We start from the raw sequence: 54,275 nt of genomic DNA on the forward strand, positions 1-54,275 counted from the left end.
CCGCGCCCCCACCCGACCTCCCATAGAATATCCTGATTGGGAGGTCGGGTGGGGGCGCGGGCCGGCACCGAATCAGCGAAGCTGAAAACGAGTCTAGAGAAGCGCCATCCCGCCATCGACGCGCAGGTTCACGCCGGTGATGAAGCTGCTCATGTCGGACGCCAGGAACAGCGCCGCACTGGCCAGTTCCTCCGGGCGCCCAAGCCGCCCGAGCGGGATTGCTGCCGCCATCTGCGCCTCGAAGGCCGGACGCTGCTCAGGCGTGACGCCGAGCTTACCCAGGATCTCGGTGTCGGTCGGTCCCGGGCTCAGCACATTGACGCGGATGCCGCGGTCCCTGAGCTCGAGCGCCCAGCTGCGCGCGAAGGCACCGATCGCCGCCTTGGAACCCGCATAGACGGCATGGCCGTCCAACACTTTCTCGCTGGCCAGCGAGCCGGTGATCACGATCGCGCCCTGATCGCGCAGGATCGGCGCGATCGTCTGCACGCCGATGAACACGCCGCGCGCATTGGTCGCGAACTGTGCATCATACTCCGCCTCGGGCACCTGGCCGGAATGACGGATCGTGTTGATGCCGGCATTGGCGACATAGATATCGAGCCCGCCGAACCGCTCGGCGATCTCGTCCGCCGCCCGGACGTGGAACGCCGGGTCGGCGACATCGCCCAGGATGTGTGCAGCCCCGGCCCCGATCTGCCGTACCGCTTCCCTCGCCGCGTCTTCGCGGCGCCCGGAGACGATCACTTGGGCACCCTCCGAGGCGAATAACCTGGCGATCGCGAAGCCGATGCCGCTGGTACCGCCCGTGATCATCGCCGTCTTGCCCGTGAGCAACGCCATATCTTCCTCCTGAACTGGGTTCATCCGGAGATGGGCGCGAGGGCCCTTGCGCGTCACCTGTCCCTTGGTTCAGCCCCCTACCCCCCAAAGTCTTGGCCGCGCCCCTCCCCTGGCCAGATGCGGCCGCCACGCAAACGCGCGACAAAGCGAGCCGAGGCTCCGGTCGAACCATTGGAGCAGCTTGGAGAGCCGTGTTAATCGGACGTGACAGGGATGATGAACGCAGGGGTTTTTCCGATTTCACCCTGCGGCCAACGAAATGGCAGTCGAGCGTCCTACCTGTCCGGCTCCTTCAATGCTCAGGAGGAATGAATGTCGTCGCCGATCCGTATCCTGCTCCAGACGACGATCCCGGGAACCGCGGACGACTGGAATATCGGCCGCTTCTCGATGCTGCGCGACTATCTCGCCGGGTTGACCGATGAGGACGAGGCGCCGTTGTGTGACGTGACGGCCCGGGATCGTATCGCGACGGGCAGCCCCGATCCGATACTCTCGACAATCGACCGCTCGGATTTCGACGAGCTCTGGCTGTTCGCGGTCGACACCGGTGATGGCCTCGATCCGGAAGATTGCGCAGCGATCGGGCGTTTTCGCGAGGATGGGCGCGGCCTGCTGGTGACGCGCGACCATATGGACCTGGGCAGTTCGGTCTGCACGCTGGGCGGCGTCGGTGCCGCGCATTTCTTCCATAGCACCCATCTCGATCCCGATCCCACCCGACGCGTGATCGATGATCGTGAGACCGGCTACATTCTCTGGCCTAATTACCATTCCGGCGCGAATGGCGACTTCCAGCAGATCAGCGTGCTCGATCCGCCCCACCCAGTGCTGCGGGACCCGGGGGCCCCGAACGGGCTGATCCGCTATTTCCCCTCACATCCCCACGAAGGAGCGGTCGACGCGCCCGCCGAAGATCCTACCGCGCGCGTGATCGCTACGGGCGTGAGCAAGGTGAGCGGCAGACCGTTCAACCTTGTGGTGGCCTTCGAGCCGACGCCGAACGGTGGGCCTGCGATTGCCCAGTCCACTTTCCACCATTTCGCCGATTACAATTGGGACCCGAATAAGGGTTGCCCGAGCTTTGTCAGCGAGCTGCCGGGCGACGGGCTCACCCACTCGCCGGAAGCGCAGGCTTCGATCCGAACCTATGTGCGCAACCTGGCGCTATGGTTGGCCGGGCGGCCGACCGACGACCGGCAAATGCGCCTCGAGCATGAGCTCGATGAAGCGCTCGAGGAAAGCTTTCCGGCCAGTGATCCACCCGCGATCGGCTAACAGGATACGACATGCTCAAAAACTACGCTTCGTCGGCGATCGTGCCGTGTACCGATCTCGCTCGGGCCAAGGCCTTCTACGGCGAGATACTCGGCCTGCCGCTGATCGCCGATCACGGCAACGGCTTCGTTTTCGCGACCGGTGAGACCAAGCTCAATATCTATCGCAGCGATTTTGCCGGGACCAACCGGGCAGATGCCGTGATCTGGGCGGTCGGCGACGAAATCGAATTAGTCGCCGCCGCCTTGCACGCTAAGGGGGTGACGCTCGACGAATATCCCGAGGGTTTCGACAAGGTGGTCGAGGGAGTCCATGTCAGGGGGGCGCTAAGCGTGATCTGGTTCAGGGATCCGGACGGCAACATTCTGCACATCACCAGCGGCCACGCGAATTAGTGTCGCCGGAGCCGGTAACGGCGGCTCGATGGCTAAAACCCGGGCGGCAGCCGTACGTTACGAGCGCCAAGGCGATGGCCGAAACATGCCGATGCTCGCGAATGGCCGCTTTTTGAGCCTTCGGTCGAAGCCAACTTCCAGAGACGAGTTCGCTTTGGACCGACGGCTCCTCTCTCGGTGCCCTTGGACAACGGCAAAATCTACGCGGTCTGGGGATATCGCAACCTGAAGCTGGCCGAGTTGAAACCGGACCTGAGCGGAATCGTGCCGGGCAATGAGCGTGAGCTCTTTCCGAAGGACTCGCAGATGGGCGAGGGATCGCACCGCTATAAAATCGGCGACCAATATTTCATCCTGAGCGCCTGGTCGGACGGGCGAATGCGGATGCCCGCGGCGCGGGCGAAGAACATTCTCGGGCCGTGGGAGGTGAACCCCGCGATCAGCGCCGACGAGGACTTCGGCCTGGCGCCCGGAAACCGGCTGGTGAACGATCGGTCCAAGACGGACTTCACGCTCAAGCCGCACGATCCGGCACAGATTGGACGGATGTCGATGCATCAGCCGCCGGGGGCCCGGACAACATCCACACGCCGGGACAATGAAATATGCCCGCCCGGCGCGTCAGACGGCGCCATCCGCCGATGGCACGGGAGCCGCGACCGACAGCAGGCCTGCGGCGCGGAGGTCTTCCCAGAATTCAGGCGGTATCGGCCTGCGCAATAGCGCGATCGTCTCGGCACAGCGCGCCGCACTGCCGATGCCCGGAAGGACCGAGGCGACAGCGGGGTGACCCAGGGGAAACTGCAGCGCTGCGGCCGCGATCAGCACACCGTGACGGTCGCAGACCTCTTCGATCCGCGTCACCCGATCGATGATATGCGTGGGCGCTGCGCCGTAATCGTAACGCAGAGCGCCTGCCCGGCGGGTGCCGCTGGCGAGAAGGCCCGTGTTGTAAGGCCCGCCCGCGATGATCGAGGTGCTCGCTTCCCAGCACCGGTCAAGCAAGTCGAGACTGTCCTGTTCCAGCAGCGTGTAGCGGCTCGCGAGGAGGATGCTGTCTAGCTCGGTTTCGTCCAACACTTGATGGCAGATCGCGGTCTCGTTCACGCCAAGACCAAATGCGTCGATACGGCCCGCGGCCTTGAGTTCGCGAAGCGCAATCAGGCCGCCGTCCAGGAATTCCGCCAACCTTCGTCCGTGATCGGAACCATGTGCGAATTCGCCGATGTCGTGGACCAGAAGGATGTCGATACGCGCCAGACCGAGCCGCTGGAGGCTTGCGTCGTGCGAACGCATCACACCATCGTAGCTGTAGTCGAATTCGGGTCGGAAGGGCATGGCGCTGTGAAAGCCGCTGCGCGGCCGGGATGTGTCGAGGTCCGCATCGGGCACCAGCAGGCGGCCCACCTTCGTCGAAAGGAGGGCCCGGGAGCGGTCGGCCCGCCTCAGCGTATCGCCGAGGCGGCGTTCGGCCTGACCGAAACCGTAATAGGGGGCGACGTCGAAATACGTCGCGCCCTCGTCCAATGCCACGCCCACCAATGCGTCGGCATCCCACTGCGTCATTCTTTGGCCTCGGTCGCCGAGACTGCTGCAGCCCACGCCTAGGAGCGGCAGCTCGATACCCGTTCGGCCGAGTTGACGGGATTCGATCCTCATGCCCAGTAGGGCCGCCAAGGGTCGCGCAGCCGCATGAGCGCCTCGAGGTAGAAATAGTCGCCCCAGATGCAGCATTCGTCCACGCCGACGCCGTTCGGCCAGTGATACACCCCATGGGCGAGAATTCCGTTCGAGCCCTCAAGCGGCGCGAGGTATCCGCGGTCGAGTTCCGCCACCATGCGAACTGCGGCATCGGCGTATCGCCCACGTGCCGCATCAGAGACCGGAAGCGAGCCGGCAATCTCGAGGAGACCGCACGCGGCGATCGCCGCAGCGGAGCTGTCGCGCATGTCCTCATCGGCGGTGAAGACCAGATCCCAGCAGCAGATGCCGTCGCTCGGCATCCGTTCGAGCAAGTAGTCCGCGAGGCGGCAGGCGAGGTCGAGATAGGCCGGGTCGCCGGTGTGGCGGAAGGCGAGCGCGAATCCGTAGATGCCCCAGGCCTGTCCGCGCGCCCAGCAGCTGTCGTCGGAGAAGCCCTGGTGGGTAGACCCGAAGCGCGGCTTCCCCGTCTGGGTGTCCATATAGAACGTGTGATAGGTCGAGTGATCCGGGCGCACGAGATAGCGGGCTGCCTGGGCGACGTGAGCGTCCGCCGCCCGTCGATACCGATCGTCACCCGTCTCGGCCGCCGCCCACCAGAGCAGCGGCAGGTTGAGGTTGCAGTCGATGATCATGCGCCCGCGCTGATCGGGATCCGCCATGTCTCCCCACGCCTGGATGACCCGCGCCACCGGATCGTATCGCGCGAGCAGGAGGGCAGCCGCGTCCAGCGCCGCCCGCCGCGCGGTCTCATCGCCGGACAGGCGCCAGCCCGCCGTGCACGACAGCGTGTAGAGGAAGCCAAGATCGTGGTGGTCGACCGCCGTGCGAGTGTCGACCCGGCGCGCGAAGCTCGCGATCTGGTCCGTCGCCGCGTCCAGGTGGAGAGCCTGGCCCCGCAGCTGCCACGCGAGCCACAGCATGCCCGTCCAGAATCCGTTGGTCCACTCGACGTTGGCGATCGGCGGATAGAGGCCGCCGACGCTTGAGGGAGCGGGCCATGCGGTGCGGAAGTCGGGCATAGCCCGGTCGAGCCGGGCGAGGGCGCGGTCGATGATGGCGTCGACGTGCGACGGGTTGGAAAGGAAATCAGGCAAGGTGGACATCTGGGCTCCGGTCAGATCGTTTCCGTGCCACCAGCGGTCTGGGGCAGCGGCTCGCGTCCTGCGTGGCGCGCTTTCGCCGTCTCGGGCGGCGTGGGCGACAGCGTGAGGAATGAAAGCAGCCAGAACACCAGGGCGAACGCGGCGATAGCGAAGTAGGTTGGTTGGAAGCCGATATGGTCGTAGAGCACCCCGGCGACCGGCGAGAGGACAGCAAGTCCGAGCGAGTGCCCAAAGCTAAATCCCACGAGATACACGGTCGACGCCACCCGCGCCTCGAAATGGTGCGCGATGTAGCGGAACACCGAGACGAGCAGGATAGGCAGCTCGATCGAGTGCAGCATCTTGCACATCGAGATGGTGACGGGGCCGACGGCCAGCCCCGACGCCGCGATACGGAGGATCATGATGCCGCTCGCGATCAGCAGGCCGCGCGTGGCGCCCGTCCGCCGCACGATGATCGGAGCCACGAACATCATCCCCGCCTCGACGAAGATCTGCGCGGAGTTGAGGTAGCCGAACATGGCGTTGCCCATCAGCCGGGTCGGGAACAGCGACGAGAAGTAGAAAGGGAACTGCTGGTCGTAGACCAGGTAAAGGTCGGTGACGCCCAGGATGAGCACCATGAACCCCCAGAACCGGGGCATACGGAGCACGGCAAGCGAATCACCCAGACGCAGAGAGGCACGAGGCGCATCGGACGAGACGCCATCCTGCGTTCTCGCGGCGAAAATGAGCGGAAGGAGCAGCAGTCCGGCGGCGGACGCCATGAAGAAGTTGATTCGCGGATCGAGGTTGTACAGGCGACCCGAGAACAGGGCGGCCGAGGCGAAGCCGAGCGACCCCCAGAGGCGCGCCCGGCTGTATTCGAAGCCGTCCCTGCGGCTGACCCGATCCACGTAGGATTCGACCGCGTAGCTGCCGGCAACGAAGGTGACGCCGATATAGGCACCGCCGACGACGGCGCCCGCCAGGACGTCGGTCCTGAGGAGCGGGCCGTAGACGAAGGTGAAGAAGACGCCAGCAAACACGACGAGGATCGCGATCGCGGCCGGCACGATGCGTCGGAATCCCATACGGTCCGAGATGTAGCCGTAAACGGGCTGACTGATCATTGCCGCGACGAAGTTCGCCGAGAACACGGTGCCCACCTGGACGCCGCTCAGGTGCAGTGTCTGCGTCAGCCAGATCGAAAGCAGCGAAATCGACGCCGCCTGCGCAAAGAAGAAGCAGAAAACGAACGCGCTTAGCAGAATGTAATTGCGGCGGCCCGCCAAGCTTCCCATCCGTCCCCTCGCGCCGCCCGCTGGCGGCTTTTTTGTGATCGATACCAGATCATGCGCCAGGCGGGCGGGCGACGCAAGGGAAGCCTGTCTTCAGAAAGCGTCGTTGCTACGAGCGCTTGGCCTTCACCTTGGGCGCGACACCGATCGATGCTCGCTCGACCAGTTCCAGGTCCGCGTGACGATGCATGATCGAGGCCGCCTCGCCCTCGCGACGTCGGCGGAGGCCTTCCAATGCGAGCAGGATTGCCTGCGCCGCCATGTCCGCGATCGGCTGGTGGATGGTGGCGAGTTCGGGCCAGACTGCAGTGGCGACCGGGGTGTCGTCGAAGCCGGCCACGCTCACGTCGCCCGGGATGGCGAGCCCCAGCCCGTGCGCGACCGCGAGTATGGCGGTCGCCATGTCGTCGTTGCTCGCGAACACCGCGCTCGGCCGCACCTTCGCGTCGAGCAGCCTGCGGCCGGCTTCGAGCCCGCCGCGATAGGTGAAGTCGCCGTCGACGATCCACTCGGGCCGTACCTCGATCTCGGCGTCGGCCATGGCCGCACGGAAGCCTTCCTCTCGCCGCACAGCGGTTGAATGCTTCATGTCGCCCCTAACGAAGGCGATATCGCGGTGGCCGAGGGCGATGAGCCGCTCGGTCATCATCGCAGCACCCTTGTAGTCGTCGATCAGTACCGCCGACGTGTCGGATCGCGGCTTGGCAGTCGTGAAAGCGACCGCCGTGACGCCGCGCTTGCGCAGCATCCTAAGTATCTCCTCGTCGTCGCACAGCGGCGGGGGCAGTATGAGGGCCTCCACCCTGTGCTCGACGAGCTTGCGGACGGCTGCGATATGGGTCGGATGCGTCGCCGTCGGCTCGACGAGAAGCTGGTAGCCAAGCTTTCCAGCCTGCAGGAACGCCCCCATCAGGAAGGCGCTTAGGTTGGACGAGTTCGGGTTCGAATATAGAAGACCGATCTGCAGGTTTCCGCTTCGTGCGGCCCTGGCGGCGAGATTGGGCTTGTAGCCGAGCGCGCGCACCGATGCCATTACGCGCTCGCGCATCTCTCCGCTCACGTGATGACGCTGGTTCACGACCCGCGAGGCGGTCATCGAAGAGACGCCCGCGTGTTTCGCCACGTCATGGATCGTGACCGCCTGGTTCCGGCCGGTTCCCGGCTCGTTGGTCCGCTTCTTCTTGTCGCCCTTCATCGCACCCCCGGTCCTTGTGGCCTGACGTTAGCCGACCTCGGTGCCTAGGACGAGTCGTCGTGGATACCAAAGGATCTTGGCCATCCGCGCGTTGCATAGATCGCCGGACATGCTGCTTCCAGGTATCGATACCAGCGCGCGCGTTTCTATCTGGCGTCCTGCCCAGCGCACAAAGGCTTCAAGACGCGCAGGCTGTCGATCGCGGACGCCAATGCGCTCCGACGCGGCAGCCTCGAGGAAAAAGAACGCGGCGCTGAAGCAGAACGAGCTGCTGCAGGTCAGCCCGCCCAATATCTACTCCGGCGCGCCACACGGCATGCACACCATGCATGCCGACGAGCTCAACGCAGACGTCCTCGCATTCATCCGGAGTTAGCCGGAACTTCGAAGTTCGGGCGGCGTCACGATGGTCTCAACGCCCGGGGTGGCCAGCGGATGTCTGAGTTTGCGACCTCAACATCCCGGCCAAAAAATAGGGGCGCCCGAAGGCGCCCCATCGGAAAGAGACCTGTCGGCGTCAGCCGCCAAAGGTATAGCGCAGCGTGGCGCCAAAGTTGCGTCCGTTCACAAAATGCTGGCGCAGGATGCGCGTCGCCAGGGCCGGCTCGCCGACATAGCGGTCGGCCGCATTGTTCGTGATGTTCGCCACGCTGAGCGCCAGCGACAGCCCCACCGGGAGCTTCACCGTCACCGATGCGTCCAGAAGGCCATACGCCTTGATATAGCGACCATCGATCGGGTTGGCCGAGATGCCGAACAGCACCGAAGGCGAGCGCCAGGTGTAGACGACACGCGCCGAGATGGTGCCGTTGTCGAAGAAACCCTGAAGAGAGTAATTGTACTTCGAGGTCAGCGGCTGCGGCGTGATCGTGCGGATGCCGTTCAGGACCAGCGGATTCTTGGTATCCGCATAGGTGAACGTCCCGCTGGCGCCGAACTGGTGCAGGAAGTCCGGCACGAAGGGATAGTCGAAGAAGGTCTGAACCGTCGCCTCCACACCCTTGGCCGAGCCCCGCTGCGCATTGATCGTCTGGGTCACGAAATACTGCCCACCGGTGCAGCTATTCGGCACGATCTGCGTATAGGCGGGTGCCGTTGGCACCGTCTGACACGTCGAGATGCCACTGAAGAAGCCATCGATCCGTTTGTAGAAGAAGTCGACCGCCGCATAGTTCACCGGCGACTGATAGTATTCGAACGAGACGTCGTAGCTGTCGGCACGCTGGGGCTTCAGGTTGGGATTGCCGACGCTGCCCGTGCCGTTCGTCGGGTTGACGATGATTGTCGGGTTTAGCGAACTGAGGTCAGGGCGCGTGAGACCCTTGCCGTAGCCCAAGCGGATGATCGCCCGATCCGTGATCTGCGCCTTGAGGTTCACCGTCGGAAGCACGTCCGTATAGGACGAGTTCGTCGAGTTCGGACGGATCACCGGGGTCGGCCCTGTGAGGTCGGTGACCTCGGCCCGGACGAAAGTATCGGTCTTGACGACGCGCACGCCGGCATTGCCCGTGATGAAGTCGTCAAAAAAGCCGAAGTCGGCGACCGCATAGCCGGCATAGGTCTTCTCGCTGAAATAGCGGCGGTTTAACAGATTTTCCGGGATGGCGTCATTTGCCGGAATGCCCGCCGCCGTAAAGCGGTCGCGAACCTGATTTCCGGTAAGACCGTCCGGGCTGTAAACGAGGTAGCCCCCCGAATAGCCGGCCTGGCCGTTCTGGAAATTGTCAGGCGAGAATTCGACGACATCCGGCGCGCTGGTGACCGGAATCGCGTTCGACTGGTTGGCGGTCAGCGCAAGGCCGTTGGTGGTCAGGTATTTTCCACCGTAGGAATAGTTCTTGTAGTGATCGCGCTGCGTGGCGAAACGTCCGCCGAACTTGATGTCCTTCAAGAAACTGTCATCGAAGCGATACTTGAGGTCAAGAGCAACGGAAACGCCGTTATCATTGAAGACCTGATTGGTGCTGTTGGAATACTGCCCATAAACCCACGTCGCGGGACTGGTAAGGTCCGGACCCGCGATAGACAGCTGAGGCACCTTGGTCGTGAGGTCGCGGGTGATGCTCCACGTCTCGCCGGCCTTCGGGAGAAGTGTGACCGACCGGTTGTCCTGGATCTGCCGCGCTTTGATGTAGGAGAAGTCGAAGTTCGCATCGAGATGATCGGTCGGCTTCCATTTGAACCCCGTCGCAACGATGCCGGTTTGGTAGCGATGGTGTTCCTCGCCACCCGTGGTGGATAGGCCCGAATTGAGGAACGTGCCGCCCCCCAGTCGCGCGTTGGCCAGCACGTCGTTGCTGCCGCCGTTCGAGTTCCGGTTCGCCAAGGCTTCGTCGATCGTGAACGGAATGGTCACGAGGTTCTGCACGTAGGCGCTGTCGGCCGTGTTCAGGAAGCGGTAGCGCTGGTGGTACAGGTAATCGTTGTAGGTCCCGTTGACGTAGAATTCGAGTTGCGGACTTGGCTTCCATTGAAAGGCGGCGCTGACACCCATGCGGGTGCGCATATAGTCTTCCTCGTTGTTGTTGTTCGTCTCTGCGACCGCCGAAATGACGTTTGCCCGCTGTGCTGCGGTGAGTGTGCTCGGATCGGCGACGGGAACCAGGACCGACACATCCGACCGTCCGGCATAGGCTTGGTTGTAGGCGGCATTGCCGACATATTCAGCGCTGTTCGCTGCGATCGCGCGCCGCAAGTTCAGGCCGCCGTTGGCAGGATCGTTGTCACCGCGGTTGAACGATTTCGAATAGTTGCCGGAGATCAGGAAACCCATCTCGCCATCGCCCGCCTTCCAGCGCGACGAGCCCAGAAGGAACACGTCGGGCGTGAGCTTCTTGCCAAGATCGTTGTAGTGGCCGCCGAGCGCGACCGTCACGGTCGTGCCCTTGAAGTCCAGTGGCTGGCGGGTGCGGATGTCGACGAGACCGCCGATCGCGCCCTCGATATGGTCGGCCGTCGGGTTCTTGTAGACGTCGATGCCAGCAACGGTGCCGGGCGAGGCGCCCTCGACGTTGAACTCGCGCTGGCCAGCGGTGAAGTAGGCGCGACCGTCGACGCGTGACGCCGTCTGCCCGGTGAGGCCGCGGATGGTGAGGCCACTGCCCTGACCGACGGGCGATGCCGCCTCGCCACCGAAGCGGTAGGCCTGGACACCCGGAACGCGGGTCAGCGTCTCGGCGACGTTGAGATCGGGCAGCTTGCCGATGTCGTCGGACGAGATGGAGTCGACCACCTCGGGCGCGTTGCGCTTGACGGCGGTGGAAGTCTTAAGGCTCTGGCGGACGCCAGTCACCACGATCTCGGCGGCCTGGTCCGCGGTGGGTTGGCTCTGGCTCGCCGCGGCGGCTACGGGCGCATCAGCCTTCTGAGCGAATGCGGGCGTAACGGCGGTCGTGCACAGCAGCACCGCGATCGTCGAAATCTTCGTATTCATCCTATCCCCTCCTCTGTTCTGGTCTTTTGCCAGTGCGGCGAAGCCGAAGCCAACCGAGGAGACGTGGGGCAGCCGCAATCAGCGACGCCCGGTTTCAACACCCTCTCGGCGGTTTCCGCTCTTCCACCGACCTAGATCGGTATTCGAATCTGGTAACGATAACTGACAATCCATGCAATAGGAAATTGTCTGACTTAATTTGAGGTCAATTGCGATGATCGCGTCGAGGCCGCTGAAAAGTCGCCCACCTTGGCGTTTGCAGAAGGTTCTCTGGGGAAAAAGCTGCTCTGACGAGCTTCTACTAGCCGCCAGCGTGACAGATTTGCCATGATCGCGTGCATACGTAAGTCCGCTTGCCATATGCGAAACGGTTGGTATCGTTATCTGATAATTGATATCGACGACGCGCGACGACATGTCGCGCGACCGCGAGAGGAAGCTAATAAGGCGGAAGCGGCGTGCGCCGACCTGCCTCGACTGTAGAACGCCATCCGCACCCGCGGACTGGCGCCGATGGGGAGCGGCAGTGGACTGATGGCGCGCAAGCAGGACGAAGCGACGACGGCCGGAGGCGAGGGGTCTGATGTGACCCGTCGGCACGGGGCGACCGTGCACGACGTCGCCCGGCACGCAGGCGTCTCCTCCATGACGGTCTCGCGCGTCGTCAACGGCGCCAAGGGTGTCCGCGCCAACCTGCGCGAGAGGGTGGAGGCCGCGATTCGCGACTTGAGCTACGTGCCCAACTTGGCCGCCCGCGCCGCGCGGTCGGGCACGGTCAAGCTCGGCGTGCTCTTCAGCAATCCTCGGTCCTCCAACCTCGGCGAATTCCTGATGGGCGCCTTCACCGAGAGCGCTCGTCTCGGCTGCCAGTTGGTCATCGAACCGACGGCCGGTCATCCGCGAGGCGTCGATGCGGTCCGCAAGATCGTCGAACTCGGCGTGGACGGTCTGGTCCTGCCTCCACCGCTCTGCGACGACATGGAGGCGATGGAGGTCCTGTGGAACGCGCAAATCCCCGCCCTCAGCTTCGCATCGGCCGACCCGCGCTCGTATTCCTCCTCGGTGTCGATCGACGACTTCGAGGGGGCACGGAGCTTGGCTCGCCATCTGCTCACGCTTGGCCATCGCGAGATCGCCTTCGTGCGCGGCGACCCGCTGCACTCCACGGCCAGGGCGCGAGAGGAGGGATTCCGCGCCGCGATGGCGGAGGCGGGGGTTCCGCCGAAGGACGACTTCATGGCCAACGGCGACTTCACCTACCGGTCGGGCCTCTCCGTCGGACGCGAGCTGCTCGAGCGCAAGGCGCGAGCCCGCCCTACGGCCGTGTTCGCAAGCAACGACGACATGGCGGCAGCCATCCTGGCGGTCGCGCACGGTCTCGGCATCCGGGTGCCGGGGGAGCTCAGCGTGGCCGGCTTCGACGACACGCCAATAGCCTCCACCGTGTGGCCGCAGCTCACCACCATCCATCAGCCGCTGGCCCAGATGGCATCGGCGGCTGTCGAGATCCTATTCGAGATGGCGCGTCAGCGCCGAACCGGCGAGCGGGTCGAGACGCATCACCGACGTTGCGACTTCACCCTTCAAGTCCGCGGATCGACCGCCAGACTGGACGCATAGGCCTCAGGCGGGCGTCAGGATTATTGCGGCGCCTCCGGAAGCGGCGAGCGTCAGCTCGAGCACATCGTTCGAATCGACCCGGCGTTCCGAGATCATGACCGGCGTTCTCCACGGCTGTTCCGCGGGTTCGCCATCAGAGAATATTCTTGCCGTCCAATGGCCGGCCTTCACGAAAGCGAGCGGGAGACGAAGTTTTCGCCCATCCTCGTTCGTCATGGCTCCGACGAACCAGCGGCTTCCGCTGCGGCGCGCGATCGCGACGTGCTCGCCGATAGCTCCGGACAGCGCGCGGGTTTCGTCCCACGTAGTCGGGCACGCGTCGAACCACTCGAGCGCGTCCCAATTGCCGGTCGCGAACTTGTCGGGTTCGTCATACCAATAGAGCAGCGTAAGCGGACTGTAATAGACCACCGCGGCCGCGAGTTGGTGCGCGTTTGTGGTTTGGTTTCGGTCGAGAGCGTAGCAAATCGTGTAGTCTATCGGGCCCGCGATGCAGCGGGTGAACGGGAGCGTCACGTTGTGACGCGCGGTTGGGAAGTGCTCGTTCCCTCTGACGCCTTCCAACGACAGGTAGTTTGGCCAGGTACGTTCGAGGCCTGCTGGGCGCAAATCGTCATGAAGGCTGACGACGAAGCCAGCGCGACCACACTTCTCCACGAGGCGGTCGACGAACCGCACGTCGCTCTGACGGCCTTCCCACATGAAGCCGAACTTCATGCCGGCAGCGCCCCATCGGCGGTAGGTCGACAGAAGCTGCGGCAACTGGCGCATCGCGGGGACGCGGTCAACGTAGAGCAGGGTTCCGACACCGGCTGCCCTTGCCTCGCGGATCACCCTTTCGATGTCGAGACCTACAACCGGGACGGACGCATCGCTGGGATCGGTGCCGTCACCATACCAGTGCGCGTCGAAGAGGACGTAGGAGAGCTTGCGACGTCTGGCGAATTCGACGCACGCGAGCGCCCGGGCAGTCGTATAGGGTACGCGCACTCGGACCGCCTTGCCGGGCCGGATCCAATCAGTGTTCCCGAGGCGGTTCGGCGCAGCGAACAATGCCGGCAGACCGGCCCTATCGATGAGTTCGACCTGACTGCGCGCAACGGCCACGACCCGCCATGGAGTCGAGAAGGGCACAGCGACATCGAACGACATCTCCGGCGGTGTGTCGCCAGGGCCCGACCAGCCCGTCGCACGACCGGGAAAACGCATCAGATGGGACAGGATGCAGTCTGCCGCCGGACCAGGACGAAACGCAAGGCGGGGATAGTCAAACCGGTCCGCCTCTGCGAGCGAAAGCGCGAGCCCATCGGGCGTCAGGACCGTCAGCGGAAGGTCCGCCATAGGGCCGGCGTCGGAACTGCGTGTGAGCGGGGGATCCGGGACCGGGTCCATGCGCAGCGCCGAGGACTTCAGATACTCCCCCTCGTCTCTGCTGCTCCATACCTTCGATCCCTGCGGCAATGCGAACTCGGTCTCTTCCGCGGATAGGCGGATCACCGCCTTTGCAGCCGTTTCGATCCTGTACCGGAGCGCGAAACCATGATCGTGCACCCGGATGATCACAGCAAAGCTGACCTGACGACGCGCGTCCCGAAAGAGCGCGGTCAACTCCTCGTAGCTTTCGTCGTATCTCGCGGCCGTTCCATAGGGTGGGGTCCAGACGCCACGGTGGCTTGCCCGCGACTGTCCGGTCAGGCTTGCATTCGGGCCCAGCAGCGAGCCGTCCTGAAGACGCAACGCCAAGCTTCCTTCGCGAAGCACCGAGCGCCCTTCGAAGGAAGCACTCCAGCGCGGCGGCAATTCCGGACGGGCCAGGTGCAGTTCGAGACGAATGCGTCCGTCTGGGGACCGGACCACCAAGCCGTGGGACACTTTCCCTTGGGCTGGGATCGCCAAAGCCGATCCGATCGCGGCCGTACCCAGACCGGCAAGAATGTCGCGCCGTCCGACTACCAGGTTCGTGTCGCCCATCTTTAGCCCTCCTCACCGGTCGATATGTCCGCCTGGCTTCCTTCGATCGTGCTGATATCGATATCCGTCAGGATCGCAACCGACCGCGCCTGTCGAACGGAAGGACGTGGCCCATGTGGCGCACCCCTCTCTCCGTCGGCGACGTTCTGGCGGATGACAATCCGAAGATCCATTGATATCGATAACTTATACCTGCACGATCTGCAGGGTTGGACGATGCGGCGAGTCCCGACGGTCGGCGCAACCCAACGATGAGAGAATGGAGAGGGGCACGTCTTGGCCGGCAGCATCGACCGCTCGTCCAACCCGTCGGGTTCCAACGTCATCATGTTCGTGCGCATCGCGGGGACCCGCTTGACCGGGCCTTCTCCCGACCTGCTCGCCATCGGACCGAACGTCTCGGGGATTTCCTATCGATGAGCGACAACGCCGGCCACCCTAGCGTCCGTGACAGGAGATGCCGGTCGGTCCCACCTCAGTTACCGATCCTGAACCAGTCGAAATCGGCATGGCCGGCCTTCGTCGCGACCGCTGCTGGCGTTCCATAGGGCGCCGTTGCGAAAAGCCCGATCTGCGCGCCGACCCACTTGCCCGCGGTCCCGATGAACGCACCGCCCAGATCGATGAAATGCTCTCCATCGAGACTATAGCTGAACCGCACCTTCGGCTCGACCGCCCGACGCATCGCCGGCTGATCGAATTCCGGATCCTTTGGCGGCTCCAACGCCTCCTCGACGGGCTCGACCCGCATCTTCAGCCATACCTGGCCGGTCGGCACCAAGGGTCCCCAAGCCTTCGTTTCCCCAGCCGCGCCCGACGAGGCCTCGACGACGCGGGTTCCGTCGGCGGTTCTTTCAAGACCTATGAAGGCATAGGTCTGGCCTGCGAGAGCAAGTCCGGTGCGCTCACCGACATGCTCAGCCGAGAAGACGACCTTCGCAGTCGCGGAAAACCGGACAGCGGGCAGCTTCTGCGACAGCAGGTTCCCGGCTTCATAGAGATCGGCCGGCGCCGTGACCGACTTGAGACGCAACGATCCATCGGCAATCGTCCACCAGTCGCTGGCGGGATTGCTGTTCCACTGCCATCCAAGGTGCGGCCTCGCCTCAAACTCATCGCTCGCTTGCGGCGTGCGGATCGGCTGAAGTGGGACGCGCGGCTTTGCGTGCGTCGTCACGGGTTCGCCCCGACCGTCGCCATCGGGATCGGCTCCGATCACCGGCCAGCCGTCGCGCCACGCCATTGGCTCCAGGTGGACCACCCGCCCATAGCCGTCGCGATCCTGGAAATGGATGAACCAGTCCTCGCCCTGTGACGTAGTCACCCATGCGCCCTGGTGAGGACCGTTAACGTCGGTCGTTCCCTGATCCATGACGTTGCGCGCTTCGTAGGGACCCTCGATGTTCCTGGATCGGAAGACTCCCTGCCACCCCTGCTTCACCCCGCCGGCAGGCGCGAAAACGTAGAACCACCCACCGCGCGCGTAGAGCTTGGGGCCCTCGATCACGCTCCAACGGCGAGCGCCATCACGGGTCTCGACGGGAGCGAGGTCCTTGCCATCGATGATGACTCGCCCCTCCCCGACCACATGGCTGCCGTCGGCACTTAGCCGGTTGAGCGTGATGACGTTGTTGAAACCCGCGCGGCTTCCGGCCCACGCGTTCACCAGCCAGCCGCGTCCCCGATCGTCCCAGAACGGTGCGGGATCGATCGCCCCCTTGGCATCCCACACCAGCGTTGGTGAAGACCAGGGCCCGCGCGGATCCTTGGCCGTGACGCGGAAGATGCCGTGATCGGGATCAGGATAGTAGATCACGAACAGGCCGTCGCGATGGCGGATCGTGGGGGCCCAGACGCCACCGCCCCTGCGCGGCGTCGAGAATTGGGCGGCCGGTTCGAGATTGTCGAGGGCGTGGCCAACGATCGTCCAGTTTACGAGATCGCGCGAATGCAGAATGGGCAGCCCGGGAACGTTCGTGAACGAGGACGAGACCAGGTAGAAGTCCTGTCCCACCCGCACGACGTCGGGATCCGAATAGTCGCCGGCGAGGATCGGGTTACGATAGGTGCCGTCACCGAGGTCCGGCTGCCACGGCGCCGCGCCGGCCGGCGCGGATACAGCGAGCACCGCTGCCAGGGCGCGCGCGAGCGTCACCGCGACCGCACGTTCGTCGCGAATGGCCCGACCTTCACGGCCTCGGGATCCCGTAGATCTATCCGGCGGCCCGCGATCGTTACGTTGTCGAGCAGCACATCGTCGACGCCGCGCTTGGCATCGTAGCCGCCGATCACCGATGCACTCGGCATGCCGATGCCGGAGTAGGAGACGTTGCGCAGGACGACGTGCTGTATGCCGCGGCCCGGGCTGGTGTTGTACTTGCCGTTGAAGCCGACGCGGAAGTTGAAGAGCTTGCCTTCCTCGATCCGGTCGACCCGGATGTTGCTGAACGTCACGTCGCGGACCAGGTTGGCGTCGCCGGCTAGGATCGCCATCACGCCTTCGAACTCGGGATCGTCCTCGTCGAGGTCGACCACGTCGATGTTGTCGAATGTCACCCGTTCGATCGTCTCGGGATCGATCGAGTTGCCATGAATGCCGATGAACATGGCGTGCGCGATGTCGGCCCAGAGCGTCGAGTTGGTGACGCGGATGTCACGCGAGTCGCCGTAGATTTCTCCACGATGCGCATAAACCGTCACGCAGTCGTCGGACGTGCGCAGAAACAGGCGGTCGAGCGTGACCCGCTCCGAACTGTAGATGTTGATGCCGTCGGTCCACTGGCCACCGGCGATGCCCTTCACGTCGGCGATGCGGACGTCCTTCGACATGACCGACCGACCGACCCCAGCGTCGGCCTGAGTCACGATCGGCCCTTCGACGGTCACGTTCTGCGACTTCTCGATCAGGAACTGTGCACCCTTGCCGCCGGTCGGCGGAAGGATAAGGCCATGCCCGAGGATCTTCACGTCGTGCGCGTCGCCCACGTGGAAGGTGCCGAGCATGACCGCACCACCGTCCATGTACACCGTCTCGCCGGAACGCACCTCGAACGTCCCGCCGCCGCCTTCGGGAACATGGAGGCCGGGGCCGAAGCGCCTGACCGAGGGCCCTTCTGGCACCGGCACGGGAGCGCCGGCGAAGACGTGGAGGTTGTGCAGGTGGTCGTCATCGAAGAAGACGGCGAAATTCTGGGGATGGTCCAGCGTAAGGTAGACCTTGCCATCACGGACGACCGGCTTCGGGGCGCCTGCACGCGGGCCGATCGCCACCTTCGAGAACGTCCCGTTGTTCTTCTGTATGCGCACCTCCACCGCTCCGGTGAAGTCGAAGTAGACCATCGAAGCGTCCTGACGCTGATCGAGATCGACCATGACCTTCCATTCGTAGAGGTCCTTCCACTCGCCGCCGGGCGTGCGGGCCTGTACCGTGAAGTCGTCGTTGTGGTCCGCGTATAGAAGGGCTGGTGGGACCTGATAGGTGAAGAGGTCGCCCGCGGACGCAGCCGTGGCATGTCCGAGTACGAGCATCGCCAATCCAAGAAAGCTGTGCCGCATTTGGCCTCCCCGTTTATCTTTTGAATCCCGCTCTGATATCGATACCTGAGCAGAATCACAAGGCGATTGGATTGCAAAAGACTACCAGCGGGCGCCCGTGATGCCGGCGAAGTGAGCCCGAGACAACGAGGCGGCGCTGCGCGTCATGAAGAAGGGGCTGAAGCGCCATGGCTCTCCGGATGCTATCACCCCCGACGGTCTACGATCCTACCGGGCCGCACTGAACGAGCTCGGGAACACCGAGAAGCAAGAGGTCGGATGTTGGACCAACAACAGGGTGGAAAACTGCCACCTCTGGTTCCAACGGCGCGAACGAGCGATGCTCAGATTTCAACGGATGAAGTCGCTGCAGAAGTTCGCCCTTGAGCAGATCATCATCCCGCTCCGGCAGTTCGACGCGGTGGTCGTCAGCCAGCAGGTGCGGGCGATCACTTTTCCGCCTCTATGAGCGGACGTGCATACAATCCCATGCAAGTCGCGGCCCCGCGTTGAACTAAGTGTCCGATTACAACCACCAACGAGCGGATGGCCGCAGATAGAGAGATTATCGCCGGCCCAATGCCGGAGACGGAACCGTGCTATGGAGCCGCCGACGGTGGTTTGTCCCGCGCTATGCCCATCATCACGACGGAGGAGATCGGATCGCGGCTGCGGCGCGCGGGTGTGCGCGGCAATCCGATATGGCTGTGGCCCGAGGTGGATCGAGCGCGGCGCCAAGCGGCAATGGAACAGCTCGCAACCGTGACGCATCAAGTCCTGGCTGGGGATGCGGCCGAACTGACCAGCGACGCCGCAGCAATCGGGCTTGCCGGCTATGTGTCGGGCATGGGGCCATTACTCGGCTGGTGGGTCGACCGCGGGCTGATTTCCGCTCCAGATGCGATTGCCGCGACTCTACGTGAGCATCTGCGCCACAATCGCGACCGCGCGGGGCGGTTGCGCCTGGCCTGTACCGCGATCACCGCCACACTCGATTCGGCCGGAATCAAATCAATAGTGCTCAAGGGACTTCATACCGAAAGCGCGTATTTTCCCGCTCCCGGAACCCGCCCCGCATCGGATATCGATCTCCTGGTCGAGCGCAGCAAACGGGCCGCGGCCGAGCGGGTCCTATCGTCCCGCGGTCTTGTGCCGGCATCGCGCGGCACGTTCGAAAGCAGCTGGCGCGAGAGAGCTGCCGCGACTCAGCCAGCGTCACTCTATCTGGTCCATCGCGACGATCCCTGGACCGTCGACCTCCACCACTCGCTCGACATCGCTCCAGCGCCTGGCGCTCCGATCGCACGGCTAGATCTCGGTCAGCCGATGCAGAGCGGGCGCCGCTGGGCCGGCAGGGAAGCTGGCTACACGCTCGACCAGCCGCTGCTCGCCTTGCACCTCGCGGTCCATGCCGGGCACGGGCTGCACAATCTGACCTTGTTGCGGTTGGTCGAACTGGTGCTGGTCATTCGCAATGATACGGCGTCGGGTCGCCTGTCGTGGCCCGACTTCGCAGCGCTCGCTACCGCCGCCGACGCCTTCGGCTACGCTTATCCCGCGTTGGCCTTTGCTGAACAGCTGGCCCCCGGGACGATACCTCGCCATATCCTGTCGGAAAGTGCGCGTGCGGCGTCGCGCCGCGCGGTGGGGATCGTCCGGCGCCTCACCCCGGCGACTGCCCAACGCATCGGGCGGCCGTCCCTGGCCATGCATTTCATGTGGACGCGCGGGATGGAGGGCTGGGCTCGGCAGATCGCCGCCGATCTCGTCCCGCACGCATCGCTCCGACGCAGCCTTGAAATCTATCGCGCGCGCGCCTGGCAGTTACTCGGCAGCTTCGGTCGCGACTGACTCCGCGGAGGGCCGCAAATGCCCGTAGAGCTGATCGTCGTCCGGCACGATCCGCGCGAGTTTACGGATGCGGCGCAGGAAATGCGGCTCGGCATAATCCTCGCGCGCCCAACGCCGCCGCGCCGCGATCTGCCCCAGCGCCTTGCCCCAGGCGCGCGTGCGGCGATCGTGGACCGAGGGGAAGCGGCTCTTGAGCACCAGTTCGAAATCGTCGACCCGCGTCTTCAGCCGTTGCTCGAGCCACGGCGTGTGCGGGTTTTCGTGCGTCATCCATGTCACCCATTCGGGCTCGATCCATTCCTCGAGCGTCTCGGGCGTGCCCGCCAGCGGATCGATATCGCCATAAGTGTCGCGGCGCTGCGGCGTCGGCGTGTAGAAATAGCTGATCAACTCCATCGCCGGGTTGATGACCTTCAGCTTGCGGATGAAGGTCAGCGTATTCTCGATCTCGCGCTCGGGCTCGTCGGGATCGCCGAACACGAACGAGAATTCGGGAATGATGCCATGTTCGCGACACTTGGCGGCGGTCTGCACGATCTGATCGGTGGTCGTGCCCTTGTTCATCTTCTTGAGGATTTCGTCCGACCCGGATTCGGCGCCGCAGAACACCATCGTCAATCCGGCTGCCTTCAGCTTGCGCCAGGTGTCGTCGGAAAAGCGCGTCAGCGTGTCGACCCGCGCTTCGCACCACCAGCGCAGCCCGAGCGGCGCGAAGGCGGCGGCGATCTCGCGCGCGTGCGGTTCGTTGAGGAAGAAATTGTTGTCGTAGAAATGGACCGAATCCATCCCGTAATCGCGCGACAGGAAACGGAGGTGCTCGGCCGTGCGGGCGGGTGACTGGACCTTCTCGCGCCGCCCGAACACCGAGATCACGCCGCAGAAATTGCACCCGAACGGGCAGCCGATCGACGCCTGATAGACTCCCGATTTGCGGCCGAGAAAGGTCGGGTGGAGATACTGGGCGACGTCGATCTTGTGATAGGGCGGCTCGGGCAGATCGTCGGGACCGAGCCAGATCCGCTCGGGCGCCTTGAAATGGGTCCCGTCGGGCTCGCGGAAAGCGATACCGGCGATCGTGCGCGGATCGCGCTTGCCCTCGATCGCGTCGAGCAATTCGGCGAAAGCGTTCTCCCCCTGCCCGCGGATCACCCAATCGACATAAGGCGCGTTGAGCACCGGCTCGGGATAGAGGCTGCCGAAATTGCCGCCCCAGATGATGGGGATGGCGGGGAAGCGTTGCTTGAGCGCGCGCGACAGCGGCACCGCGCTGACCAATTGCGGGCCCGGCATCACCGTCAGCGCGATCGCGGTGACCGGATCATTGCCGCCAGCGCGCGTCTCGACCCAGTCGCAGATCGCCGCAAACAGGTCGATATGCGGCAGATTGCCGTCGACGATCTCCCAACTGCGATGTGCCGGCAGTCCCGCACCGACCGCCATCACCGATAGTGGGAAACGGCGGTTGCCTGGGCGCGTGGCGCGTGGATTGACCAAGAGGATCATGGCCGTTCGGCGACCCAGAGGTCGAACCGCGATGGCACGCGTGCCCGCCGCAACGCAGCCTTGATTGGGCGCAGTTCATAGCTGATTGGATACAATATCCAATGTCGCCGCCAATCGAGCTCAGGCGCCGCGGCCAACCGATCGCGGGTGAGGAATTCGATGAATGGCAGCCCAAGCAGGCTATCGGCGCGCGCGCCGAAATGCTGCGCCGCCTGCGCGCGTTTCTCGGCGACCATCGCCAGCCCGTCGCGCTCGCGGGTGTAGAAGGGAGAATCGAGGATGATGATCCGGCCGCCCGGCCGCGTCACGCGCACCGCCTCCGTCAGCGTCGCCGACAGGTCGGTCGCATAGTGTAACGCGGCGTTGAACACCGCCAGATCGGCGCTCGCCGCATCGAGCGGGATGGCGTCGAACGAGGCGGTGATGCGGTCGATCCCGCCTGGTGCCCGCGCGACGAAAGGTGACCCGGCCCCCAACCCATCAACCGCGTCGTCGCGGATGTCGATCGCGATGGCATGATGCCCTTCGAGCGCGACACGATAGCTCAGCCAGCAATTGCCCGCGCCGAGATCGAGCATGGTGAGCGCCCCCCGCGTCGCGGCAAGCGGTCGGACGATCCGCGCCATCAACGCTTCGAAGCTGCGCGCGCGCACTGCCCATTGCGCGGCAAACGGGCCGTCTTTCAGATAGGGCAGGCTGAGCAGCGCGTCCCCGGCATAGCCCCTGCCCTCCGCGGCACGATGCTCGGCATAATCGGCCGCGAATTGGGCAAGCGCCGCCTCGGTCACGCCGCCGCCTCCGTCCGCACGAAGCGATAGAGGATATGGTCGCCGAATATCGCCAATGGCCGCCCCAGCGCGTCGTCGAGCGCATCGAGCCCGGCCAGCAGATGCGGGTGGCGCGAGATCCACGGCTCGGCTGCGCTCGGCGGGACGAACACGCCGATGCCCTGGCGCCCGGCGGGCTCGAACCAGGGCGACAGCGCAGCGGCGAGATCGCGACGGCGATGATAGACCACGGTGAAATCATGCCCGTTGAGCCGTGCCGGCACTGGCCCGCGCACGCGGCGGCGGAACATGTTGCGCGGGCGCCCGCGCAGCGCCTCGACCAGCATCTCGCCCGGGCAGCACGTCCCGAACACCACCAGCAGCGCCGACGCCCCCGGGCGCAGCAAGCGCGCCAGTCCTTGCCCGACCGACGCGAGATCGGCGACGCAATTGAGCCCGGCAAAGGTCGACCAGGCGCCGTCGAACATACCCTCGATGCCGGAGAGATTCTCGGCCGGCGCGACCTCCGCGGCGAGCATTGGGCGCCCGGCGAACTTGGCCGAGGCGACACCGACCATCGCGGGCGATGGATCGGTCATCAGCACCTGATAGCCGCGCCCGGCCATCCACAAAGCATCGTCCCCGGTGCCGCCGCCGAGCTCGATCAACCGCGACCGCGGCGCGAAGGTCGCCGCCAGCGTCTCGCGCACCGCGCGGCGCTGGGCGGCGACGCTGAGCCATGGGGTGAACCGCGCGTCGAACCCCTCGGCGATCGAATCGAAGGCCAGAGCGGCGGGCGACAGGTCGCGCACGGACATGCGTCAGGACCCGACGGCGAGGCGGAACGGGCTCGGCGACCGATGATCGTGCGTCAGTTCCTCGAGCCGCACCCAGGCCGCATCGTCGCGCACGCCTTGTTCGACCTCATGGTGCAGGAGGTCACGGATCTTGCGGTAGAAGGTGGTGTCGTAGGTGCCCTGGAACAGCATCGCCAGGTCGCCGGTATCCTTCCAGTTACGCTGCCGGCCAAGTTGCGCGCGGACCTGCTCGTAGAAATCGGTGCCGGGCAAAGGATAGGAAACCGACACCCCGATCTCATCGGGCGCCTCGTCGCGGATCAGGTCGCGGGTCGCGATCAGATCCTCCCACCCTTCCGACGGATAGCCGAGCTGGATGAACCAGCAAGCCTTGATGCCATGCGCCTGGAGCGTCCGCGTCGCACTGCGCGCGGCCTCGACATTGCTACCCTTGTCCATCGCGTCGAGAATCTTCTGTGACCCCGATTCCACGCCCAGCCACACCTCTCGCGCGCCCGCTTCGGCCAACGCCGCCACGCTGTGTTCGGTCATCAGGTTGACGCGCGATTGCATGGTGAAGGGGATCGCCGCGTCGGCGCGGCGAACCTCGTCGGCGAACGCGCAGGTCCAGTCGATATCGAGGCCCAATATGTCGTCGGTGAACCACAAATGATCCGGCGCGACGTCCCGCTTCAGCCGCGCCATCTCACGCACCACGTCTTCAGGCGATCGCACCGTGTAGCGGCGGCCGAAGGTCGGTTTCGCGCACCAATTGCAGGCATAGGGACAGCCACGCGACGTCGCGATGTTCCACGAAAACTCACCATGCGCGCCAGTCCAGGCGGCGCGATAGGCGGCGATATCGAGCAGATCCCAGGCCGGGTGCGGCAAGGTATCGAGATCCTGCTGCGCACGCCGCGGCCGGGTCGCGCCGGGATCGGGCAGGATCAACCCGGCAATATCGCCAATCTCACCGATGCCGCGTTCCCAATGGTCGACCAGTTCGAGCACCGCGCTCTCGCCCTCGCCCAGCACTACGGCGTCGGCGCCCGCGCCCAGATACATGGCCGGATTGTCGCTGACGTCGGGCCCGTTGGCAGCGACGCGGCAGCCCCGCGCGGCGGCCGCGCGGATCATCGCCAGCGCGGTGTCGCGGCGCACCGTGGTGCACATCTTGGTCAGGAAATTGAAATTGTCCTCCATGACGACGACCGCCTTGGGACGGACCGTGTCGAGCATCGCCTCGAAGCGCTCGATGCCGGGTTCGAAGGTCGCGTCGAACAAGGCGACCGCATGCCCTTCGCGCCGCACCAGGGCGGCGGCGATCAGCGTCGAGAGCGGAGAATAAGGCCGCATTCTCGATTGTTGCTTGGCGTCATGAACCATGAAGTTCGAATGGGAGAACAAAATCACGCGGCGTGCGCCTTTCGGACGCCGCCGACGGGCTCGCGAACAGGGGACGGATTGGTGCAAGACGAGGCCGGATACTGCCACCTGACGCTGTTTGGCATTGCGACCCTGATCATCGCCGACGATCCCCGTTTGCTCGCGACCGCTCGGGCGGCCCTTGTCGACTGGCTCATCGAAGCGCCGATGCCCGAACCGGAAATCACTCTCCGGCTCGCGCGCGACGACGGGCCTGCCGATTGGGTAAGTCCGGCGATCCGCGTCGAAGGTTCACGCCTGACGATCGAAGGCGAAGGAATCCGCGGAGAGGCAGATGCGACGACCGGCGCGGCGCGATGTCGAGTGCCGGCGCGGTTGATCGATGCGTCCGGTATGTTGGCCGATCAGATCCTCGACCCGCTGCTGCTGTTCCTGGCGACGCGGCGCGGGCGGACGCCGGTTCATGCGTCGGGCGTGATGATCGGCGATACGGTGATGGTGCTCGCGGGCGCCAGTGGGTCGGGCAAGAGCACGCTCGCGCTCGCCGCGATGGCGCGCGGCCTGGCGGTGCTGTCGGACGACACGTTGTATGTCGAGCACGGCGCGCGCCTGCGCGTCTGGGGAGTGCCGCGACCGATCCACGTCTTTCCGCGTGACGCGCCGCCCGGGGATCAAGAAACCCGCTTGCGCGGTGGCAAGGTGAAGCAGGCTGTCCAGCTCCCGGCGGGCCCGCGATATGCCGATCACTTGACGCTGGTCGTGCTCGCGCGCGGCGACACGCCGGCACTCGACGCGATCGCGCCCGAGGAAGCGACGCGGCATTTGGCTGAACTCGAACCCGGCTTCGATTTGTTGCGCGAGGAATCGGCAGCAGCCGTCGCTGCGCTCGCGTCGCGCGGCGCGTGGCGGCTCCGGCTCACCCAAGATCCCGACGCCGCGATCGCGCTGCTGCAGGAAGCGTTCGGGTGATCCGCGTCACCCAGATCGGCATCGTTCGCCCGCGCGAGAAGATCGACCCCGATCGCCTGCTCGCCGACTGGCCGACGCTCGCCGACATCGCCACCGCGACGCAGCGTGCCGGCGCCGAGGTGACCGTAATCCAGTCGTTCCATCGCGATGCCGAGATCGTTCGCGACGGAGTGCGCTATCGCTTCGTCGCCGAACCCGCGCTGCCCGGCCGCGCGACCGGGCTAATGCCCGGTCGGCTGGCGCGCGCGGTTCGGGCGGCCGCGCCGGACGTGCTGCACGTGAACGGACTCGATTTCCCTCGCCACATGCGCGCGCTGCACCGGCTCGGCATGCCGATCCTGGTGCAGGACCATGCCAGCCGCGCGGGCGCTGGTGGAAACAAGCGGCGCCGTGCGCTGGAGCATATCGCCGGCATCGCCTTCACCACGGCCGAACAGGCTCGGCCGTTCGTCGATGCCGGCGAGCTGTCGCCAAACGTCCCGGTCTTCGCCGTGCCCGAAAGCTCGACGCGGTTCTCCCCGGGCAGTCAGGCGACCGCGCGCGCCCGGACCGGGATAGAGGGCGATCCGGCGGTCCTGTGGGTGGGTCGGCTCGACGACAACAAGGACCCGTTGACGGTCCTGGCGGCGATCGAGATCGCGGCGCACGACCTTCCCCACCTGAAACTGTGGTGCTGCTTCCACGAACAACCCTTGCTGGCCGAGGTCGAGGCGCGGATCGCCGCGTCGCCCGCATTGGCCGGGCGCGTCCACCTGCTGGGCCGCGTGCCGCATGCGCGGATCGAGACATTGCTCAACGCCAGCGATTTCTTCCTGCTCGGCAGCCATCGCGAAGGATCGGGCTATGCCTTGATCGAAGCGCTGGCATGCGGCGTCACGCCGATCGTCAGCGACATCGCACCGTTCCGAGCGATCGCCGGATCGATCGGCGCGCTCGTTCCGGTCGGCGACGCGGCGGGATTCGCCCGCTCGCTGGTCGCGCTGGCACGGCAGGATCGCCTGGCGTTGCGACGTCGAGCCGTCGAGCATTTCGAGGCGCATTTGTCGTTCGACCGGGTCGGCGCACAGCTCTGCGCGATCTATGCCAAACTGATCGAGCGCGAGCGATGAAGATCGCGATCGTCGTTCCTGGCGGCGTCGACCGGTCGGGCACGCGCCGGGTAATTCCCGCCCTGCTCTGGCTGATAGAACGCCTGGCGGTGGAGGACGAGGTCCATGTCTTCGCCCTCCAGCAGGAGAAGCTCCCCGCGCGATGGCCACTGCTCGGTGCCCAGGTCCATAATGCCGGCGCGCGGCCGCGCCGCCTGCGGACGCTCGGCCAGATGCTGGGCGAACATCGCCGCGGCGGGTTCGACGTCGTCCATGCTTTCTGGGCGGGCGGGCCCGGCGTCGCCGCGGCCCTGTTCTCCCGGCTCACTGGCGTGCCGGTGTTGCTGACGCTCCCGGGAGGCGACCTCAGCGCGATGCCCGACATCGGCTATGGCGCACGGCTGACCCGGCGCGGGCGCTTCTGGGTCGACCTGGCGCTTCGACAGGCGACGCGCGTGATCGTGCCAAGCGAGTGGATGCGCTCGCAAGCCGCCGCTTTGGGAATCAACGCAACCTGCATCCGCTACGGCGTTTCGCTTGACCAATGGCCGACACGCATGCCGATCCGTCGCGTGCCGGGCACACCACTTCGCATCGTCCAAGTCGCCAATCTCAATCGGGTGAAGGACCAGGAGACGTTGCTCGGCGCCATGCACATACTGGCTACGCGCGGCGTGGCGTTCGAGGTCGACGTAATCGGGCTCGATACGCTGGATGGCGCGGTGCAGCGGCGTTGCCGCGAACTAGGACTCGCCGATCGCGTGCGCTTCCACGGTTTCGTCGAACACGCTGCGGTGCGCCCGTTCATCGAGCACGCCGACCTGGTGGTGGTGAGCTCGCGGCACGAAGGCGTGCCGATCGCCACGCTCGAGGCCGCGGTCGCGGGTGTGCCGACGGTCGGGACGTCGGTCGGCCAGATCGCCGATTGGGCGCCGGATGCGGCGATCGCTGTCCCGATCGGCGACGCCGAGGCGCTAGCCGATGCGATCGAGCGGCTGGCGGGCGACGAGGATGAGCGCCTGCGCCTCGCCGCCAACGCCCAGGCTTTTGCGGTAGAGCATGATGGCGACGCCTTCGTCGCCGCGATGCGTATCCTTTATCGCGCGTTCGCGCGGGAATAGCCCCAGGCTAGGCTCATCAAATGCGGCCAGTCCGGAAGCGACCCAATTGCGGACGTGCCAAGAACCTATAAGATACAGGAATGTATGATCGGACATTTGGCTGGCGGGACGAACTCAAAGCTATCGTCATCTTCAGCCTTCTTGCCCTCGGTCTTGCTGGGGCATTTGTCTGGAGAAGGTCGGCACCGCAGACCTACGAAACAGCGAAAGTAGTCCGGTTCGGGACTTATGCCGACAATCTGGGGAATCATCCGACCCTGGTCGTGGCTACTAGCGACGGAACCGAGCGCCAGATTGAGACGACGCCAGAGCTGTTGAGGGACTGCAAGGCCGGCAGCAACATCAAGTTGATCGTGTCGCCGCGTCACTCCGAAGTCGCGCCAGCGGGCTGCCAATAGCCGGTTCTCGCGACGACCGCTTTCCACCCATTTTCAGACGCCCTCGTTTTTGGCTCACCACCTAAGCCACGGTGGCGACCGGCATCGTCGGTAGCGTCCCGGCTTCGCGATAGACCCAATCGGCCACCCCGCCCTCGCAGCGGAATTCGGGCACCAGCTCGGTCAGCGCCGCGATCAGCTGCCCGCGGCTGGCGGCATCGAGTACGTTTTCGAGCCGATCGAGCCGGGCATGGAGCGCGTCGATCGGCAGGAAGCCCTCATCGGCCTTGAGGATGCGCGGGTGATCGGTCGGTGCGGGATCGTTGCCGATCAGCAATTCCTCATAGAGCTTTTCGCCTGGCCGCAGCCCGATCTCGACAATGTCGATGTCGCCGCCCGGATTGTCGATGTTGCGCACCGCCAGCCCAGCCAGTTCGATCATGTTGCGCGCCAGGTCGAGAATCCGGACCGGCTGTCCCATGTCGAGCACGAACACGTCGCCGCCGCGCGCCATCGCGCCGGCCTGGAGCACCAACTCGGCCGCTTCAGGCACCGTCATGAAATAGCGCGTCATGCGGCGGTCGGTCAGCGTCACCGGGCCGCCCGCCGCGATCTGTTGCCGGAACAACGGCACGACCGATCCGCTGCTCCCCAGCACATTGCCGAACCGCACCATCGAGAAATTGGTCCCCGGCGACACCTGATTGAGCGCCTGGAGCACGAGTTCGGCGGCGCGCTTGGTCGCCCCCATCACGTTGGTCGGCCGCACGGCCTTGTCGGTGCTGATCAGCACGAAATCGCGAATGCGCCAGCGCGCCGCCGCGCGCGCCAGTGTCCAGGTGCCGAACACATTGGTCCTGATGCCCTCGGCCGGATTGTGCTCGACGAGCGGCACGTGCTTGTAAGCAGCGGCGTGATAGAGCGTATCGGGCCGCCACGCGCCGATGATTTCGTCCATCCGCGCGCCGTCGCAAACCGACCCGAGCAAAGGGACGACCTTGAGCGATGGATAGCGCGCGGCGAGCTCGCGGTGGATCTCGTACAGTCCGAACTCGCTGATCTCGACCAGCAGCAGCGCCGCGAGGTCGCGCCTGGCGAGTTGGCGGCACAATTCGCTGCCGATCGATCCTCCCGCCCCGGTGACCATCACGACCTTGCCGTGAATGTGACCGTGCATCAGCGCGACGTCCGGTTCGACCGAGGCGCGGCCGAGCAGATCCTCGATCTCGACGTCGCGCAACTGTGTGACTTCGACCCGACCGTGCGCGATGTCCATCAACCCGGGTAGCGTCCGGATCCGGGCGTTGGCGCTGAGCGCGTCGGCGATGATCTGATTGCGCCGCGCGCGTGAGGCGGACGGCACCGCGAGCAGGATTTCGTCGGCGCCGAGCCGCTCGACCACCTCGGCGATCCGCGCCGGATGATGGATCCGGCGCCCGTCGAGTACGCTGCCGATCAAGGCGGGGCTGTCGTCGAAATAGCCGACCACCGCCATCTCACTGCTTTGCGCGATCGCGGCCGAGAGCTGGCGCCCGGCCGACCCCGCGCCATAGATCAGCACGCGTCGGTGCGGCGCGCGGCCGGCACCCGCCACGTCGAACAGCCAATAGCGCGCGAGCACGCGCGATCCGGCGATGCCCACGAACAGCAGGATCGGCTGTATCAGCACGATCGTGCGCGGGATGCCGAACACGCTGATCACGGTGAACACGGTCGCGAACGGCAAGGTATAGATCGCACAGGCGCGGGCGATGTTGACGATCGCGCGGATGCCCGCCTGGCTGAAGATCTCGCGATACAGGCCCAATGCCCAGAACAGCGGAAGAGCGATCGCGATCGACACCGCGACCAGCAAGCCGAACGGCGTGTCGCGTTCGGGCCAGAAACCCAGCCGTAGGATAACCGCGGCATAGCAAGTGATCGCGCACAGGCAGCCGTCGACCAGCATCGCAATCCAGCGCTTGGTCGGACGCGGCCGCGACACGGCAAAATGGCGCAGCGCCATGAGCGGCCGCGCCAGAGTCACGACAGACTCCGTTGCGGCAACCGGGGAAGTGCGATCGTGTCCAAACGCCCTGTCACATCGGCTTAGTGGCCATGTGCGCGCCGCCAAGTTCAACCGGGGTGAACGCTTCGCCGCGCGCCGGGCACCAAGGATGGAGGGATCGACCAACCGGGACAGACGGAAAGGACGCCGGCGCTCGGCATGGGGGATTTCACGGACAGGACATTGATGATCACCGGCGGGACCGGGTCGTTCGGCACGACCATTCTGCGCCATCTGCTGGCGCAGCCGATCGCCGAGATCCGCATCGTCAGCCGCGACGAGAAAAAGCAGGAGGACCAACGCCTGCGGTTCAACGACGCGCGGATCAAATACCATATCGCCGACGTCCGCGACGCGCGCGCGATGGAAATGATCAGCCGCGGCGTCGACTTCATCTATCACGCCGCCGCCTTGAAACAGGTGCCGTCATGCGAATTCCATCCGCTGGAAGCGGTGGCGACGAACATCACCGGCACCGCCAATGTGCTCGACGCGGCGATCAGGAACGGCGTCAAGCGCGTCGTCTGTCTGTCGACCGACAAGGCAGTCTATCCGGTCAACGCGATGGGCATGTCCAAGGCGCTGATGGAAAAGGTCGCGATCGCCCGGGCGAGGATGGCGGAAGGCAGCGGCACAGCGATCTCCGCGACGCGCTATGGCAATGTGCTCGCCTCGCGCGGCTCGGTCGTGCCCTTGTTCATGCGCCAAGTGCTGCGCGGCCAGCCGATCACCATCACCGACCCGGAGATGACGCGGTTTGTCATGACATTGGATGAGGCCGTCGACCTCTGCCTTTACGCGTTCGATCATGGCAGTAACGGCGATCTGTTCGTTCAGAAGGCGCCCGCCATCTCGATCGAGAAGCTCGCCCACGCCGTGCTCGCGGTAATGGGCCGGCCCGACCATCCGATCCGGGTGATCGGCACGCGCCACGGCGAGAAGCAGCACGAAACCTTGCTGAGCCGCGAGGAAATGGCGGTGGCCGAGGATCGCGGCGCCTATTTCCGTGTCGCGCCCGACAATCGCGACCTCAATTACGATGCCTATTTCAGCGACGGGCGGGAGCAGGTGTCGCGCGCCGACGATTTCAATTCGCACAATACGCGCCAGCTAGAAGTCGCGGAACTGGCGGACATGCTCGGCCGACTGCCTTATGTTCGCGGCGTGCTGACGGGAGAAACGGTCGATGAAAGCTGAGCGGCCGACGGTCGCGATCACCGGGGCGAACGGCTTCATCGGACGCAACCTGACGGTGCGGCTGAGCGAGCTCGATTACCCGGTCCTGCCGATCACCCGCGACACTCCGGTCGACGATGCGCGTCGGGCGGTGGGCGCGAGCGCAGTGGTCTTCCACCTTGCCGGCGTCAACCGGCCCGACGATCCCGGCGACTTCCTACGCGGCAATCGCGATTATACCGCGTCGGTGGCCGATGCGATCGCGGCCGGCGACCGGCATCCGCTGGTGATCCTGGCCTCGTCGCAAAAGGCGGTCGAGGACACGCCCTACGGCGCCAGCAAGCTGGCGGGCGAACAGGTCGCGCTTGGCCTGGGCGACGCAGCGACGGTATCGATCTGGCGGCTGCCCAATGTCTTCGGCAAATGGGCGCGGCCCAATTACAATTCGGTGGTCGCGACCTTCTGCCACAATATCGCGCGCGGGCTGCCGATCGACGTGCATGACCGCGCCACGCCGTTGCGGCTGCTCCATATCGACGATCTGATCGACCAGTGGCTCGCGTTGATCGCCGCGCCGCCGACAGCCAGCGGAGTGGTCGCCCCGGAAATGGTCTATTCGAGCAGTGTCGGCGAGATCGCCGACCTGATTGCCGGTTTCGCTGCGCGCCGGTCGAGCGGCGAAATCGGCGACGTCGGCACCGGCTTGTCGCGTGCGCTCTACGCGACGTTCATCTCGTACCTGCCCGAAGCCGCGTTCAGCTACCGCCTTGTCGCGCACCGCGATCCGCGCGGCAGCTTCACCGAGATGCTCAAGACGCCGTCGAGCGGGCAGACATCCTATTTCACCGCGCATCCCGGCGTGACTCGCGGCGGGCATTACCATCACGCCAAGGTCGAAAAATTCCTCGTCGTCCACGGCGAGGCGCGGTTTCGCTTTCGCCATATCCTGAGCGGTGACGAACATGAAATCGTCACCTCGGCGGCCGAGCCGGTGGTGGTCGAAACCATCCCCGGCTGGACCCATGACGTAACCAATATCGGCGACGACGAGCTCGTCGCCATCATCTGGGCCAACGAGGTGTTCGATCGCGACCGCCCCGACACCGTGGCGCTACCGCTATGACCAAGAAGCTGAAAGTGATGACGATCCTGGGCACCCGCCCCGAGATCATCCGCCTGTCGCGCGTCATCGCCGCGCTCGACCGTCACACCGATCATGTGCTGGTCCATACCGGACAGAATTACGACCATGAGCTCAACCAGGTTTTCTTCGACGATCTGGCATTGCGCGCACCCGACCATTTCCTCGACGCGGCCGGCGCCACCGCCGCCGAGACGATGGGCCAGGTGATCATCGCCGCCGACAAGGTGCTGGCGGCCGAAGCGCCCGACGCGCTGCTGGTACTGGGCGACACCAACAGCTGCCTGGCGGTGATCGCCGCCAAGCGCCGCCGCATTCCCGTGTTTCACATGGAGGCAGGCAATCGCTGTTTCGACCAGCGCGTGCCCGAGGAGATCAACCGCCGGATCGTCGACCACAGTGCCGACATCAACCTGCCCTATTCGACCATCGCCCGCGACTATCTGCTCGCCGAGGGCTTTCCCGCCGACCGCGTGATCAAGACCGGCAGCCCGATGTTCGAGGTGCTGAGCCATTACCGCTCGGGCATCGACGCGTCGAACGTCCACGCGCGGCTGGGGGTCGAGCGCGGACGCTACGTCGTGGTGAGTTGCCACCGCGAGGAGAATGTCGATGGCGACGAGCGCCTCCGCCAACTGGCCGACACGCTCGGCGCGGTCGCCGCGCTTCACGACGAGCCGATCCTGTTCAGCGCGCACCCGCGTACCCGCAAGCGGATCGAGGTGCTCGGGATCGCCTTCGATCCGCGCGTCAGAGTGATGAAACCGCTCGGCTTCCTCGACTACAATGCGCTCCAGCTTCATGCGCGCGCAGTGCTGTCGGACAGCGGCACGATCAGCGAGGAAGCGGCGATCCTGGGCTTTCCCGCGCTCAACATCCGCGACGCGCACGAACGCCCCGAGGCGATGGAGGAAGCGGTCGTGATGCTGACCGGGCTTGGCCGAGAGCGCGTGCTGCAGGGCCTGGCGATGCTGGCGGCGCGCACCGCCCCGCCGCGCTTACCCGCCGATTATGCCATGCCCGATGTGTCGGAAAAGGTCGTGCGGCTGATCCTGAGCTACACCGATTACGTCCGCCGCACGGTGTGGAAGGAATATTGAGCCCCGGCCATGCGATTCCTGATGGTCGCGATGCAATTCCCGGTCGAGCCGGGGCAATCGTATTTGACGACCGAGCTTGCCGATGCCCTGGTCGCGGCGGGCCACCAGGTCGACGTGCTTCACCTCGACTGGCACGCGGCGCCCGGCGGCCCGACCCGGACCTTCTTCACCGATAGCGGCGTCCGCGTGGTCCGCTGCGCGCCACGGGCGCTGGGCGGCCCCGGCCTGCTGTACCATGCCAGCAAGTTTGTGCTGAGCGGCCGCCACGCCGCCCGCGTCGCCTGGCGTCATTTCGATCTGGAGAGTTTCGACGCGCTGATTGCCTGGATGCCGGGGATCGCGATCGCGCCGCTGTTGCCGCTGATCCATCGCGCACGGATCAGGCATCGCCTGTTGTTCATCTGGGACTTCTTTCCCGACCATCATCGCGAGATCGGGCGGATGCCGGGCGGGCTGCCCTTTCGTATCGCGCGGTGGTGGGAACAGCGGGAGATGAACCGGTTCACTGCGATCGTCTGCACATTACCGGGCAACGAAGCCTATCTGCGCGCGCATTACCGCGTACGGCCCGATCAGCGTGTGCTGGTGACACCCGTCTGGGCCGATACCACGCCGCTACCTCCGGTCGATAGCGCTGCGATTCGGCGACAGTACGACCTGCCGAGCGATGCCCCGATCGCGGTGTTCGGCGGACAATTGGTCGAGGGCCGCGGGTTCGATCAGATGCTGGGCGCGGCAGAGGCCGGGCACGCCGCGGGATCGCCGCTTCGCTATCTGTTCGTCGGCGACGGTCGGCTGGCGCCGATGATCCGCGATCGGGCGGCCAGGGCCACGAATGTCCTGTATCGTCCGCCGGTGCCGCGCGCCGACTATCTGAAGCTGCTCGGCGCCTGCGATGTCGGGATGGTCGCGACGGTGCCCGGCGTCACCTCGTTCAGCATCCCGTCCAAGACGATCGACTATCTTCGGGCGGGCCTGCCGGTGGTTGCCGCGGTCGAACATGGCAGCGACTTTCCCGCTATCCTGGAAGGATATCGCGTTGGGCGGACCGTCTCGTTCAATGACCCCGGCGGATTCCATCGCACGGCCGAATTGCTATCAACGGATACTGCAATCCGTGAGGAGGTGCGAACCAACGCACCACGCTGCCTCGACGAGGTGTTCGACGTCCGTCACGCGGTGGCGACTATCGAAGCAGCGACGCGGCCCTGATCGCGTTTCCAGCGCCGCCGGGCCGGCGTCGCGTCAGGAACAACAGCACCGCAATACCCGCCGACAGCGCATAAGCGCTCGCATAGCCGATCTGCGGTGCGCGCGGATCGCCCATACCGATCAGCGTCAGGGTGATCGCCGCCATCATCGCCAGCGTCGCGATCTCGATCGCTGCGTAGCGCCCCGGCCGCCCTCGCGCGAACGCCGAGAACATCGCCAGCGACACCAGCACGCGCATCGTGTCGCCGATCATATAGGTGCGGATCACCGGGATCGCGGGCAGATAGGTATCCGCCAGAAACAGATGGACAAGCAGTGGCGCGCCGAGCGTGAAGACGAGCAATGCGCCCGCCATCACTGCCGTTCCCGCCGCGGCGCATTGCACGACCAACCGCCGCCGCCGGGCATCCTCGGTCAAGGTCGCGACGTGCGGCACGAAGAATTGCACCATGAACAGTCCGAGGAACTGCGTCGACAGGTCCGATATCCGGTTGGCCGCCATCCAATAGCCGAGCGTCGTCACCCCGAAATGATCGCGATAGATCGAGCGCAGGCCGAACAGCATGATCGCCGAAAATCCCGTCGTCGCGGCAATCGACGCCGAATAGCCGAGCAGCCGCCGCGCCTCGGTCCTGACCACGCCGGCAGGCGCCAGCGCCAGATGGAGCGGTCGCGCGAAGACGAACGCGAGCGCCATGGTCAGCAGCGGACCGGCGGCGAACGCCAGCGCGGCGAACTCGGCTTGATGCCGCGAGATCAGCCACGCCGCCGCCGCCGTCGCGACCAGCAGCCCCGCCGCCTGCGCCGCGAGACTGAAGCTCGCGCGCCCGCGCCCCGACAGGATGCTGCACCAGATCTGCCCGGGGCCCGCCGCCAGCGCGAGCGCGGCCTGGCTTGCGATCAGCGGCCAGCGATGCGGGGCGTCGATCAGCAAATCGGCGATCGCCGGTGCGCCGATCAGCACGCCCAGCCCGATCACCGGTGCCGCGATCGCCCAGATCGCCAGCGCCGCGCCGTGTACCGCGCCAAGTGCCGCGTGATCTTCCGCCGCCGCAGCCTCGCGGATCACGCCATTCTGCGTGCCGCCGACCGCGATCAGGTTGAGCAAGGCGGCGAACGCCATCAATTGCGCGAACACGGTGAAGCCGTGCACCGGCAGATGCGTCGCCGAGAGCTTCAGCAGGACGAGCGCCGACGCGATGCGCACGCCGAAGAAGATCGGCACCGAGGCCAGGCGACGAACTATGACGGCGCACCCATTGCCGCCGGCAAGGTCGCCGGGAGCGCTGCGGGCAGTGCCGCGGAAAGGGCCCGACGCGACCGATGCCACAACCAGATCGCGATCCACGCCCCGAACGTCGTATAGCCGTCATAGCTCGCCAGCACCTGGTTGTTGGCGGGCAGGTAGAAGATCATCGTCGTCGTCAGCGCAAACAGCACCGCGGCGGGGTCGTTCATCCCTGCCGCCGCTTCGCGCCACCAGCGCCCCCAGAAGAAGCCGATCAGTGCGAGGACGGGGATGGCGCCGACAAAGCCGACATCGTTCGCGATCCAGGTGATCAGCGTCGACCAATAATTCTCTTCGGGCCAATGATCGGCGCCGTTGCGCCAGGTATAGGTGTTGAGATGCGGCCCGCGATCGTCGGTCGCGGCTTCATAGACCGAGAGCGCGGCGGGCGAATGGCCGACGCCCCAGGCCGGCTCGAACGGTTTCTCCATCGCGAGGTCGAGTCCGTAATAGCCCGAACAGGTCGACAGGATGAAGATCGTCAGCCCGAAGCGCTGGCGGAGCGGCAGCCAGCTGATCGCCGGATTGTCGAGATCGGCACAGATCCGGCTGTCGTTGATGCAGACCGCGGTGCGGCTGACATAGCTGCCCAGCCGCCCTTCCTTGCGATCGGTGAACAGCCCTTGCGCGACATAGAGGAAGACGAGCCCGATCAGCACCGGTTTCCAGTAACGGCGCACCAATTCACCCGCCGATTCCCCCATCGCACGGGCGCGGCCGAATGACACGAGAGCCGCGGCCGCACCGATCACGAACAGATCGGCGATCTCCTTGTCGGTGCCGCGCAGGATCGAGAAGATGACCGATGTTGCGACCGCGACACCCAGCGAGGCACGCCCGATCCAGCCGATCCGCTGCCAGTGGATGATGCCGAGCGGCAGGATCGCATAGACGAACGGTGCGGTGAGCGCGCGCACCATGACGATCATGTTGCGTTGACCACCGGTTGCGAGGAGCTGTTGCTGGAACCGGCGATAGGCCGCGCCCTGATCGGCCAATGCATCGAGCACTTCCCACGGTGCCTTGCCGGTATAAGCGAAGCTCGATGGGATCAGCAGCAGCACCGCGACGAGCGCGGCCAGCGGCAAGAAGAACGCCAGTCCGGGCAACGGCGCCGTCACGCGCGTCGGCCCCGCCGACCCGGTGAACGTCGCGACCCACAGCACGGTGAGGCACAAGGCGACATAGAAGAACAGTCGCACCCAGTCGGCGGTATAATAGATCGGCCAGTTCACCGGCCAGGCGAGGAACAGCAGGAACGTACCGACGACATAGCCGAACACCAGCATCAGCGGCACGCGCGTGATTCCCGCCGGGCTGACCACCGGCACGACGCGGGTGGCGCCCGCGCCGGGCAACGGCAAGGCGCTCGTCAGGCTCAAATCGTCCGGGCCGGTGAATTGGTCATCGCTGTCGGGTTAGTGCCCGCAATCACGCCGAGGGTTCGCGTCATCCCGCGATCGAACGCCAGATTCTCGGCATAAAAGCGTCGGCCCGCCGCCCCCATCGCGTCACGCCGGTCGCGCGGCAGTCCTGCGATCTCGACCAGGATGCGGGCCAGCGCCGCGGCATCCCCTGGCGGCGCGACCAACGCCGCGCCCGATCGCCGTAACAGGTCGGCGGCTTCGCCCGCCACGCCAGCGACGATCGGCCGGCCCATCGCGAGATAGAATTGCGTCTTGGACGGGATGGTGATCGCAAACAGCGGATCGTCGCGCAAGTGAAGCAACAACGCGTCGGCAGCAGCGAAGACGCCGATGATCCGCTCTGGCGGCACGCGTCCGGCGAACCGCACCGCGGCGTTGCCCGCGGCGCGATCGCGCAGTGCGGCGGCATCGACCCCGTCGCCGTAAAGCACGAGCTCGATTTCGGGCCGGTAGCGAGCTGCGATCGCAACCGCGTCGATCGCCGTCTCGAGTGCCTGGGCGCGGCCGAGATTGCCGCCATAGACAATCGTGAAGCGGCCGGGATCCGTTGTCTCCGCGACACCTCGTTCGGCGAATTCGGCGTCGGCCCAGTTGCGGATCACGGTCAGCTTGGCGTCGGGAACGCCGCGCTCGACCAGGGCGCGCCGCATCCCTTCGGACTGGACGACGATCGCCCGCGCACGGGCATAAACGAAGCGGCACAGCGCGCCGATCGGCCCTACCATCCGCGCGGCGCCCGCCATGCCGGTCGCCGCCAGCGTGTCTGGCCACAGATCCTGGATATCGAGCACGAAGGGCAACCCGCGCAATCCGCCGCCGATTGCCGCCGCCAGCCCGACCGTGATCGGCGGATGATAGACATAGGCCATGTCGTACCGCCCGCCGCGGATCAGGCAGTAGAGCATCGCCGAGACGAAAAACGATAGAAAGTTAAGCGACCGCCGCAGCGACGACGCGTCGTGGCTGGGATAAAGCGGCAGGCGGACGACGCGCACGCCCTCGATCGTTTCGTACTGGACCAGCCGGAGCCGATAGCCGGGATAGATCTTCCCGGTCGGATAATTGGGAAAGCCGGTAACGACCGTCACCTGATGCCCCGCCGCCTCGAGCGCGCGGACGAAGTGAATCCCCTTGATGATATTGGGCTCGGGTTCGAACCATTGCGTCAGATAGAGAATCCGCATTCCGCCCCCGCCGATCCGGCCCGCGTTGAACCGCGACCGGGTAACCAGGCACCAATTCCGTAGTCGGCGGGCCATGCCCCGTTAGTGCGCGGTAAGGGGTTGCGAGTTCATGTCATTGCGGGAGCTTCCAGTCCCGTTCTTCGACTGGAAGGCACTCTATGCCGAGCGTGCCGAAGAATATCGCCGGATCGTTGACGAGACCGCATCGGCGGGCGGATTCATCCTGCAAGCGGCGGTCGACGCGTTCGAGGCGGCGCTCGCGGCCTATCTGGGCGTACGCCACGCGATCGGCCTGTCGGACTGCACTAATGCGATGCTGCTGGGCCTGCGCGCGTCGGGTCTCAAGCCGGGCGACGAAGTGATCATGCCCGGCCATGGCTTCATCGCGGCGGCGCAATCGATCCATTTCGCCGGCGGGACGGTGGTGCCCGTGGAACTGAAGGACCACGACTGGCTAATCGATCCCGACGCAATCCGCGCCGCGATCACGCCCTATACCCGCGCGATCATGGCAGTGCACGTCAACGGGCGGGTCTGCGACATGGCAGCGATCCGGGCGATTGCCGACGATCGCGGCCTGCTGGTGGTTGAGGACGCGGCGCAGGCGCTCGGCGCGACGATCGACGGCGTGCCGGCCGGCAGGTTCGGCCAATGGGGAGCGTTCAGTTTCTATCCGTCCAAGACTTTGGGCTGTTTCGGCGATGCCGGCGCGCTGGTCACCGATGACGATGCCATCGCCGAGCGCGTCCGGGCGATGCGCAACCATGGCGCCGGGCCCGACAAGATCATCCCGGCGGACTGCGCGGTCTGGGGAACCAATGCGCGGATCGACAATCTCCACGCCGCGATCCTGACCTACAAGCTCGGCTGGTACGATCAGGCGATCGCCCGGCGACGCGCGATCGCGGCACGTTATCACGATGCGTTCCAAGGGATTGCCGAACTCGATTTGCCGCCCTCGCCCGACGCCGATCCCACGCGGTTCGATGTCTTCCAGAATTACGAGACGTGCTGCGACCGCCGCGACAAGCTGCGCGTCCATCTGACCAATCTCGGAATCGGGACGATCGTGCAATGGGGCGGGACCGGCATCCACCAATTCCGCAACCTGGGGCTCGAACGGCTGTTGCCGCGTACCGACCGCTTCTTCGCACGATCGCTGCTGATCCCGATGAACCATTTGCTGAGCGATGCGCAGGTCGGCCGTGTCATCGACGGCGTGCGGGGGTTCTTCGCATGAAGATCGAGCCGATCGCGCCGCCCGATACGGTCGACCTCGCGCTCCGATTGCGCCGCCACGTGGTGCGCATGTGCAGTCGCGGCGGCAGCTCGCATGTCGGATCGTGCCTGTCGATGGCCGACATCATCGCGGTGCTTTACGGCGATACGCTGCGCGTCGATCCGACCGACTCGAGCTGGGCCGGCCGCGACCGGTTCATCCTGTCCAAGGGCCATGCCGGGGCGTGCGTCTATGCGGCGCTTGCCGAGCGTGGCTTCTTCCCGCTCGCCGATCTCGACCACCATTATGCCAACGGCTCCAACCTGTCGGGCCATGTCAGCCACAAAGGGGTCGCCGGTGTCGAACTCTCGACCGGATCGCTCGGCCATGGCCTGGGGATCGGCGCAGGCATGGCATTCCAGCTACGCCGGATGGGCGGCGACCAGCGCGTCTATGTCGTGCTGAGCGACGGCGAATGCGACGAGGGGTCGAATTGGGAAGCGATCCTGTTCGCCGCGCACCATCGCCTGGGCAATTTGTGCGCGGTCGTCGACTACAACAAATTGCAGAGCATCGCGCCCGTCGCCGAGACGATCGCACTCGAACCCTTTGCCGACAAATGGCGCGCATTCGGCTGGGCGGTCGAGCGGATCGACGGGCACGATCATCAGGCGCTCAAGGCCGCCCTCGCGCGCTCCACACAAACCGACCGACCCAGCTGCATCATCGCCGATACGATCAAGGGCCGCGGTGTCTCGTTCATGGAGAACCAGGTGCTGTGGCATTATCGCTCGCCGCAGGGCGAGGAATTCGCCGCGGCGATGCGCGAACTGGGCGTGGAGGCGCGCGATGCGTGACGCGTTCGTCCGCGCGCTGACCGAGCTCGCCGGCGAGGATCCGCGCGTGCTGCTGGTCAATGGCGATCTGGGCTTCGGCGTCCTGACCGACTTTATCGAGCGCTTCCCCGGCAATTACGTCAATGCCGGGGTCGCCGAGCAGAACATGACCGCGATCGCGTGCGGCGCGGCGCTGACCGGCGCGCGCAGTTATACCTATTCGATCGGCAATTTCCCGACGCTGCGGTGCCTCGAACAATTGCGCAACGACGTCTGCTACCATCATGCCGACGTCACCGTGGTCGCGGTCGGCGGCGGCTTTTCCTACGGCCAGCTCGGCATGTCGCATTTCGCGACCGAGGACCTCGCGATCCTGCGCGCGCTGCCCGATATGACCGTCGTCGCACCCTCGGATCCGTGGCAGGCCTATGCACTGGCCCGCCAGCTCCATGCGCGCGGCGGGCCCGCCTATCTCAGGATCGACAAGAGCCGCGCCGGATTGCCCGAAGGCCACGTCATCCTGGGCGAGGCTCGGCAGGTGCGCGATGGCGATGACGCGGTGATCTTCGCGACCGGCGGCATCCTGGGTGAAGCGGTCGCCGCCGCCGATACGCTTGCCGCGGAGGGCGCGGCGGTGCGCGTGATCGACGTCCACACGATCAAGCCGCTCGACGCCGCCGCCATTTGCGATGCCGCGCGCATTTGCGGCCATGTCGTCACGCTCGAGGAGCACAATATCGTCGGCGGGCTCGGCGCGGCGGTCGCCGAGGCCTGTCTCGATGGCGGTGTCGCGTTGCGCAGCTTCCAGCGCCTCGGCCTGGCCGACTGCTTCCCCGACATCGTCGGCGACCAGGCCTGGCTGCGCGCGCGCTACGGCATGGATCGCGCCGCGGTGCTCGCCGCACTCCGGGCGGTTCTGTGATGGCCAAGCGCGCGTTCGACGTCGTCGTTTCAGTCGTCTTGCTCGCCCTGGCGTCGCCGGTCCTCGCGGTCGCGATGCTCGCGATATGGCTGCAGGACGGCCAGTCGCCGCTCCATCGCGGGGTTCGCGTCGGCCGCGGCAATCGCGACTTTAGGATGATCAAGCTCCGATCGATGGCGGTGGATGCCGAAGCGCTCGGCGGCACGTCGACCGCGCGCGGCGATCCGCGCATCACCCCGCTAGGCCGCAAGCTGCGTTGCTGGAAGATCGACGAGCTGCCGCAATTCTGGAACGTGCTGATCGGCGAGATGAGCCTGGTCGGTCCGCGCCCCAACACGCGCCGGGGCGGCGTCGATCGCTACACGTCGGCCGAATTGAAACTGCTCGAAATCCGCCCCGGCATTACCGATTTGTCCTCGATCGTTTTCGCTGACGAAGGCGATATCATCGACAGCGCGGCCGATCCCGATTCCGCCTATGACATCTTGATCAGGCCGTGGAAGAGCCGGTTGGGCCTGCTCTACATCGAGCGTGGCGACATCTCCACCGACCTGCACTTGCTCTGGCTGACCGCGCTGGCGATCGTCGCGCGGCCTGCCGCGTTGCGCGGGGTCGATGCGATCCTGGCACGATGGGGCGCCGATCCCGAACTGCGCCGCGTTTGCGCACGATCGGCGCCATTACCGGTCGCTCAGCCGCGGGAGCCGGCGACGTGATGATATTCTTCAGCCACGGGCCGAGCGATCCGCCGCCGCCGCTCCTGCGCCTGCCGCCCGACATGACCTTGCGCCGCTGGCAAGCGGGCAAGCCCGGTCTACCCCCGCGCGGATCGCGCACCCCGGTGAATTTCGTCTGGTGGCTGCTCAACCGGCTGGGCTTCTTCGCAACCGATGAGTTCACCGAGCTTACGGTCTGGCACGGCGGAACCCTGGTCCATCGCCTGCTGGTAACGCCACGTTGGCACCGCTTGCCGTTCATGGCGCCCGACGATCTCGAAGTCGGCAATATCTGGACCAGACCCGATGCGCGCGGCCAGAAACTGGCGCCAGCGGTCATCGGCGAAGCGCATCGCCTGTTCGGCGATCGCGAGCGGCGGTGGTGGTGGTTGACCGACGACGACAATGCGGCGTCGATCGCGAGTGCGACGCGCTGCAATTACCGCCGGCTCGGGACAGGCTACAAGACGCGCCCGCTCGGCATCACCCTGTGGGGTCAGTACCGGTTCAAGCCTATCGCCGAGTGATCGCCACTGATGCGATAGCGCCTGCCCGCTCGCCCGAGGTGCCGCCGGGACGCAGCGTCAATGTCAGCCATTGCCCTTCACATCCCACCGGGACGGCGACGTCCACGACTGCCGCGGCGCTCGATGCTGACGGCACGTCCAGCCGAGCGAGTGTCGCACCACCCTGCTCGCCGCAGGTCAACGACCAATAAGGCGCGTCGTTCGGTGTCGCCGACGCCGCCATCGTGGCCAGCCGATAATTGCCCGGGGGAAGCAGCAGCAATTGCGCCGCGACCTGCCCTCCCCGACCCGGCTCCGACCGCCAGCCAAGCGCAGGGCGGCCATCGGCGATGCTGCGCTCAGCGCCGATGTCGCCGCGTTCGGTGAAGCTCCAGCCGAAAGGATAGCTTCCGGTCGCGTCAGCAAAGCCACCGTCGACCACCAGGCGCGGCTGTTCTTTCCCGCTCGAGAAGGCAGCGCGCACCCGGCCCGCCAACGCGAAGCGGCGCTCGTCCACCAACCGCGCGATCAAGGCGCGATCGACGCCATTGCCGGTAACCAGACCGCGATCGCGCATGTGCAGGAGCACGGCCGCCGCTCCGTCGCTATCGCCATTGGCGACGGCATAATTCAGGAACATCAGCCGCCAGTCGCTCGGCCGGTCGAGCATCCGCGCGATCGGCGCGACCAGGCCGGGGTCGCTCGTCGCGCCGGCCAGCACCGGGAACAAAGTTGGCGCCGCTGCCGCCGTGGTCCGGAGCGCCACGTCGAAGTCGCGCAGCGCATGGCCGACATCGCCGCGATCGACCGAGCGCTGGATCAGCCACAATCGGGTCGGCAGGCTGCGCCGGCTGATCGCGTCGGACAGGTCGAACAATTGCGCCGTACGCGTCGGGTTGCGCGCCGCCTCGACGTCGATCGCGCGAAACTCGATCGCCGCATTCTGGGTAAGATCGCGCGCCAGCGTCGCCTGGGTCAGCGCGCGGATCGACGGATCGGTCGCGCCGCGGCCGTCCTCGACCAGCTTGCGCGCGGCCGCCATCGCGATCCGCGCATCGTAGGGCGCCACGCTCGCGGCAGCGACCGGATCGCTCCGCACCAACCATTGCGCGGTTCCGGCCTGAACGATCCCCGCCGCCGCCACCAGGGCGCCGGCGACGATCGCACCACGCCAGACCATCGGCGACGGCATCAGCCGCTCGACCTAGCGGCCATAGCCATATTCATAGCCGTATCCGTAGCCGTACCCGAGATGCGCGCGCTTCGCCTCGAACTTGGTGAGGACGGCGCCGAGCACATTGGCGTGCGCGGTCGCCAGGCGGTTGAGCGCGTTGCGCACCACGCCCGCCTGGGTCGAACGCGCCTCGACGACGAAGATAACTGCCTCCACGGCCGAGGCGACCAGCGGTGCATCGGCCAGTCCGATCACCGGCGGCGAGTCGACGATGACATGGTCGAACCGCTCCTGCAGCCGTTCGATCAGCACTCGCAGCCGCTCGCCGGTCAACAGATCGGCGGCGTTGGGCGGCGGCGGCCCCGCCGGCATCACGCTCAAGCCTTCGTGGCTGGTGGCGTGAATCGAAGCGTCGAGATCGTCGCTGCCGGCCAGGAAGTTGCTGACCCCGGCCTCGTTTGCGACCCCGAACGCGGAGTGGACTGACGGTGAGCGCAAATCGGCATCGACCAGCACGACTTTGCGATGCGCGCGCGCCAGCGACTGGGCGAGTGCGGTCGCGGTGGTCGACTTGCCCTCGCGCGGCCGCGTGCTGGTGACCGCGAGCGACCGTGGCGTGCCGCGCGCCGTCGACAGTTCGAGATTGGCCTGGACCGCCAGATAGGCTTCGACCAACGGCGAGCGCGGGTCCTCGAGCGCGTCCAGCGGTCCCCCGCTCTTCACCTTGGGCAAGGTGCCGAGCAACGGCAGGCCGAGTTTCTCCTGCGCTTCGCCCGGATCGCCGATCCCTTCGTCGATCTGTTCGAGCGCGGCGGCTAGCGCGACGCCGGCCAGCCCACCCGCGAGGATCGATAGCAACAGGTTGATCATCAGGCTGGGCCGCGACGGCCGGTCGGGCAATTTGGCGGCGTCGACCACCGCGATATTGTTATTCTCGATCCCGCCGGCGACGCCGATCTCCTTATAGCGTTGCAGCAGCGCGCTATAGAGTTCGCGGTTGGTGTCGGCATCGCGCTGGAAGATATTGTACTGGATGCTGCGCTGGCGGAGGTCGGTGAGGTTGCCCTTGAGCGCTTCGACCCGCGCTTGCAGCGCGCGTTCGCGGCCCAATGCCGAGGCATAGGATTGTTGCAGCGATGTGCGCACGCGCCCCTCTTCGGCCGCGATCGCGGAATCGAGCACCTGGACTTGCGATTCGAGCGCTTTGGCCGGCGGGTATTTGGGTTCGAACTGCGACAGCAATTTGGCATATTCGGACGCGGCCTCGGCGCGTTTCTGGCGAAGATCGCCGATCGCCTGACTCCCCAGCGCCTCGCTGCTCGATCCCGGCTGGCGCGCCGCGGCGAGCCGCGCCTGCGCCTCGATCCGTTCGGCGGTTGCGGTGGCGAGCGCTGCATTGAGCGTGGTGATGTCGTCGGTCAGCAACGAGCGGTCGCCGCCGACCGCGCTTCCGGCGCCATCCTTGCCCGAACTCGCCGCCGGCAGGTTGATGATCCCTTGGCTAGAGGCATAACCCACCGCCTGACGCTCTGATTCCTCGAGTTTCTGGCGCAATTGCTCGAGCCGCGTTTCGAGGAATTGCCGGGCATAATCCGACGCCGCGAACCGGCGTTCGAGATTGCCGTCGATGAAATCCTTGCTCCACGTCTGCGCGATCCGCTGCGACCAGAAGGGGTCGGGCGTCTCCGCGGTGACGTCGACCAGCCGCGATCCGCGCACCGGCGCGATCCCGACATGGTCGAGCAGAATCCGCCCCGCCACCTCGACGCGCTTGGTACGCCTCGCCGGGCTGTTCACGTCCACAGCGTTGCCGTCGAACAGATCATCGCGGCCGAACAGCTTGAAGAAATCGCGATTTTCGACCGCGCCGAGATCGCGCGCGACGCGTTCGGACAGCTCCTTGGTCTGGAGCAGGCCATATTGCGTCTGATAGAATTCCTGGTCGCCGATGCTGACGTCGCGTTCGACGCTGTCGATATTGGTGACGCGCGCGGTATCGCGCGAAATCTCCAGCCGCGCGGTCGAGCTGTACTGGCGCGTCATCACCGACGTGACCAGCAGCCCGGCGAGCGCGCCCGCCCCGACGCCACCCAGCAGCACCCACCGCCAGCGCGTTACCGCGCGGATCAGTCGGCGCAGCGGCGGCGTGCGTTGCGCGGCGGGCGGGCCGCCATCCCCTGCGCCGGTCAGCAGCTGGACCTGGCCCAGCATTCGGGGCGAAATCGAATCCATCACCGTATGCGCTCCAGCCCGAGGATCAGTGGCGTCGTCAGCAGCGGCGCCACCTGGAGGAATTTCTGGAACATCCGCCGCGCGTTCGAATCGCCGACGATGATCACGTCGTTGGCGTAGATCTTGGGATCGGGGTACAGCCCGCGCCGGATCGCGCCGAGATTGTAGAGCGCGGCGAGCGGCTTGCCCTCGACCGTGCGGAACACGACGACGTCGTCCATCCGGGCGAATTCGCCGACCCCCTTGGCGGTCGCGACCGCGCGCATCAGCGTGATGTTGCCGATCGCCGGATAGCTGCCTGGTTGGGTGACCTGGCCGTCGACGGTGAAGACCTGGCTGGTCGTCTCCTCCAGGTTCACCGTCACTTGCGGGTCGCGGACATAGATTCCGCGCAGCCGCTTATCGATCGCCAGCGCGAGCTCCTTGGGCGTCTGGCCTGAAGCGTCGATCTCGCCGACCAGCGGCATCGAGAGATGCCCGGCGGCATCGGTCTGGAACGTGCCACTGAGCTCGGGCACACCGAACACCGCGATGTTGAGCTTGTCGAGCGGACCGACGCGATACGGTGTCGTCCCGGCGACAAGATCGGCACCGCCCGGCGGGGGCAGGTCCTTGAGCGCGGTCACCGCCATCGGCTCGGACGTCTCGCCGAGCCGTGGGCCGTTGGAGCATCCCGCCAGCACCAGCGCGCTCGCGACGAGCGCCAGGGTCGCGCGCGCGGTCACAGATGGATCCTCAACGCGAGCTGGAACACGGTCTGCGCCTGGAACGGGTTGATCCCGAGATCGGTGGCGCGGACGCCGCGCTTGCTGCGAACGTTGAGCGCTTCGGCAAGGACCGTCACCCGGCTGGTCAGAGTGTAGCGCGCGGCGACGGTGGTGGACCAGCCGTCCTCATTGTCGAGCGGCGACATCTCGCTGCCATGTTCGCGCGTGTTGAACGCCTCGACCCGCGCGCTGATCGCGAGCTTGTCGCCGATCCGCCGCGTCACCATCGCATAGGCCGAATTGAAATAGGTGTGGACCCAGGGAACGCCGTTCTCCTCGAACCCCATGATCGTCGAGCCGCTCATGCCCTGGATCAGCAGCTTGGTATTGGCGCCGAGATCGGCGTTGATCCCCAGGTTCCAGAAGCGCGTGCGCCAGCCCCATTGCCCGGTCGGCTTGAACGCCTCCGGATTGCCGCGATTGTCGTAATAGAACAGCGCCACGCCGAACGGCCAGGGCGGCCGCCAGTCGAGCCGAGCATAGAAGCCGGGACGGTTGTCGAGTTCGATCGTCGAGCGCGTTCGGTCTTCCTGCAACAGCTTGATGAATGAATTGAGCGGCGGCAGCGGGAAATGGCCGAAGCCGGTCGCTTTCTCGTCATGCAGCGCCCAGCCGCGGAACGACAGCAAGGTGCCCGACGTATCGTTGCCCGCGAACACCCCGCCGGTGAACGACAATTCGTGCTGGCCCAGGCTGGCGCGCAAGGAGCCCTCGACGCCCAGGACCTTCACTTCCTCGCCGACCCAGGAATTGATCGTCGAGGGCGTGATCGTGTTGACCACGCTCCACGCACCGCCGGTCGAATGTTCGAGCGAGATTTCGGGCCACATCAATCCGGCGCGCGCCTGGAACCCGATTTTGCCCGATTGCTGGGGCAGAAAGTTCACGAACGCCTCGATCAGGTCGAACTTGTTTTCCTGATCGCGCTGCCACGCACCCGAAACGTTGGCGCTGAGCGAAGGCGTGAAGCGCGGCAGCCAGATCAGATCGGCTTCGACCGGCACGGCATAAGCGCGATAGTCGCCATTCTGCGTCCCCTGGAACCGCGTCTTGCCCAGGCCGCCGTTCGTGAACGACTTCTCGCCATTGGCGAGCGCGAGCCGTGCGTCGAGCAGGATCGAGATCGTATTCTTCGACAATATGTCGGTGCGCGGCATCGACGGCACGGCATCGGGCGGCGGTGCCGCCGCATCGGTCGCAGTGACCGGTTGGGTGCCGTCCGCGGGCGCATTAGTCGCGCTGTCGGCGGGCACATCCTGCGGTGTCGGGACGGGAGTTGTCGACGGCGCAGGCGTCGCAGTCGGGGCCGACGCTGGGGCGGCGTTAGGATCGGGCGCGGTCTGCGCGGCAGCGGGGACCACCGTCATCGCCGCCAGGACAAACGCGCTGGCCGAGCCAAGGCGGAACGCAACAAACTTCATCAATACCTCCCGGATGTCGGTTCTGGGGTGCGTGCGTTGGTCCAGCGCACCACCGTGCCGATGGTCATTTCGGCGCCGTGATCGGCGTGGCTGCCGAGACGAGGCGCAAGGTCGGGGCACGCCACCCGCACCACCCCGTTGGCGACGACGAGCAGCACATCCACCGCACGCGCCTCGACCAGCGGACGGCGCAGCAGGATCAGATCGGCGCGGCCACCCGGATCGAGCGCCGGCGGATCGAGACCAAGCCGGGCGGCTGCGACCGCGCCGACCGCGCCTTCGAGCCGCTCGTCGCTCAATCCGCCGATAGCGCGCGCGCAGGCCAGTTCGTCGAGCAGATCGCCCGCCCCGGTCAGCAGCGAATCGCTGCCGAGCAGCACGTCGATCCCATCGTCGAGTAACGCTGCCGGCGCGGTGCGGCCGAACAGGAAAAGGTTGGAACTCGGGCACCAGACAAGCGCCGCGCCCGACGCCCGGAACCGGGCTACGCCATCGGAATCCATGCCGACGCCGTGCACCGCGATCAGGTCGCGCGTGAGCAGCCCCTTCGCCGCGATTGCCCGGACTTCGTCGGCGGCGGCCTCATCGACGCCTTCGGCCAGGTGCAGGCCGAACCGCTCGCCCTCCCCGACGCCGTCCAGGTCGGGAGTCATGCCGAGCGAATCCGCGCTGGCGAGCGGCACCACGCGGATCGGGAAATCGCGGTCGAACGCTTCTTCCCACGCGTCGTGATGGACGACCGACGTGACGCCCGCGAACAGATTCTTCCACGCCCCCCCCAGCAACGCCTCTCGCCGCGGCCGTGCGCGGCCATGTGCGATGCGACGGCGATAGCGCGTCTGAATGTCGCGGGCCCATTGATAGGCATTGCCATAACCGGGCCGCCCCAGCCGCCCGTAATGGTTGCGGTGGAGATGATCGTGCGCGTTGATCAGGCCCGGCCGCACCTCAGCGTCGGGGCAATCGAGGACGATGTCGAACCGCCCTTCCGCCGCGACGATGCGCTCGCCCTCGATCGCGACGGCGCGGTTGCGAGCGTTGACCAGCATCCGCATCCTCAGCCCTCCCGCCGAAAAGCGAGCGCGAGCACGACCGGGAGGTCGAGATGCTCGCGATACAGTGCGCCGCGCCCGGCGGCTTCGTAGAGCGGCTGGACGGCGGGACCGATCACCGCTTCACGTGTCGCCACCGGCACAAGCCCGACGGCACGCGCCGCGCCGGCATGTGCCGACAGATCGTGGACGTGATGCTCGACCTCGTGCACGCCTTCATCATCGCGGAAGGTGCGGCGGTGCCCGGCGGCATGCGCCTCAGCATGGAAATCGCTGACCAGGATCATCCCGCCCGGCGCGGTGACGCGTGCCAGCTCGGCATAAGCGCGGTCGATCACCGGCAAATGCCCCAGCACCAGCCGGCACCAGACCACGTCGAAATAGCGATCCGGAAAGGGCAAATGGCGGACGTCGCCGACCAGTGTCCGGACGCCCGGCATGACCGCGCCGCGTCCGATCCCGGCGTCGAGCATTTCGGGACTAAGGTCGATCCCGACCGCCTCGGCCGCGCCGCAGTCGATCAGGCGACGGCCGACCCCGCAGCCGACGTCGAGCAGGCGCTTGTCGGCAAGCGGCGGGCTGATCGGCGCGACGAGTTGATCCTCGAGCAGGCTGATCGCCGTCTCGCGCGCATAAATCGGCGCCCATCGCCGATATCCGTCGCGTGCGCTCAACGCCGACATGCGGGCCGCCCCAGAAAAGACCGGTTGCTGATGAGACGCACCCTTTTCACCCCAATTGCTGCCCATCTGTTCCCGGTGCGACGGACGGGGTTCAACGTGCGGATTTTTGCACGGCGGCGTTGAACCCTGCCCACCCACGACGGCACTGACGATTGGTTCGCGTTGGGCGAGCCGCGCAGAAAAGGGGTGTGCATCAATGCGCCTGAGCAACGTCATCGCCGCCACCGCGGCCCTTTCGCTGATCGCCGTTCCGACCATCGCCGCGGCATCGCCCGCCAATCCGGCGGCCAAGCTGTCGCTCGCCAACAAGGACGCCCGCGCGGGCGCCAAGGTTAAGGGCAACAAAGCGAGCGGCGGTGGGTCGGGTTTTCTTTATGCCGGCCTCGCCATCGCGGTGGTCGTGGTCGCCGCGGTTGCGCTAGGGCACAACGGCAGCAAGCCCGCCAGCTCGTAAACAATCTCCAGCGGGTGGTCGGGAATAGCGGCCGTCGCGCCGCTATTCCCATCGCGAGGGGCAGGCATTGGCCACACAGAGAGCCGCTAGCCGATACGGGCAGCGCTATCGCCTGATTGTCGCTATCGCGCTGCTGGTGGCGCTCGCCGCGCTGGGGGGCGCGTCGCGATACGATGAGGACCAGCAGATGCTGGCTCGCCTCGCCGCCATCGCCTCGATCGTCGCGACCTTGTGGCCGCTCGAGATCGAAACCCTGCGGCGATGCAAATGGCTGCTGGCCATGATCGCCGCGGCTTACGGCCTGGTCCTGATCCAGCTGATCCCGTTGCCGCCGTCGCTCTGGGCAATGCTGCCCGGGCACGACATTTATGCGCGGATCGCCGTGGCGAGCGGGGCAGTGCGCTGGCGGCCGCTCAGCCTGACTCCCGACCTCACGATCAACACGCTCGGTGCGCTGCTGCCGGCGACCGCGGCAACGCTCGCCTGCCTGTATTGCGACAGCCGCTCGCGACTATGGCTCGCCTGGGCCGTGGTCACGATCGCGTTGGTCAGCGCACTCGCCGGGGCGATCCAGCTCGCCCCCGGCGGCGACGCACTGCATTTCTATCGCGAAAGCAGCGAAAATGCCCCGATCGGGCTGTTCGCCAACCGCAATCACCAGGCCGCGTTGATGGCCTGCGCGTTGCCGTTTGCCGGCGCATTGGCGGGTCTGTTGTTGCGACGGGGCGGCCGGCCGCGCGTGGTGGCCGGCGCCACATTGATCGCGGTCGCCCTGTTGCTGTTCGGCGGCATCGCCACGGGATCGCGGATGGGCCTGTTGCTCGCCACGATCGGACTCGGTGCCGGCCTGTGGGCCTATGCCGCGACAGGCCAGCGGCTGGTGCCGGTTCGCCGCCTGCACTGGGCGGGCGTCGCCGCGGCGCTGATCGGAGCGACAGCAACCACCGCTGCCGCCGCCATGCGCAGCGGCGCGGTCGATCGGCTGATGCATACCGACGCCGCGAGCGAAAGCCGTACCGCAATGGTCGGGCCGTTGCTCGACACGGCACGCGCGTTCCTGCCCTGGGGCGCCGGTTTCGGGTCGTTCAGCGACGTCTATCGCCGCTTCGAGCCCGATGCCTTGCTGTCGACCATCTATATGAACCAGGCGCATAACGAGCCGCTGCAGCTCGCGATCGAGGGCGGCGTGCCCGCGCTGGTGCTGCTCGGCTTGTTCGTTTGGTGGTGGGCGCGCACCGCGGTCGCCGTCGTGCGGACGCGCGAGTCGGTGACGCGTCGGACGCTAGGCATTGCCGCGATCGGCATGACGGTCATCCTGATGGCGTCGAGCCTGGTCGACTATCCACTGCGGACGCCCCTGCTCGGCGCGCTGTTCGCGATCGCCGCGATGATGATGCTACGCGCGGCGCCGGCCCCGGTCCGGCCATGACGCCTCGGCAAGGCTGGCGCGGCCTGCCGGGGCGGGCGCTACGCACGCTCGTCGCCTCGCGCGGCGCGATCATGGCGCCGCTTGGCGCGGGCTGGGAGGCCGAACTGCCGCTGATCCGCGCGACGCGGCGGCTGGTGCCGATGCTGTTGAGCGACGCGGCGGCATTGCAGATCCTGATCGCGGTGCGCGCCGCGCGACGGCTCGACGGGGCGATGGCCGAGGTCGGCGTCTTCCAGGGTGGTAGCGCGCGGCTGATCTGCCACGCCAAGGGCGATACACCCCTCCATCTGTTCGACGTGTTCGAGACGCTGCAAGCCAGCGACGCCGCCACCGCGAGCGGCGACGCGGCGACGGTGCGCGACCATTTCAGGACGACGCATGGCCGACGATCGGCGGTCGAAACGCTGCTCGCTCCCTATCCCGGCGTGCATGTCCACGCCGGCGTCTTCCCGGAAACCGCTTATGTCGTCGCCGACGAGCGCTTCGCGTTCGTCCATCTCGACCTCGACCTGCCTGGCGCCACGCGCGACGCGCTCGACTTCTTCCATCCGCGGCTGGTGCCGGGCGGGATTCTGATCGGCGACGATTATGCCGATCGCGACGTGCGCGAGGTGTTCGGGGCGTTCTTCGCCGACCGCCTCGACACCGTGATCGAATTGCCTTGGGGCCAGGTGATGGTGGTCAGACAGGGCTGATCATTTGGCCGCGACCTTCAGCGTGCCGCGCATCATCGAATGGAAGATGCAATAGAATGGGATGGTGCCGGCTTTCTGCAGCGTCATCCGCCCGCTCTGCCCCGGTGCGATGCGCAGGTCGAAGCTGTGGTCGCGTGCGGTCACCGTATGCGGGACGGAGTCGCGATTGACCCAGACGATCGTGTCGCCGACCTTGGCGCCGCCGGGCAGCGCGCCGTAATTCATGTTCGCCATGACCACAGTATATTGCTTCGGCGCCGTCTGTGAGGTGGCGGCAACCGTCACCGACAGCGCGCCGAGCGCAGCGCCGACCCGCGCCATCCTGAACATCATCGTCATGCGAACACCCATGGGCCCGATCCTTCCAGCTGGTTTCAGGAAGGTTGATGCCGCCCGGGCCACTAAAGGTTTAAGCCGCGTGTCAGAAACTCCAGCTTGCCCCCGCGGTCAGGGCGAGTTTGCTGTGGAGCTCGCCGGAATAATATTCCTTTCCCGGCCCCCCGCCCGACAGCGCGGCATGGAGGTCGAAATTCCCGAGTTCGCGCGACACGCCCGCGCGCCAGTCATACCGTGCCTCGCGGCCAGGAATATATCGCGCCGGCGTCGTGAGATAGACGAGCGACCCCAGATGGCCAGTGAGTCGCCAGTGCTCCGCCGGCCTGATCGTGGCTTCGACCTCACCGTAAAGCGTCGAAACACCGGACTGATAATAATCGGGTGAATAATAAACGCGCGCCGAAAACGGATCGGAGGCTAGGCCGAGATAGATTTCGGTATAATCGTGCGCGCGACTTTTGCGATCGGGAGCGCGATATTGGCTACGCGTCACGCCGGCGTCGATCGACAGCTTCTGGTTCAGCCTGCGGACATAGCCGATATTGCCCTGAACCCCGAGGAACAGCGGATCGTCATGGCCGATCTCGCCCGTGGCGGACAGGTTGAGATAGACCCCGCTGTCGTCGTCATAGCCGATCTGCGCGGTCGCCACCGGCCGCCCGGCGCTGAGTGAATAGCCGCGCAGGCGATAATCGCTCTCGATGTCGACGCTGCCGCTGACCTGGGCGAATGCGGGGGTTGCGGCGAAGGACGAAAGCGACAGGGCGGCCAGCGCACCAAGGCGTCGGGCGCTAGCGCCGTCCCGCGAGCCGGTGGTCGATCGCGCACGAGCAATCACAGGCCGGCGATGTCCCGACCAGGGTCGCGCAGGCGTCGATCGCGCCGCCCGCCATGCGGTTCAGCGCGATCCGTGTCGCGCGACCGCTGGACTGGCGCACCAGCGCGATCAGCCCGCTGACATGCGCGACCGCATAGGAACTGCCATTGACGAGGTACCATTTACCCCCCGGTTGTGTCGTCGGCACGTCGCGACCGGGCGCAAT

General features: G+C 66.0%; 48 protein-coding genes and 2 pseudogenes. 24 read left to right on the forward strand and 26 right to left on the reverse strand.

Translation table 11 applies throughout. The features are described 5' to 3' along the window. Positions 1–93: 93 nt before the first annotated feature. The gene (locus AC1DSD_RS20590; protein ID WP_478032697.1) at positions 94–843 is read right to left on the reverse strand and encodes an SDR family NAD(P)-dependent oxidoreductase; all 750 of its coding nucleotides are present in this window, start codon (positions 841–843) and stop codon (positions 94–96) included. A gap of 312 nt (positions 844–1,155) precedes the next feature. Here AC1DSD_RS20590 and AC1DSD_RS20595 point away from each other — a divergent pair, with 312 nt between their 5' ends. The 3 genes from AC1DSD_RS20595 to AC1DSD_RS20605 all read left to right on the forward strand — a co-directional run bounded on the left by AC1DSD_RS20595 (position 1,156) and on the right by AC1DSD_RS20605 (position 3,239). Next, complete coding sequence (locus AC1DSD_RS20595; protein WP_478032699.1) at positions 1,156–2,121, forward strand: hypothetical protein; 966 nt, start codon at positions 1,156–1,158, stop codon at positions 2,119–2,121. A gap of 11 nt (positions 2,122–2,132) precedes the next feature. Further along, positions 2,133–2,516, forward strand: coding sequence for a VOC family protein (locus AC1DSD_RS20600; RefSeq protein ID WP_478032701.1), 384 nt, complete (start codon positions 2,133–2,135; stop codon positions 2,514–2,516). Between the two features lie 177 nt (positions 2,517–2,693). Next, entirely contained in the window at positions 2,694–3,239 is a 546-nt protein-coding gene (locus AC1DSD_RS20605) for a hypothetical protein (protein ID WP_478032702.1), read from the forward strand. Here the strand turns inward: AC1DSD_RS20605 and AC1DSD_RS20610 are convergent. The 4 genes from AC1DSD_RS20610 to AC1DSD_RS20625 all read right to left on the reverse strand — a co-directional run bounded on the left by AC1DSD_RS20610 (position 3,138) and on the right by AC1DSD_RS20625 (position 7,798). Then, a complete protein-coding gene (locus AC1DSD_RS20610) occupies positions 3,138–4,082 on the reverse strand; it encodes an aldo/keto reductase (RefSeq protein WP_478032704.1) in 945 nt (314 codons plus the stop codon). The two genes, AC1DSD_RS20605 and AC1DSD_RS20610, sit on opposite strands and share 102 nt — an antisense overlap. A gap of 89 nt (positions 4,083–4,171) precedes the next feature. After that, a complete protein-coding gene (locus AC1DSD_RS20615) occupies positions 4,172–5,323 on the reverse strand; it encodes a glycoside hydrolase family 88 protein (RefSeq protein WP_478032706.1) in 1,152 nt (383 codons plus the stop codon). An 11-nt stretch (positions 5,324–5,334) separates the two neighbouring features. Then, positions 5,335–6,597 carry an oligosaccharide MFS transporter gene (locus AC1DSD_RS20620; protein WP_478032707.1) on the reverse strand — a complete coding sequence of 421 codons (1,263 nt, stop codon included), beginning with the start codon at positions 6,595–6,597 and terminating at the stop codon, positions 5,335–5,337. 115 nt (positions 6,598–6,712) lie between these two features. Beyond that, positions 6,713–7,798 (reverse strand): LacI family DNA-binding transcriptional regulator, encoded by a 1,086-nt coding sequence (locus AC1DSD_RS20625; RefSeq protein WP_478032709.1) that lies wholly within the window; start codon positions 7,796–7,798, stop codon positions 6,713–6,715. A gap of 211 nt (positions 7,799–8,009) precedes the next feature. Here AC1DSD_RS20625 and AC1DSD_RS20630 point away from each other — a divergent pair, with 211 nt between their 5' ends. Further along, positions 8,010–8,174, forward strand: a complete 165-nt coding sequence (locus AC1DSD_RS20630) for a hypothetical protein (protein ID WP_478032711.1) — start codon at positions 8,010–8,012, stop codon at positions 8,172–8,174. A gap of 141 nt (positions 8,175–8,315) precedes the next feature. On the opposite strand, the gene AC1DSD_RS20635 is transcribed toward AC1DSD_RS20630, so the two are convergent. After that, positions 8,316–11,231: a TonB-dependent receptor gene (locus tag AC1DSD_RS20635; protein WP_478032712.1), complete on the reverse strand. Its 2,916-nt coding sequence runs from the start codon at positions 11,229–11,231 to the stop codon at positions 8,316–8,318. Positions 11,232–11,765: 534 nt separating this feature from the next. On the opposite strand from AC1DSD_RS20635, the gene AC1DSD_RS20640 reads away from it, so the two are divergent. Next, positions 11,766–12,851, forward strand: coding sequence for a LacI family DNA-binding transcriptional regulator (locus tag AC1DSD_RS20640; protein WP_478032714.1), 1,086 nt, complete (start codon positions 11,766–11,768; stop codon positions 12,849–12,851). A 3-nt stretch (positions 12,852–12,854) separates the two neighbouring features. Here AC1DSD_RS20640 and AC1DSD_RS20645 read toward each other — a convergent pair whose 3' ends face one another. Next, a complete protein-coding gene (locus AC1DSD_RS20645; RefSeq protein WP_478032715.1) occupies positions 12,855–14,822 on the reverse strand; it encodes a glycoside hydrolase family 97 protein in 1,968 nt (655 codons plus the stop codon). Positions 14,823–15,098: 276 nt separating this feature from the next. On the opposite strand from AC1DSD_RS20645, the gene AC1DSD_RS20650 reads away from it, so the two are divergent. Continuing rightward, complete coding sequence (locus tag AC1DSD_RS20650) at positions 15,099–15,242, forward strand: hypothetical protein (RefSeq protein ID WP_478032717.1); 144 nt, start codon at positions 15,099–15,101, stop codon at positions 15,240–15,242. Positions 15,243–15,297: 55 nt separating this feature from the next. Here AC1DSD_RS20650 and AC1DSD_RS20655 read toward each other — a convergent pair whose 3' ends face one another. Then, entirely contained in the window at positions 15,298–16,977 is a 1,680-nt protein-coding gene (locus tag AC1DSD_RS20655; protein ID WP_478032719.1) for a glycoside hydrolase family 43 protein, read from the reverse strand. Further along, positions 16,974–18,377 (reverse strand): glycosyl hydrolase family 28 protein, encoded by a 1,404-nt coding sequence (locus AC1DSD_RS20660; protein ID WP_478032720.1) that lies wholly within the window; start codon positions 18,375–18,377, stop codon positions 16,974–16,976. The genes AC1DSD_RS20655 and AC1DSD_RS20660 overlap by 4 nt, the downstream gene beginning before the upstream one ends. A 118-nt stretch (positions 18,378–18,495) precedes the next feature. On the opposite strand from AC1DSD_RS20660, the pseudogene AC1DSD_RS20665 reads away from it, so the two are divergent. Together AC1DSD_RS20665 and AC1DSD_RS20670 are read left to right on the forward strand one after the other, a co-directional pair. Further along, positions 18,496–18,738, forward strand: a pseudogene (locus tag AC1DSD_RS20665) (DDE-type integrase/transposase/recombinase); the annotation flags it as partial. A 362-nt stretch (positions 18,739–19,100) separates the two neighbouring features. Further along, positions 19,101–20,207 (forward strand): nucleotidyltransferase family protein, encoded by a 1,107-nt coding sequence (locus AC1DSD_RS20670; protein ID WP_478032722.1) that lies wholly within the window; start codon positions 19,101–19,103, stop codon positions 20,205–20,207. Here AC1DSD_RS20670 and AC1DSD_RS20675 read toward each other — a convergent pair. The 4 genes from AC1DSD_RS20675 to AC1DSD_RS20690 are packed head-to-tail and all read right to left on the reverse strand — an operon-like array spanning position 20,181 to position 24,687. After that, positions 20,181–21,710 (reverse strand): B12-binding domain-containing radical SAM protein, encoded by a 1,530-nt coding sequence (locus AC1DSD_RS20675; protein ID WP_478032723.1) that lies wholly within the window; start codon positions 21,708–21,710, stop codon positions 20,181–20,183. The genes AC1DSD_RS20670 and AC1DSD_RS20675 overlap by 27 nt on opposite strands. Then, positions 21,707–22,498: a class I SAM-dependent methyltransferase gene (locus tag AC1DSD_RS20680; RefSeq protein ID WP_478032724.1), complete on the reverse strand. Its 792-nt coding sequence runs from the start codon at positions 22,496–22,498 to the stop codon at positions 21,707–21,709. Before AC1DSD_RS20680 ends, AC1DSD_RS20675 begins: the two co-directional genes overlap by 4 nt. Then, positions 22,495–23,295, reverse strand: a complete 801-nt coding sequence (locus tag AC1DSD_RS20685) for a class I SAM-dependent methyltransferase (RefSeq protein WP_478032726.1) — start codon at positions 23,293–23,295, stop codon at positions 22,495–22,497. Before AC1DSD_RS20685 ends, AC1DSD_RS20680 begins: the two co-directional genes overlap by 4 nt. Positions 23,296–23,298: 3 nt before the next feature. Next, on the reverse strand, positions 23,299–24,687 hold the full coding sequence (locus AC1DSD_RS20690) for a B12-binding domain-containing radical SAM protein (RefSeq protein WP_478032728.1): 1,389 nt from the start codon (positions 24,685–24,687) through the stop codon (positions 23,299–23,301). Between the two features lie 54 nt (positions 24,688–24,741). Here AC1DSD_RS20690 and AC1DSD_RS20695 point away from each other — a divergent pair, with 54 nt between their 5' ends. The 4 genes from AC1DSD_RS20695 (at position 24,742) to AC1DSD_RS20710 (ending at position 28,236) form a co-directional block, all read left to right on the forward strand. Then, positions 24,742–25,629: a hypothetical protein gene (locus AC1DSD_RS20695; protein ID WP_478032730.1), complete on the forward strand. Its 888-nt coding sequence runs from the start codon at positions 24,742–24,744 to the stop codon at positions 25,627–25,629. After that, on the forward strand, positions 25,626–26,738 hold the full coding sequence (locus tag AC1DSD_RS20700; RefSeq protein ID WP_478032732.1) for a glycosyltransferase family 4 protein: 1,113 nt from the start codon (positions 25,626–25,628) through the stop codon (positions 26,736–26,738). The genes AC1DSD_RS20695 and AC1DSD_RS20700 overlap by 4 nt, the downstream gene beginning before the upstream one ends. Continuing rightward, positions 26,735–27,838, forward strand: coding sequence for a glycosyltransferase family 4 protein (locus tag AC1DSD_RS20705; protein WP_478032734.1), 1,104 nt, complete (start codon positions 26,735–26,737; stop codon positions 27,836–27,838). The genes AC1DSD_RS20700 and AC1DSD_RS20705 overlap by 4 nt, the downstream gene beginning before the upstream one ends. A gap of 80 nt (positions 27,839–27,918) precedes the next feature. Continuing rightward, on the forward strand, positions 27,919–28,236 hold the full coding sequence (locus AC1DSD_RS20710) for a hypothetical protein (protein ID WP_478032736.1): 318 nt from the start codon (positions 27,919–27,921) through the stop codon (positions 28,234–28,236). A 61-nt stretch (positions 28,237–28,297) separates the two neighbouring features. On the opposite strand, the gene AC1DSD_RS20715 is transcribed toward AC1DSD_RS20710, so the two are convergent. Beyond that, a complete protein-coding gene (locus tag AC1DSD_RS20715; protein WP_478032738.1) occupies positions 28,298–30,241 on the reverse strand; it encodes a polysaccharide biosynthesis protein in 1,944 nt (647 codons plus the stop codon). 180 nt (positions 30,242–30,421) lie between these two features. Here AC1DSD_RS20715 and AC1DSD_RS20720 point away from each other — a divergent pair, with 180 nt between their 5' ends. Genes AC1DSD_RS20720 through AC1DSD_RS20735 form a run of 4 tightly spaced genes read left to right on the forward strand, consistent with a single transcriptional unit; the run spans position 30,422 to position 34,891 of the window. After that, positions 30,422–31,459, forward strand: a complete 1,038-nt coding sequence (locus AC1DSD_RS20720) for a polysaccharide biosynthesis protein (protein WP_478032740.1) — start codon at positions 30,422–30,424, stop codon at positions 31,457–31,459. Further along, on the forward strand, positions 31,449–32,561 hold the full coding sequence (locus AC1DSD_RS20725; protein ID WP_478032742.1) for a polysaccharide biosynthesis C-terminal domain-containing protein: 1,113 nt from the start codon (positions 31,449–31,451) through the stop codon (positions 32,559–32,561). The genes AC1DSD_RS20720 and AC1DSD_RS20725 overlap by 11 nt, the downstream gene beginning before the upstream one ends. Further along, complete coding sequence (gene wecB, locus AC1DSD_RS20730) at positions 32,558–33,679, forward strand: non-hydrolyzing UDP-N-acetylglucosamine 2-epimerase (RefSeq protein WP_478032744.1); 1,122 nt, start codon at positions 32,558–32,560, stop codon at positions 33,677–33,679. Before AC1DSD_RS20725 ends, wecB begins: the two co-directional genes overlap by 4 nt. Positions 33,680–33,688: 9 nt before the next feature. Next, positions 33,689–34,891 carry a glycosyltransferase family 4 protein gene (locus AC1DSD_RS20735; RefSeq protein ID WP_478032746.1) on the forward strand — a complete coding sequence of 401 codons (1,203 nt, stop codon included), beginning with the start codon at positions 33,689–33,691 and terminating at the stop codon, positions 34,889–34,891. On the opposite strand, the gene AC1DSD_RS20740 is transcribed toward AC1DSD_RS20735, so the two are convergent. Genes AC1DSD_RS20740 through AC1DSD_RS20750 form a run of 3 tightly spaced genes read right to left on the reverse strand, consistent with a single transcriptional unit; the run spans position 34,866 to position 38,790 of the window. Next, positions 34,866–36,239: an oligosaccharide flippase family protein gene (locus AC1DSD_RS20740; protein WP_478032747.1), complete on the reverse strand. Its 1,374-nt coding sequence runs from the start codon at positions 36,237–36,239 to the stop codon at positions 34,866–34,868. The genes AC1DSD_RS20735 and AC1DSD_RS20740 overlap by 26 nt on opposite strands. Further along, the gene (locus tag AC1DSD_RS20745; protein WP_478032749.1) at positions 36,134–37,561 is read right to left on the reverse strand and encodes a hypothetical protein; all 1,428 of its coding nucleotides are present in this window, start codon (positions 37,559–37,561) and stop codon (positions 36,134–36,136) included. The genes AC1DSD_RS20740 and AC1DSD_RS20745 overlap by 106 nt, the downstream gene beginning before the upstream one ends. Beyond that, positions 37,558–38,790: a glycosyltransferase family 4 protein gene (locus AC1DSD_RS20750; protein WP_478032751.1), complete on the reverse strand. Its 1,233-nt coding sequence runs from the start codon at positions 38,788–38,790 to the stop codon at positions 37,558–37,560. The genes AC1DSD_RS20745 and AC1DSD_RS20750 overlap by 4 nt, the downstream gene beginning before the upstream one ends. Positions 38,791–38,899: 109 nt before the next feature. Between AC1DSD_RS20750 and AC1DSD_RS20755 the strand changes: the two genes are divergently transcribed. From AC1DSD_RS20755 to AC1DSD_RS20775, 5 genes are read left to right on the forward strand one after another with little or no spacing between them, the layout of a single operon-like run. Beyond that, positions 38,900–40,030, forward strand: coding sequence for a DegT/DnrJ/EryC1/StrS family aminotransferase (locus tag AC1DSD_RS20755; protein WP_478032753.1), 1,131 nt, complete (start codon positions 38,900–38,902; stop codon positions 40,028–40,030). Then, positions 40,027–40,866: a transketolase gene (locus AC1DSD_RS20760; protein ID WP_478032755.1), complete on the forward strand. Its 840-nt coding sequence runs from the start codon at positions 40,027–40,029 to the stop codon at positions 40,864–40,866. The genes AC1DSD_RS20755 and AC1DSD_RS20760 overlap by 4 nt, the downstream gene beginning before the upstream one ends. After that, positions 40,859–41,767, forward strand: coding sequence for a transketolase family protein (locus AC1DSD_RS20765; protein ID WP_478032756.1), 909 nt, complete (start codon positions 40,859–40,861; stop codon positions 41,765–41,767). The genes AC1DSD_RS20760 and AC1DSD_RS20765 overlap by 8 nt, the downstream gene beginning before the upstream one ends. Further along, on the forward strand, positions 41,767–42,483 hold the full coding sequence (locus AC1DSD_RS20770) for a sugar transferase (RefSeq protein WP_478032757.1): 717 nt from the start codon (positions 41,767–41,769) through the stop codon (positions 42,481–42,483). Before AC1DSD_RS20765 ends, AC1DSD_RS20770 begins: the two co-directional genes overlap by 1 nt. After that, the gene (locus tag AC1DSD_RS20775) at positions 42,483–43,010 is read left to right on the forward strand and encodes a GNAT family N-acetyltransferase (RefSeq protein ID WP_478032772.1); all 528 of its coding nucleotides are present in this window, start codon (positions 42,483–42,485) and stop codon (positions 43,008–43,010) included. Before AC1DSD_RS20770 ends, AC1DSD_RS20775 begins: the two co-directional genes overlap by 1 nt. Here AC1DSD_RS20775 and AC1DSD_RS20780 read toward each other — a convergent pair. Genes AC1DSD_RS20780 through AC1DSD_RS20805 form a run of 6 tightly spaced genes read right to left on the reverse strand, consistent with a single transcriptional unit; the run spans position 42,997 to position 50,318 of the window. Further along, positions 42,997–44,181 carry a hypothetical protein gene (locus AC1DSD_RS20780; protein ID WP_478032759.1) on the reverse strand — a complete coding sequence of 395 codons (1,185 nt, stop codon included), beginning with the start codon at positions 44,179–44,181 and terminating at the stop codon, positions 42,997–42,999. The genes AC1DSD_RS20775 and AC1DSD_RS20780 overlap by 14 nt on opposite strands. Positions 44,182–44,193: 12 nt before the next feature. After that, positions 44,194–46,395, reverse strand: coding sequence for a GumC family protein (locus AC1DSD_RS20785; RefSeq protein WP_478032774.1), 2,202 nt, complete (start codon positions 46,393–46,395; stop codon positions 44,194–44,196). Next, positions 46,395–47,120, reverse strand: coding sequence for a polysaccharide biosynthesis/export family protein (locus AC1DSD_RS20790; protein ID WP_478032760.1), 726 nt, complete (start codon positions 47,118–47,120; stop codon positions 46,395–46,397). Before AC1DSD_RS20790 ends, AC1DSD_RS20785 begins: the two co-directional genes overlap by 1 nt. After that, positions 47,117–48,583: a hypothetical protein gene (locus tag AC1DSD_RS20795; RefSeq protein WP_478032761.1), complete on the reverse strand. Its 1,467-nt coding sequence runs from the start codon at positions 48,581–48,583 to the stop codon at positions 47,117–47,119. The genes AC1DSD_RS20790 and AC1DSD_RS20795 overlap by 4 nt, the downstream gene beginning before the upstream one ends. Then, positions 48,583–49,638 carry an amidohydrolase family protein gene (locus AC1DSD_RS20800; RefSeq protein WP_478032763.1) on the reverse strand — a complete coding sequence of 352 codons (1,056 nt, stop codon included), beginning with the start codon at positions 49,636–49,638 and terminating at the stop codon, positions 48,583–48,585. The genes AC1DSD_RS20795 and AC1DSD_RS20800 overlap by 1 nt, the downstream gene beginning before the upstream one ends. A 2-nt stretch (positions 49,639–49,640) precedes the next feature. Further along, positions 49,641–50,318: a class I SAM-dependent methyltransferase gene (locus AC1DSD_RS20805; protein WP_478032764.1), complete on the reverse strand. Its 678-nt coding sequence runs from the start codon at positions 50,316–50,318 to the stop codon at positions 49,641–49,643. 196 nt (positions 50,319–50,514) lie between these two features. On the opposite strand from AC1DSD_RS20805, the gene AC1DSD_RS20810 reads away from it, so the two are divergent. The 3 genes from AC1DSD_RS20810 to AC1DSD_RS20820 all read left to right on the forward strand — a co-directional run bounded on the left by AC1DSD_RS20810 (position 50,515) and on the right by AC1DSD_RS20820 (position 52,896). Beyond that, the gene (locus AC1DSD_RS20810) at positions 50,515–50,772 is read left to right on the forward strand and encodes a hypothetical protein (RefSeq protein WP_478032765.1); all 258 of its coding nucleotides are present in this window, start codon (positions 50,515–50,517) and stop codon (positions 50,770–50,772) included. A gap of 67 nt (positions 50,773–50,839) precedes the next feature. Continuing rightward, positions 50,840–52,201 (forward strand): O-antigen ligase family protein, encoded by a 1,362-nt coding sequence (locus AC1DSD_RS20815; protein ID WP_478032767.1) that lies wholly within the window; start codon positions 50,840–50,842, stop codon positions 52,199–52,201. Further along, a complete protein-coding gene (locus AC1DSD_RS20820) occupies positions 52,198–52,896 on the forward strand; it encodes a TylF/MycF/NovP-related O-methyltransferase (protein ID WP_478032768.1) in 699 nt (232 codons plus the stop codon). The genes AC1DSD_RS20815 and AC1DSD_RS20820 overlap by 4 nt, the downstream gene beginning before the upstream one ends. On the opposite strand, the gene AC1DSD_RS20825 is transcribed toward AC1DSD_RS20820, so the two are convergent. The 3 genes and pseudogenes from AC1DSD_RS20825 to AC1DSD_RS20835 all read right to left on the reverse strand — a co-directional run. Beyond that, entirely contained in the window at positions 52,897–53,247 is a 351-nt protein-coding gene (locus tag AC1DSD_RS20825; RefSeq protein ID WP_478032769.1) for a cupredoxin domain-containing protein, read from the reverse strand. Between the two features lie 70 nt (positions 53,248–53,317). Continuing rightward, positions 53,318–54,070, reverse strand: a complete 753-nt coding sequence (locus AC1DSD_RS20830) for a TorF family putative porin (RefSeq protein WP_478032771.1) — start codon at positions 54,068–54,070, stop codon at positions 53,318–53,320. Then, positions 54,024–54,275, reverse strand: a pseudogene (locus tag AC1DSD_RS20835) (S8 family peptidase); the annotation flags it as partial. The pseudogene AC1DSD_RS20835 and the gene AC1DSD_RS20830, both read right to left, overlap by 47 nt.

The organism is Sphingomonas sp. P4_D12 (genome assembly GCF_056401895.1).

What these genes read in the sequence shown, in the direction of transcription:
- AC1DSD_RS20660 (WP_478032720.1), bottom strand. Translation starts at nt 18,377, where the DNA reads ATGCGGCACAGCTTTCTTGGATTGGCGATGCTCGTACTCGGACATGCC.
- AC1DSD_RS20635 (WP_478032712.1), bottom strand. Translation starts at nt 11,231, where the DNA reads ATGAATACGAAGATTTCGACGATCGCGGTGCTGCTGTGCACGACCGCC.
- AC1DSD_RS20720 (WP_478032740.1), top strand. Translation starts at nt 30,422, where the DNA reads ATGGGGGATTTCACGGACAGGACATTGATGATCACCGGCGGGACCGGG.
- AC1DSD_RS20800 (WP_478032763.1), bottom strand. Translation starts at nt 49,638, where the DNA reads ATGCGGATGCTGGTCAACGCTCGCAACCGCGCCGTCGCGATCGAGGGC.
- AC1DSD_RS20780 (WP_478032759.1), bottom strand. Translation starts at nt 44,181, where the DNA reads ATGCCGTCGCCGATGGTCTGGCGTGGTGCGATCGTCGCCGGCGCCCTG.
- AC1DSD_RS20675 (WP_478032723.1), bottom strand. Translation starts at nt 21,710, where the DNA reads ATGATCCTCTTGGTCAATCCACGCGCCACGCGCCCAGGCAACCGCCGT.
- AC1DSD_RS20825 (WP_478032769.1), bottom strand. Translation starts at nt 53,247, where the DNA reads ATGGGTGTTCGCATGACGATGATGTTCAGGATGGCGCGGGTCGGCGCT.
- AC1DSD_RS20600 (WP_478032701.1), top strand. Translation starts at nt 2,133, where the DNA reads ATGCTCAAAAACTACGCTTCGTCGGCGATCGTGCCGTGTACCGATCTC.
- AC1DSD_RS20755 (WP_478032753.1), top strand. Translation starts at nt 38,900, where the DNA reads ATGTCATTGCGGGAGCTTCCAGTCCCGTTCTTCGACTGGAAGGCACTC.
- AC1DSD_RS20725 (WP_478032742.1), top strand. Translation starts at nt 31,449, where the DNA reads ATGAAAGCTGAGCGGCCGACGGTCGCGATCACCGGGGCGAACGGCTTC.
- AC1DSD_RS20670 (WP_478032722.1), top strand. Translation starts at nt 19,101, where the DNA reads ATGGAACAGCTCGCAACCGTGACGCATCAAGTCCTGGCTGGGGATGCG.
- AC1DSD_RS20710 (WP_478032736.1), top strand. Translation starts at nt 27,919, where the DNA reads ATGTATGATCGGACATTTGGCTGGCGGGACGAACTCAAAGCTATCGTC.
- AC1DSD_RS20615 (WP_478032706.1), bottom strand. Translation starts at nt 5,323, where the DNA reads ATGTCCACCTTGCCTGATTTCCTTTCCAACCCGTCGCACGTCGACGCC.
- AC1DSD_RS20735 (WP_478032746.1), top strand. Translation starts at nt 33,689, where the DNA reads ATGCGATTCCTGATGGTCGCGATGCAATTCCCGGTCGAGCCGGGGCAA.
- AC1DSD_RS20685 (WP_478032726.1), bottom strand. Translation starts at nt 23,295, where the DNA reads ATGTCCGTGCGCGACCTGTCGCCCGCCGCTCTGGCCTTCGATTCGATC.
- wecB (WP_478032744.1), top strand. Translation starts at nt 32,558, where the DNA reads ATGACCAAGAAGCTGAAAGTGATGACGATCCTGGGCACCCGCCCCGAG.
- AC1DSD_RS20645 (WP_478032715.1), bottom strand. Translation starts at nt 14,822, where the DNA reads ATGGGCGACACGAACCTGGTAGTCGGACGGCGCGACATTCTTGCCGGT.
- AC1DSD_RS20785 (WP_478032774.1), bottom strand. Translation starts at nt 46,395, where the DNA reads ATGGATTCGATTTCGCCCCGAATGCTGGGCCAGGTCCAGCTGCTGACC.
- AC1DSD_RS20625 (WP_478032709.1), bottom strand. Translation starts at nt 7,798, where the DNA reads ATGAAGGGCGACAAGAAGAAGCGGACCAACGAGCCGGGAACCGGCCGG.
- AC1DSD_RS20795 (WP_478032761.1), bottom strand. Translation starts at nt 48,583, where the DNA reads ATGAAGTTTGTTGCGTTCCGCCTTGGCTCGGCCAGCGCGTTTGTCCTG.
- AC1DSD_RS20640 (WP_478032714.1), top strand. Translation starts at nt 11,766, where the DNA reads ATGGCGCGCAAGCAGGACGAAGCGACGACGGCCGGAGGCGAGGGGTCT.
- AC1DSD_RS20775 (WP_478032772.1), top strand. Translation starts at nt 42,483, where the DNA reads ATGATATTCTTCAGCCACGGGCCGAGCGATCCGCCGCCGCCGCTCCTG.
- AC1DSD_RS20590 (WP_478032697.1), bottom strand. Translation starts at nt 843, where the DNA reads ATGGCGTTGCTCACGGGCAAGACGGCGATGATCACGGGCGGTACCAGC.
- AC1DSD_RS20810 (WP_478032765.1), top strand. Translation starts at nt 50,515, where the DNA reads ATGCGCCTGAGCAACGTCATCGCCGCCACCGCGGCCCTTTCGCTGATC.
- AC1DSD_RS20760 (WP_478032755.1), top strand. Translation starts at nt 40,027, where the DNA reads ATGAAGATCGAGCCGATCGCGCCGCCCGATACGGTCGACCTCGCGCTC.
- AC1DSD_RS20610 (WP_478032704.1), bottom strand. Translation starts at nt 4,082, where the DNA reads ATGACGCAGTGGGATGCCGACGCATTGGTGGGCGTGGCATTGGACGAG.
- AC1DSD_RS20750 (WP_478032751.1), bottom strand. Translation starts at nt 38,790, where the DNA reads ATGCGGATTCTCTATCTGACGCAATGGTTCGAACCCGAGCCCAATATC.
- AC1DSD_RS20630 (WP_478032711.1), top strand. Translation starts at nt 8,010, where the DNA reads ATGCGCTCCGACGCGGCAGCCTCGAGGAAAAAGAACGCGGCGCTGAAG.
- AC1DSD_RS20765 (WP_478032756.1), top strand. Translation starts at nt 40,859, where the DNA reads ATGCGTGACGCGTTCGTCCGCGCGCTGACCGAGCTCGCCGGCGAGGAT.
- AC1DSD_RS20805 (WP_478032764.1), bottom strand. Translation starts at nt 50,318, where the DNA reads ATGTCGGCGTTGAGCGCACGCGACGGATATCGGCGATGGGCGCCGATT.
- AC1DSD_RS20705 (WP_478032734.1), top strand. Translation starts at nt 26,735, where the DNA reads ATGAAGATCGCGATCGTCGTTCCTGGCGGCGTCGACCGGTCGGGCACG.
- AC1DSD_RS20770 (WP_478032757.1), top strand. Translation starts at nt 41,767, where the DNA reads ATGGCCAAGCGCGCGTTCGACGTCGTCGTTTCAGTCGTCTTGCTCGCC.
- AC1DSD_RS20820 (WP_478032768.1), top strand. Translation starts at nt 52,198, where the DNA reads ATGACGCCTCGGCAAGGCTGGCGCGGCCTGCCGGGGCGGGCGCTACGC.
- AC1DSD_RS20595 (WP_478032699.1), top strand. Translation starts at nt 1,156, where the DNA reads ATGTCGTCGCCGATCCGTATCCTGCTCCAGACGACGATCCCGGGAACC.